At 71.5% G+C, this 57,671-nt stretch carries 47 protein-coding genes (2 of these 47 running past the window's edge); 23 read left to right on the plus strand and 24 right to left on the minus strand.

All coding sequences use genetic code 11. The features are described from left to right. Positions 1–665, minus strand: partial view of a helix-turn-helix domain-containing protein gene (locus AMO33_RS21240; RefSeq protein WP_060594002.1) — the 5' portion only. The gene continues 526 nt to the left of window position 1, outside the view; the window shows 665 of its 1,191 coding nt (coding positions 1–665); it begins with the start codon at positions 663–665; its stop codon lies beyond the left edge, outside the window. A gap of 315 nt (positions 666–980) precedes the next feature. Here AMO33_RS21240 and AMO33_RS21245 point away from each other — a divergent pair, with 315 nt between their 5' ends. Then, positions 981–1,439, plus strand: a complete 459-nt coding sequence (locus AMO33_RS21245; RefSeq protein ID WP_060594003.1) for a hypothetical protein — start codon at positions 981–983, stop codon at positions 1,437–1,439. An 890-nt stretch (positions 1,440–2,329) separates the two neighbouring features. Further along, complete coding sequence (locus tag AMO33_RS21250; protein ID WP_261307350.1) at positions 2,330–4,000, plus strand: DUF2339 domain-containing protein; 1,671 nt, start codon at positions 2,330–2,332, stop codon at positions 3,998–4,000. Here the strand turns inward: AMO33_RS21250 and AMO33_RS21255 are convergent. The 4 genes from AMO33_RS21255 to AMO33_RS21270 are packed head-to-tail and all read right to left on the minus strand — an operon-like array spanning position 3,966 to position 10,238. Then, complete coding sequence (locus AMO33_RS21255) at positions 3,966–7,346, minus strand: MMPL family transporter (protein ID WP_060594004.1); 3,381 nt, start codon at positions 7,344–7,346, stop codon at positions 3,966–3,968. The two genes, AMO33_RS21250 and AMO33_RS21255, sit on opposite strands and share 35 nt — an antisense overlap. Beyond that, positions 7,346–8,074, minus strand: coding sequence for an NYN domain-containing protein (locus tag AMO33_RS21260; protein ID WP_098085824.1), 729 nt, complete (start codon positions 8,072–8,074; stop codon positions 7,346–7,348). The genes AMO33_RS21255 and AMO33_RS21260 overlap by 1 nt, the downstream gene beginning before the upstream one ends. Then, complete coding sequence (gene trmB / locus AMO33_RS21265; RefSeq protein WP_060594005.1) at positions 8,074–8,883, minus strand: tRNA (guanosine(46)-N7)-methyltransferase TrmB; 810 nt, start codon at positions 8,881–8,883, stop codon at positions 8,074–8,076. The genes AMO33_RS21260 and trmB overlap by 1 nt, the downstream gene beginning before the upstream one ends. Before the next feature lie 59 nt (positions 8,884–8,942). Beyond that, on the minus strand, positions 8,943–10,238 hold the full coding sequence (locus AMO33_RS21270; RefSeq protein ID WP_228792230.1) for a lipase family protein: 1,296 nt from the start codon (positions 10,236–10,238) through the stop codon (positions 8,943–8,945). 120 nt (positions 10,239–10,358) lie between these two features. Between AMO33_RS21270 and AMO33_RS21275 the strand changes: the two genes are divergently transcribed. The 5 genes from AMO33_RS21275 (at position 10,359) to AMO33_RS21295 (ending at position 16,737) form a co-directional block, all read left to right on the plus strand. After that, the gene (locus AMO33_RS21275) at positions 10,359–11,141 is read left to right on the plus strand and encodes an SDR family oxidoreductase (RefSeq protein ID WP_060594007.1); all 783 of its coding nucleotides are present in this window, start codon (positions 10,359–10,361) and stop codon (positions 11,139–11,141) included. Positions 11,142–11,237: 96 nt separating this feature from the next. Beyond that, entirely contained in the window at positions 11,238–12,365 is a 1,128-nt protein-coding gene (locus AMO33_RS21280) for a hypothetical protein (RefSeq protein ID WP_060594008.1), read from the plus strand. After that, on the plus strand, positions 12,352–13,932 hold the full coding sequence (locus tag AMO33_RS21285; protein ID WP_060594009.1) for a hypothetical protein: 1,581 nt from the start codon (positions 12,352–12,354) through the stop codon (positions 13,930–13,932). Before AMO33_RS21280 ends, AMO33_RS21285 begins: the two co-directional genes overlap by 14 nt. 286 nt (positions 13,933–14,218) lie before the next feature. Next, positions 14,219–16,051, plus strand: a complete 1,833-nt coding sequence (locus AMO33_RS21290; protein ID WP_011212013.1) for a phosphoenolpyruvate carboxykinase (GTP) — start codon at positions 14,219–14,221, stop codon at positions 16,049–16,051. 485 nt (positions 16,052–16,536) lie between these two features. Continuing rightward, positions 16,537–16,737: a hypothetical protein gene (locus AMO33_RS21295; protein ID WP_041560494.1), complete on the plus strand. Its 201-nt coding sequence runs from the start codon at positions 16,537–16,539 to the stop codon at positions 16,735–16,737. A gap of 83 nt (positions 16,738–16,820) precedes the next feature. Here the strand turns inward: AMO33_RS21295 and AMO33_RS21300 are convergent, their stop codons facing one another. From AMO33_RS21300 to AMO33_RS32655, 3 genes are all read right to left on the minus strand, one after another. Then, positions 16,821–18,266, minus strand: coding sequence for an aldehyde dehydrogenase (locus AMO33_RS21300; protein WP_060594010.1), 1,446 nt, complete (start codon positions 18,264–18,266; stop codon positions 16,821–16,823). 44 nt (positions 18,267–18,310) lie between these two features. Continuing rightward, a complete protein-coding gene (locus AMO33_RS21305) occupies positions 18,311–19,138 on the minus strand; it encodes a class I SAM-dependent methyltransferase (protein ID WP_076573745.1) in 828 nt (275 codons plus the stop codon). A gap of 108 nt (positions 19,139–19,246) precedes the next feature. Further along, positions 19,247–19,381, minus strand: coding sequence for a hypothetical protein (locus AMO33_RS32655; protein ID WP_255266252.1), 135 nt, complete (start codon positions 19,379–19,381; stop codon positions 19,247–19,249). Between the two features lie 249 nt (positions 19,382–19,630). On the opposite strand from AMO33_RS32655, the gene AMO33_RS21310 reads away from it, so the two are divergent. Next, positions 19,631–20,806 carry a glycosyltransferase family 4 protein gene (locus tag AMO33_RS21310; protein ID WP_060594011.1) on the plus strand — a complete coding sequence of 392 codons (1,176 nt, stop codon included), beginning with the start codon at positions 19,631–19,633 and terminating at the stop codon, positions 20,804–20,806. On the opposite strand, the gene AMO33_RS21315 is transcribed toward AMO33_RS21310, so the two are convergent. Beyond that, entirely contained in the window at positions 20,794–22,668 is a 1,875-nt protein-coding gene (locus AMO33_RS21315) for a hypothetical protein (RefSeq protein WP_176579831.1), read from the minus strand. The two genes, AMO33_RS21310 and AMO33_RS21315, sit on opposite strands and share 13 nt — an antisense overlap. Positions 22,669–22,780: 112 nt before the next feature. On the opposite strand from AMO33_RS21315, the gene AMO33_RS21320 reads away from it, so the two are divergent. Further along, on the plus strand, positions 22,781–24,067 hold the full coding sequence (locus AMO33_RS21320; protein WP_060595081.1) for a polysaccharide biosynthesis protein: 1,287 nt from the start codon (positions 22,781–22,783) through the stop codon (positions 24,065–24,067). Between the two features lie 83 nt (positions 24,068–24,150). On the opposite strand, the gene AMO33_RS21325 is transcribed toward AMO33_RS21320, so the two are convergent. Further along, a complete protein-coding gene (locus AMO33_RS21325; RefSeq protein ID WP_041560493.1) occupies positions 24,151–25,338 on the minus strand; it encodes a DUF3068 domain-containing protein in 1,188 nt (395 codons plus the stop codon). A gap of 207 nt (positions 25,339–25,545) precedes the next feature. On the opposite strand from AMO33_RS21325, the gene AMO33_RS21330 reads away from it, so the two are divergent. Beyond that, on the plus strand, positions 25,546–26,742 hold the full coding sequence (locus AMO33_RS21330) for an acyltransferase family protein (RefSeq protein WP_076573747.1): 1,197 nt from the start codon (positions 25,546–25,548) through the stop codon (positions 26,740–26,742). A 102-nt stretch (positions 26,743–26,844) separates the two neighbouring features. Here AMO33_RS21330 and AMO33_RS21335 read toward each other — a convergent pair whose 3' ends face one another. From AMO33_RS21335 to AMO33_RS21345, 5 genes are all read right to left on the minus strand, one after another. After that, entirely contained in the window at positions 26,845–31,077 is a 4,233-nt protein-coding gene (locus tag AMO33_RS21335; RefSeq protein ID WP_179946656.1) for an alpha-(1->3)-arabinofuranosyltransferase, read from the minus strand. Between the two features lie 4 nt (positions 31,078–31,081). After that, on the minus strand, positions 31,082–31,252 hold the full coding sequence (locus tag AMO33_RS30575; RefSeq protein ID WP_011212003.1) for a DUF2613 domain-containing protein: 171 nt from the start codon (positions 31,250–31,252) through the stop codon (positions 31,082–31,084). A 91-nt stretch (positions 31,253–31,343) separates the two neighbouring features. Continuing rightward, the gene (locus tag AMO33_RS21340; protein WP_060594013.1) at positions 31,344–32,438 is read right to left on the minus strand and encodes an isochorismate synthase; all 1,095 of its coding nucleotides are present in this window, start codon (positions 32,436–32,438) and stop codon (positions 31,344–31,346) included. A gap of 332 nt (positions 32,439–32,770) precedes the next feature. After that, positions 32,771–32,968, minus strand: coding sequence for a hypothetical protein (locus tag AMO33_RS31675; protein ID WP_086840542.1), 198 nt, complete (start codon positions 32,966–32,968; stop codon positions 32,771–32,773). Positions 32,969–33,099: 131 nt separating this feature from the next. After that, the gene (locus AMO33_RS21345; RefSeq protein WP_060594014.1) at positions 33,100–33,579 is read right to left on the minus strand and encodes a universal stress protein; all 480 of its coding nucleotides are present in this window, start codon (positions 33,577–33,579) and stop codon (positions 33,100–33,102) included. A gap of 117 nt (positions 33,580–33,696) precedes the next feature. On the opposite strand from AMO33_RS21345, the gene AMO33_RS21350 reads away from it, so the two are divergent. The 3 genes from AMO33_RS21350 (at position 33,697) to AMO33_RS21360 (ending at position 36,732) form a co-directional block, all read left to right on the plus strand. Then, positions 33,697–34,863, plus strand: coding sequence for a glycoside hydrolase family 3 N-terminal domain-containing protein (locus AMO33_RS21350; RefSeq protein ID WP_011211999.1), 1,167 nt, complete (start codon positions 33,697–33,699; stop codon positions 34,861–34,863). Between the two features lie 96 nt (positions 34,864–34,959). Further along, positions 34,960–35,559, plus strand: coding sequence for a TetR/AcrR family transcriptional regulator (locus tag AMO33_RS21355; protein ID WP_011211998.1), 600 nt, complete (start codon positions 34,960–34,962; stop codon positions 35,557–35,559). 171 nt (positions 35,560–35,730) lie between these two features. Further along, positions 35,731–36,732, plus strand: coding sequence for a DUF5685 family protein (locus tag AMO33_RS21360; RefSeq protein WP_228791108.1), 1,002 nt, complete (start codon positions 35,731–35,733; stop codon positions 36,730–36,732). Positions 36,733–36,780: 48 nt separating this feature from the next. On the opposite strand, the gene AMO33_RS21365 is transcribed toward AMO33_RS21360, so the two are convergent. Together AMO33_RS21365 and AMO33_RS21370 are read right to left on the minus strand one after the other, a co-directional pair. Further along, positions 36,781–37,653 carry a MaoC/PaaZ C-terminal domain-containing protein gene (locus tag AMO33_RS21365; RefSeq protein WP_060594015.1) on the minus strand — a complete coding sequence of 291 codons (873 nt, stop codon included), beginning with the start codon at positions 37,651–37,653 and terminating at the stop codon, positions 36,781–36,783. An 8-nt stretch (positions 37,654–37,661) separates the two neighbouring features. After that, positions 37,662–39,017: a 3-oxoacyl-ACP reductase gene (locus AMO33_RS21370; protein WP_060594016.1), complete on the minus strand. Its 1,356-nt coding sequence runs from the start codon at positions 39,015–39,017 to the stop codon at positions 37,662–37,664. Positions 39,018–39,196: 179 nt separating this feature from the next. Here AMO33_RS21370 and AMO33_RS21375 point away from each other — a divergent pair, with 179 nt between their 5' ends. The 3 genes from AMO33_RS21375 to AMO33_RS21385 all read left to right on the plus strand — a co-directional run bounded on the left by AMO33_RS21375 (position 39,197) and on the right by AMO33_RS21385 (position 43,457). Beyond that, positions 39,197–40,519 carry an acetyl-CoA C-acetyltransferase gene (locus AMO33_RS21375; RefSeq protein ID WP_060594017.1) on the plus strand — a complete coding sequence of 441 codons (1,323 nt, stop codon included), beginning with the start codon at positions 39,197–39,199 and terminating at the stop codon, positions 40,517–40,519. A 330-nt stretch (positions 40,520–40,849) separates the two neighbouring features. After that, the gene (locus AMO33_RS21380) at positions 40,850–42,124 is read left to right on the plus strand and encodes a hypothetical protein (RefSeq protein WP_041560489.1); all 1,275 of its coding nucleotides are present in this window, start codon (positions 40,850–40,852) and stop codon (positions 42,122–42,124) included. 1 nt (position 42,125) lies between these two features. After that, positions 42,126–43,457, plus strand: coding sequence for a lipase family protein (locus AMO33_RS21385; protein ID WP_060594018.1), 1,332 nt, complete (start codon positions 42,126–42,128; stop codon positions 43,455–43,457). 45 nt (positions 43,458–43,502) lie between these two features. On the opposite strand, the gene gnd is transcribed toward AMO33_RS21385, so the two are convergent. Beyond that, positions 43,503–44,531, minus strand: coding sequence for a phosphogluconate dehydrogenase (NAD(+)-dependent, decarboxylating) (gene gnd / locus AMO33_RS21390; protein ID WP_060594019.1), 1,029 nt, complete (start codon positions 44,529–44,531; stop codon positions 43,503–43,505). Between the two features lie 302 nt (positions 44,532–44,833). On the opposite strand from gnd, the gene AMO33_RS21395 reads away from it, so the two are divergent. From AMO33_RS21395 to AMO33_RS21410, 4 genes are all read left to right on the plus strand, one after another. Beyond that, entirely contained in the window at positions 44,834–46,822 is a 1,989-nt protein-coding gene (locus AMO33_RS21395; RefSeq protein WP_060594020.1) for a VanW family protein, read from the plus strand. Positions 46,823–47,274: 452 nt separating this feature from the next. After that, positions 47,275–47,658, plus strand: a complete 384-nt coding sequence (locus AMO33_RS21400) for a hypothetical protein (RefSeq protein WP_060594021.1) — start codon at positions 47,275–47,277, stop codon at positions 47,656–47,658. 191 nt (positions 47,659–47,849) lie between these two features. Further along, a complete protein-coding gene (locus tag AMO33_RS21405) occupies positions 47,850–48,128 on the plus strand; it encodes a hypothetical protein (protein WP_060594022.1) in 279 nt (92 codons plus the stop codon). Positions 48,129–48,218: 90 nt separating this feature from the next. Then, the gene (locus AMO33_RS21410; RefSeq protein ID WP_060594023.1) at positions 48,219–48,509 is read left to right on the plus strand and encodes a hypothetical protein; all 291 of its coding nucleotides are present in this window, start codon (positions 48,219–48,221) and stop codon (positions 48,507–48,509) included. Between the two features lie 441 nt (positions 48,510–48,950). Here the strand turns inward: AMO33_RS21410 and AMO33_RS21415 are convergent, their stop codons facing one another. Beyond that, positions 48,951–50,036 (minus strand): DUF4185 domain-containing protein, encoded by a 1,086-nt coding sequence (locus tag AMO33_RS21415; protein ID WP_011211986.1) that lies wholly within the window; start codon positions 50,034–50,036, stop codon positions 48,951–48,953. Between the two features lie 149 nt (positions 50,037–50,185). Continuing rightward, entirely contained in the window at positions 50,186–52,012 is a 1,827-nt protein-coding gene (locus AMO33_RS21420; RefSeq protein WP_060594024.1) for an acyl-CoA dehydrogenase, read from the minus strand. A gap of 225 nt (positions 52,013–52,237) precedes the next feature. Between AMO33_RS21420 and AMO33_RS21425 the strand changes: the two genes are divergently transcribed. After that, the gene (locus AMO33_RS21425; RefSeq protein ID WP_060594025.1) at positions 52,238–52,840 is read left to right on the plus strand and encodes an alpha/beta hydrolase family protein; all 603 of its coding nucleotides are present in this window, start codon (positions 52,238–52,240) and stop codon (positions 52,838–52,840) included. On the opposite strand, the gene AMO33_RS21430 is transcribed toward AMO33_RS21425, so the two are convergent. The 3 genes from AMO33_RS21430 to AMO33_RS30580 form a co-directional block, all read right to left on the minus strand. Beyond that, complete coding sequence (locus AMO33_RS21430) at positions 52,831–53,484, minus strand: class I SAM-dependent methyltransferase (protein ID WP_060594026.1); 654 nt, start codon at positions 53,482–53,484, stop codon at positions 52,831–52,833. The genes AMO33_RS21425 and AMO33_RS21430 overlap by 10 nt on opposite strands. 435 nt (positions 53,485–53,919) lie before the next feature. Further along, positions 53,920–54,186, minus strand: coding sequence for a hypothetical protein (locus AMO33_RS21435; protein WP_159033823.1), 267 nt, complete (start codon positions 54,184–54,186; stop codon positions 53,920–53,922). After that, positions 54,179–54,643, minus strand: a complete 465-nt coding sequence (locus AMO33_RS30580) for a DNA-directed RNA polymerase subunit beta (RefSeq protein WP_076573780.1) — start codon at positions 54,641–54,643, stop codon at positions 54,179–54,181. The genes AMO33_RS21435 and AMO33_RS30580 overlap by 8 nt, the downstream gene beginning before the upstream one ends. Before the next feature lie 197 nt (positions 54,644–54,840). Between AMO33_RS30580 and AMO33_RS32660 the strand changes: the two genes are divergently transcribed. Both AMO33_RS32660 and AMO33_RS21445 read left to right on the plus strand, forming a co-directional pair. Continuing rightward, a complete protein-coding gene (locus tag AMO33_RS32660) occupies positions 54,841–56,220 on the plus strand; it encodes a helix-turn-helix domain-containing protein (protein ID WP_205317775.1) in 1,380 nt (459 codons plus the stop codon). A 14-nt stretch (positions 56,221–56,234) separates the two neighbouring features. After that, positions 56,235–56,729 (plus strand): hypothetical protein, encoded by a 495-nt coding sequence (locus tag AMO33_RS21445; protein WP_082668779.1) that lies wholly within the window; start codon positions 56,235–56,237, stop codon positions 56,727–56,729. Between the two features lie 4 nt (positions 56,730–56,733). Here the strand turns inward: AMO33_RS21445 and AMO33_RS21450 are convergent, their stop codons facing one another. Continuing rightward, positions 56,734–57,671: the 3' portion of an erythromycin esterase family protein gene (locus AMO33_RS21450; RefSeq protein WP_060594028.1), read on the minus strand. It continues 265 nt past the right edge of the window; only the last 938 of its 1,203 coding nucleotides appear in the window; the start codon falls outside the window, past its right edge — the gene reads right to left on this strand; its stop codon occupies positions 56,734–56,736.

The following is a 57,671-nucleotide window of genomic DNA, read 5'->3' on the forward strand; positions in this document are numbered from 1 at the left end:
AAGGCCACCCCGCGCGATTCCGCGTAGCGGCCCTGCACCAGCAGCTGCCAGGCGATCGAGCCGCGAATGGTGGCCAGCAGCAGCGGATCGTCGCCGTGCTCGGCCGCGGCGAGTGCCTGCCGCACCGCCAGGAACGCCGGGTCGGTCTGCCCGAGATGCACCAGCGTGCAGCCGGTCACCCAGTACATCCGCGCCAGCAGTTCGTTGGCCGGGGCGAGCGCGCCGTTGTTGGCGGCGTGCACGGTGGCGCGCAACTGGGTCAGGCCCGCGGGCAGGATGGAGGTGAGCAGTTCGTAGCGGCCCGACCAGTAGGCGCCCCAGGCGTATTCGACGGTGCGGCGGCCGTCGTCGAGCGTCACGGCGGCCTCCTCGGGCACGGTGCCGAGCAGGTCGTCGACCGGGGTGAGGGCGCGGCGGACGGCGACGATGCCGGCATCCGGATTGCCGGAGGGAATGCCGTGCCGGTTGCCGATGAGGTCGGCGATGTCGACATCGAGGGCGCGGGCGATCTTCTGCAGGCTCGCGATCGAAGCCGTCTGCCTGCCGCCCTGCTCGAGTTTGCGCACCAGATCGACGCTCACCCCGGCCAGGTCCGCCAGCTGACGCTGGGTGAGCGCCTTCCCCCGGAAACGTCGGATGCGCACGCCGATCGATGAATCGTCCATGACCTCGAGTCCTCGTGTTACATCTGCGTTTCAGGGTACCGACGGTAGGCGTCGCTGTTCACGAGAAGTGGGACATTACGTACGACTCGACGCCCGCCGGTTGGAATACCGTTGCCTTTCCGCAACTTTGAGAAGGCCCACGCTGTAAAGGCCGGTTTGAGAAGGCAGGGCGGCGATGACCACGATGCCGAATACCACCGCACCGCAGGCACTCCTCGAAATCCGTGCGCACCACCCGCGCGCACGCGCCGTGATCGGGCGACTACCGGCGCCGATCCGTCACTCGCACACCACCACCGTCTGAGGAGCCGCGCGATGTTCGAACGCTGTCACACCCCCCACGAAGCCGCTCTGGTGCTGCGACATCGGTACGGGTTGCCCGTCCAGCTGCTGGCGGGCCGACCCGTCGTCACCACGGGCAGCGTGCTTGGCGCCCTGGTCATGCCGCCCGCGCTCGGCCGCGACGTGCTGGTCACGCTCGCGACTCCGTTCCCGGTGCCGGTCGTCGCCGACCCCGGCGAACGCACCTGGACCTTCCTCGTCACCCCGCCCAGCCCCGCCGCGCCGGTCGACGTGCGCGTGCGCCGCGGGCTGGCCGAGCACCAGGTGACCGTCGTGCCCGGCGGGCGTCACGTGCTGCTGCCCACCACCGATTCGCCGCGCGGCCGGCACTGGGTGGGCGAACCCGACCCCGAGGTGCTGCGCATGCCCGCCCGCTCCTCGGTGATCGAGGCCGTGCACCGGGTGACCTCGCTGCCCGCGGCCTCCCGCTGAGCGGCGGCCTCCCCGGGTAGATGTCCCGCGCCCGCCCGGGTGTTTCTACTCATGTCCGGGCCCGCCGGGCGATCGACCATGAGTGCCATGACTGGTTCGATCGACCCGGCGCTGGTCTCCCGCCTCTCCGGTGAGTTCACCGCGCTGGGAACACGGATGGGCGCCCTCGGGCGCGACTTGGAAGTTCTGCACCGGCAGGTGCTGGCCGGCGCGCCCGCGGCGGGCTCGTCGTCGGGCGGTGCCACCCGCGTGGTCGGGGACGTACCGCCGCCGGGATCGCCTACGGCCGGTGGCCGAGATGCGTCGACCGGGCCTGCCGCACCGGTTCCGGCGCCACCCTCGGCCGCGCACCCCACGGCGCCGCCGGCCGTTCCGGGGACGGGGAGCACGCCCGAGGGGTGGTCGTCGAGCTCCGTCGAGCCGGGTGGGTCGCCGTCGACCGGCGCGGTCGACGCGGCGATGGCGCCGGATTCCTCGGAGGACGGGACCGCGTCGCCGTCCGGTTGGGCCGAGCAGGGTGCCGTGCCGCCGAGGGATGCTGCCCAGCGCGGGGTGGTGCCATCGTCCGGCCGGGCCGAGCAGGTCGCGGTGCCGCCGAGGGAAGCGAGGGGGCCCGGGGCGGTGCCACCGTCGGGGTGGGGCGTGCCTGCCGCGGTGCCGCCGGTGGGCCCGGCCGGTCACTGGTCCGTGCCGCCGCCGGGTTGGGCCGGGCCGGGTGCGGTGCCGCGGCGGGCTCCGCGGGCGGGGAGCGGCGCGCCGCCCAGGGGCACCGCCGCGGCGTGGATGCCGAAGGGCGCCGGTGCGCCCGGCGACCCGGTGCCGTCGGCGGGCGGTGCCGGCGGGCGCGCGGTCGCGACGGGGCCGGTCGCGGCGGGCGCGGGATACCACCGGTGCGGGCCGGGGTGATCGGCGACGGCACGCCGTGGTGGCAGCGGGACGGTGTGATCAGCCGGATCCTGGCGGTGGCCGGGGTGGCGGTGACCCTGATCGGTGTGGTGATGCTGCTGGTGTTGGCGGCCCAGGCCGGGCTGTTCGGTCCGGTGCCGAGAGTGGTGGCCGGAGCGGTGTTCTCGGCCGCGCTGGTGGGTGCCGGTGTCCGCGTCTTCGGGCGGGCCGGTGGCCGGGTCGGCGGCATCGCGTTGGCGGCGACGGGTATCGCGGGCGCCTATCTGGACGTGGTCGCGGTGACGGCGATCTACGACTGGCTGCATCCGGTGCCCGGATTCGCGGTGGCGTTCGCGGTGGCCGCGTGCGGCGTGGCACTGGCGGTGCGGTGGCAGTCGCAGCCGTTGGCGGTACTCGTGGTCGCGGGTGCGGCGCTCGCGGCACCGTTCGTGACGGTGCAGCCGGTGCTGCTGGTGTTCCTGATCGCGTTGCAGGCGGCCTGCCTGCCGGTGCACCTCCAGCGGGACTGGCCGTTCCTGCACGTGGTGCGCACGTCGCCCGCGGTGGTCGCGATCACCGTGTTCGTCGCGGTGGAGGTGATCTCGTCGCAGAGCGGCCGTGGCGGCGCCCTGATCGCCGCCGCGGTGGCCGTGGCGGTGATCGGCTCGGTCGGCACGCTCGTGGTGGTCCGCGCCCGGCCCGCCGACCTCACGGCGAGCCTGGCGCTGGCCGCCGCCGCGACACCGCTGTTGATCGCCGTGCCCGCCCTGCTCGAACGCCGCACCGCGGTGCCCACCGCCCTCGCCTACGCGGCGGTGCTGCTGGCGGTGGCGTTCGCGTATCTGCTGCCGAGAGTGCGTGCGGCCGTGCGCATCCCGAATCACACCGCGGTCGTCGCGGCCGTCGCCGGTGCGCTGGCGCTGCTGGAAGCCTGTGTGGCCGGGACGGATTCGGCGACCTTGCCGATCGCGCTGTTCCTGGTGGCGCTGGGCTTCCTCGGGGTCGCCGGGCAACAGCGGTCGCGGGTCGCGGTGGTCATCGGCGCCGCGTTCGGTGTGCTGGGCGGGCTGGCCCTGCTCGCCGACGCGTCGCCGGAAACGCTTGCCTCGCAGCACTTCGCACAGCAACGGCTGGGAACGGCGAGCGCACTGGCCGCCGTCGCCGGACTCGGCGTTCTGGCCCTGCTCGTGTGGAGTCTGCGCCGCATCGCGGGCGAGCGCCGCGGCGAGGACGAGGTGGTCGGGGTGGGGGCGAGTGTGGCGGCGCTCTACCTGGTGACCGTCGCGGCGGTGTCGATCGGCGTCGCGGCGGGCGGCCGCGACGGTTTCGTCGCCGGGCACAGCGTCGCGACGATCCTGTGGATGGGCGCCGCGACCGCCGCGCTGCTGTACGGCTTGCGCAAACTGGCGACCTCCGGTGCGGTGGCGAAGGTGGCGCTCGGGTCCGGCCTGCTGCTCACCGGCGCCGCGCTGGCCAAGCTGTTCCTGTTCGACCTGGCCACCCTCGACGGTTTCGTCCGGGTGGGCGCCTTCCTCGCCGTCGGCGTGCTGCTGCTGCTCACCGGCACCCGCTACGCCCGCGCCTTCGCCGAGGCGGGCGAACGCGCGAGCACCGCAGCACCGGAGGATCCCGCGGGCGGACCTACTCCTCGTCCTGGCGACGAAGCAGTTCGTTGACGCTCACCGACCGGCCGTCACCACTGTGGTGGCGGCCTTCGTCGCCGCCGGTGCTCCGGCGGCGCGAGGACCGCAACTCGGCCATCCAGTTCTCGATGCTGGTCCGGTTGTCCTCCGGCGCCTCGCCGTGTTCGGCTACCGGATCGCCGGCCGGCGTCGCGGCGGCACCCTGCGGGTCCGGTCCGTTCGGAACATGGCGAGGTCCATTCGGCGCGGGCGACGGTCCGTTCGGTACCGGCGGTGGTGGCTCCGCCGCCGGTCTGTGCCCGTGCGCCGCCGGGAGCGTGCCCGGGGTACCCGGATCTGCCGGTCCTCCCGGCGCAACCGACGGCCCGCCCCGCATCCCGGGCTCGTCCGGAACCCGCGAAGGTCCGCCCGGCGCCCCGGCGGCCGGCCCGTTCGGTCTACCCGGCGTGCCGGCGAATCCACTCGGCCCGTCAGCGGGTCCGCTCGGCGCTCGATGCGGCCCGTGTCCGCCCTGGACCGGTCCGCTCGGAACAGCCGCACCACCCGCGCCGGGCGGACCGACCGGCCGTGCGGGTCGCGGCGGCGCCTGCGGACGGGTCGGCTCGCCCACGGAGGCACCCGGCGCACGCGGCGGCGCTGGCCGGGCACCGGGCAGCGGCGCGCCGCCCCCGGCCTGCGGCGATGCCGGTCCACCCGGGTGGGGCGGCTGCGCCGAAGGGCCGGGTTCCGGTTCCGGCGGTGCGGAGCGACCGGGCTGCGGTCGGCTCGGCAGCGGGCGTCCGAGCCCGGGCACCGACGACTGACCGCTCGGGCCCGCGGGCTTCCCCGGGTGACCGGGCTGCTTCGGCCCGGTCGCGGGCTGGTCCACCGAGGGCACCGCTTGGAACGCCGACCCGGCCTGGAACGGCGAGGCGGGACCGGGCCGACCCGGCCGCGCACCCTCCTGGCCGGGCTGCGGATGCGCCCGCGGCCGGGTCGGGTCGGGCGCGACCGGCATGGCGGTGCGGGGGCGCGGCGGCGTCTTGCCCGCCTTGGCCCGCGCCTCCGGCAGGTCCTCGATGCGCTGCGTCGGCGCCTCGGCCTCGATCTCCTCGATGGTGCGCACCCGCCGCGGCGACTTGCGCTGCTTCTCCTCCGGCATGGCAGGCATCTGCATGGTGACCGGGTCGGTGACCGGGGTGGTCTTCACCAGATCGACCACTTCGCCGCCGCCGGGGCGCTCGTCGTCGAGGATCGGCTCGCCGAGGCCGATCCTCTCCTGGATGCGCTTCATCCAGGCGGGCGCCCACCAGCAGTCGTCGCCGAGCAGTTTCATGGTCGCGGGGACCAGCAGCATGCGCAGGATCGTCGCGTCGATGAACAGCGCCGCGATCAGGCCGTACGCGATGTACTGCATCATCACCAGGTCGGAGAACGCGAACGCGCCGACGACCACGAGCAGGATGAGCGCCGCCGCGGTGATGATGCGGCCGGTGTGCGCGGTGCCCGCGCGCACCGCCTCCGTGGTCGAGGCGCCCATGCTGCGCGCCTCGACCATGCGAGACAGCAGGAACACCTCGTAGTCGGTGGACAGGCCGTAGATCACCGCGATGATCAGCACCAGCACCGGCGACATGATCGGTTGCGGCGTGAAGTTCAGCAGGCCCGACCCGTGCCCGTCGACGAAGATCCAGGTCAGGATGCCCAGCGTGGAGCCGAGGCCGAGCGCGCTCATCAAGGCGGCCTTGATCGGCAGCACCAGCGAGCCGAAGGTGAGGAACATCAGCAGCGTGGTGACGAACAGCACCAGCGCGATCATCAACGGCATGCGTTCGAGCAGGGCGTCGATGCTGTCCTTCTGGATCGTCGGCTGCCCGCCGACGTAGAGCTGTACCGAGTCGGGCACGTCCATCGACCGCAGATAGTCGATGGTCGGGTTGGCGTTCTCGGAGTCCTCGAGTGTCGCGCTGGTGCGGTAGACGTCGGGCTGGGTGGTGGAGCGGCTGGGCACCTCGAAACTGCCGACCAGGCCCGGCGCCTCGCTGGCCTGCTTCCACACCGCGCCGACGGCGGCGCTGTCCTCGGAGACCATCACCAGCTGCACCGGGTCGGTCTTCTTCAGCGGGAAGACCTCGTAGAAGTTCTCCAGCGCGACGCGGGTCTTGTTGTCCGGCGGCAGGTAGCGCTCGTTGATGCCGCCGAAGGCCAGGTTCTTCACCGGGATGATCAACAGCAGCAGCACGATGCAGATCGGCACCGCGATCTTGAGCGGATGCCGCATCACCCACTGGGTGGTCTTGCCCCAGAAACCGTTCTCCACCTCTTCGGCGGTCTTGGTCTTGCGGAAGCGCTTGAGGCCCAGCATGTCCACGCGCGGGCCGAGCACGCCGAGCATGGCGGGCAGGATGGTGATCGCGGTCAGCGCGGCCAGGGTGACCGTGGCGATGGTGCCGTAGGCGACCGATTTCAGGAAGCCCTGCGGGAACAGCAGCATGCCGCCGAGGCTGGCCACGATCATGGTGGCCGAGAACACGACGGTGCGCCCGGCCGTCATCACCGAGCGGCGCACGGCCGCGGGAGTGTCGTAGCCCTCGGCCAGTTCCTCGCGGAAGCGGCTGACGATGAACAGGCCGTAGTCGATCGCCAGGCCGAGGCCGATCATGGAGACGACGCCGCCGACGAAGGAGTTCACCTCGGTGAACTTCGTCAACGCCATGATGATGCCGTTGGCGCCGATGACGGTGAGGCCACCGACCACCAGTGGCAGGCCCGCCGCGACCAGGCCGCCGAAGATGAAGAACAGCAGCACCGCGACGGCGGGGATGGCCAGCAGCTCCATGCGCTTCTGGTCGCTGGCCATGGTGTCGTTGAGGGTGCCCGCCACCGCCTGCAGGCCGGTGACCTGCACGTCGACGCCCGGAATGTAGAAGACGTCCTTCACTTTCCGGTAGTTGCGCACCATGTCGGTGTCGTTGTCGCCGACGATGGCGATGGAGGCGAAGGTGTACTTCTTGTCCTTGGACCCGAAGGTCAGCGGCACGCCGGGACCGGTCTCGGTCTGCCAGTAGGCGCCGTTGACCTTGTCGATCTCGTCCGGGTGCTCCCGGGGCAGCCGGTTGAGACTGTCGACGATCTTGTCCCGGAACTCCGGGTCGTCGATCGTCTTGCCCTCCGGCGCGGTGTAGAGCACGATCACATCGCTGGTGTGATCGCGGCCGAACGCCTCGTCGGCGATGCGCGCGGCCTGCGCGGACTCGGAGGTGGGATCGTCCCACCCGCTGGAGCTGAGATGGTTCTCGAGGCCGAAGCCGTAGCCGCCGAGCGCCAGGAGGGCCGCGGCGACGATGCCGATGACGGCGAACCGAAACCGATAGACCAATTCGCCCCAGCGTGTGAACACTAAGCGACTCCTTGGGCGGGGCGAGAGGTGAGCAGTGCCGACAGCGGCCGGAACGGCTGCAGCCAGGCACCCTCGTCGGGCAGCGAGTCGAGGCTCACCCGGGGCAGCGGTTCACGGAACACGCCGGGGATGTCCTCGAGGTCGATGAACTCGAGGGTATCGGATGTCACCGCCCAGCTCGCATGCTCACGGAACCCGAGCACCTGCACCGGCACCCCGCGCGCGGCCAGCCGCTCGAGCGGCTCGCGGAAGGCCTGGCCGTCGGCGGAGGCGACCATGATCCCGGCCAGCCCGGCGCCGCGGCTGCGCAGCTCGATGTGGGCGAGCATGTCGGCGTCGACGTCGGAATCCTCGTCGATCTTGGGCTTGGCGAACACCGCGTAGCCGACGTTGCGCAGTGCCTCGACCCAGGGCCGCACCACGTCGGCGGTGCCCGGGGCGATGTTGGTGAAGACCGTGGCCTCCGGCTCGATCCGGGAGCTGCTCCCGGCGGAGAGTTCGGCGGTGCGAGCGAGCAGCCAGCGGCCGAGCGCGTCGAAGCGGGGCCGGTAGGCGGCGGTGGGGCGGCCGCCGAGGATGGCGCCGAGGCCCATGTCGAGGTTCGGTGCGTCCCAGACCAGCAGCACCCGCCGCACGTCCGGTGTGGCGCCGCCGAGCCCCTCGGCGACGGTTCCCTGCACCTCCCCCGCAACACCCACGGCCTGCTCGGCCATCTCACTGACGCTCATCATTCGATCTTGCCCCAAACGAACTCGGTGATGGCGCTTCCCGCTCGATGTGCCTTGTCCTCGAATTTCGTGACGGGGCGGTCCAGACCGATCGGCGCGAGCGCACGGGCGCGCTCGTCGTCGCCGCCGGTGGCCTCGTTCAGGCCGACGAGCAGCGGTTCCGCCGCGCCGACCGCGGCGATGTGCTCGGCGTAACCGGCGTGGTCGGTCGCCACGTGCAGGACGCCGCCGGGGCGCAGCCTGCCCGCGATCAGCGCGACGGTGGCCGGCTGCAACAGCCGCCGCTTGTGGTGGCGGGCCTTGGGCCACGGGTCGGGGAAGAACACCCGGACCCCGGTCAGCGACTCCGCAGCAATCATGTGTTCCAGTACGTCGACCGCGTCGCCGCGCAGCAGCCGGATGTTGTCGATGCCGTCGCGCTCGATCCGCTGCACCAGCTGCGCGAGGCCCGGCTGGTACACCTCGATGCCGATCAGGTTGACGTGCGGTTCGGCCGCGGCCATCGCGGCGGTCGCGGTGCCGGTGCCGCAGCCGATCTCGATCACCAGCGGCGCCTGCCTGCCGAACCAGGCATCGGCGTCCAGCGGCTCGTCGCCGACCTCGCGGCCGATGCGCGGCCACATCCGATCCCAGGCGCCCTGCTGGTTGGGCGTCAGCGCGCCGCGGCGCGACCGGAAGCTGGTCACGCGCGGGTAGAGCCGGGAGCCGGTGGGGGATCGTCTGCCTGCTTCGAGCGGGGCCGATGCTGTGGACGGCCTGCCCGGAACCGACTCGACAGTGTGGTTGGCGGCGTCGTTCACGCCGTCCATTCTCCAGCATCGCCGCATCGACGCAGCAATCGAACCCCGCCGCCGTGCTCCAGCGGTGCTCAAGCGGCGCGTTCACCGACGATCCGCGGCGCCGTCGGCGACTCCTGGCGCAGCGGCCTGCCGAGCACCACCTTCACCGCCGTGGTCGCCATCTCCACCAGGCCGCGCAGGCCCGACGGGGAGGCCGCCACCGACCACACGGTGGTGTCGACGTCACCGGTGGTCGGTTCGCCCGCGAACCGGTCGGCCAGCCAGTTCAGGCTGACCGGGGCGGCCAGCGCCAGCATGGAGAAATGCTCGCTGAGCCGGTCGAGCACGTAGGTCACCTCGGCGCCGCCGCGGCGGTAGCGCGCCACCTGGCCGTTGATCTCGGCGACATGGATCACCTGGTCGTGCACCGGCTGCACGACCAGCAGCGGACAGGTGGGGGCGTTGCGGCCCAGCCGCAGGTCGTCGAACATCTCGACGAAGGCCGGGGTGGCGAGCAGCTCTTCGAGCGGGGTCGCGAGGAAGTCGTCGAACTTCTTGCCCGCCAGCCGCAGGATCGCGGCGGCCGGGGTGGCGCGCTCGGCGATGGCGACGAACCGGCGGCCCTCCTCGGTGAGTTCGTCGTCGATGACGCGGCCCAGCGCCGGGTAGAGCCTGCGCAGCGCGGCGATGACGATGGCGGGCAGGCCGGCGAAGTGCCCGCCGTTGAGCCGCACGAACACCTGGCCGGGGTCGCCGACCGGGGCGCCGAGGGCGGCGCCGACCAGGTTCAGTTCCGGCGCGTAGGTCGGCGCCATCTCGACCACCCAGGAACTGGCCATGCCGCCACCGGAGTAGCCCCACACCCCGATCCTGGCGTCGGGAGCCAGCCCGAGCGGGGCGAACCGCAACGCGGCGCGCAGGCCGTCGAGCACGCGGTAGCCGGGTTCGCGGGGCGCGCCGAAGTTGCCGTGCGGGCCCTCGTGGTCGGCGATGGAGACCGCCCAGCCGCGCCGCAGCGCGTTGGCGACCAGCAGCCATTCGATCTGGGTGACGGCGCCGAGGGCGTTGGCGCCACGGCGCAGCGCGTAGGAGGGGGCGCAGCGCTCGCTGACGGCGTCCATCGCGGTCTGGAAGGCCAGCAGCGGCCGGTCCTCGCCGGGTTCGGCGTCGGCGGGCAGCAGCACCGTGGTGACCGCCACTTCCGGGACGCCGTGCAGGTCGCAACTGCGGTAGAGCAGCTGCCAGGCCGAAACGCGCTGCGGCACAAGGCCGAACAGGGCCACCTCGACGCGGCGGCTGCGCAGCACGGTGCCCGCGGGCGCCGAGGCGAACCCGCGGGGCGGCCGATGGAAGGGATCGGCGCTCGGCAGCAGCGGCAGTGTCATCACAACCTCCTCGACCGGGCGGCGTCGTCGCCGGTGCCCGGCCATCAGAGCAGGGTAGGGGACACCGATTTACCTGTGAACCCCGGTCACCGCAGCAGATTCCGGCACTAGACTGCCCGCATGAGCTCACCGACGGTGTTCCTCACCGGTGCGGCCGCGGGCATCGGCCGGGCCACGGCCCTGCTTTTCGCTGCGCAGGGCTACCGGGTGGGCGCCTACGACATCGACGAGGTCGGCCTGGGCCGGCTCGCCGCCGAGATCGACGCCGCCGGTGGGCAGGTGCGCACCGGCGTCCTGGATGTGACGAACGACACGCACTGGCAGCAGCGGCTCGCCGAGTTCCACGAGGCACACGGCCGGCTCGACATCCTGATCAACAACGCGGGGATCCTGCGCGCGGGTCCGTTCGAATCCATCGATCTGCGCACGCATCGCGCGATCGTGGACGTGAATCTCGATGGCGTGATAGCCGGCTCGCATCACGCGTTCCCCTACCTGCGGGACACCGCGGGTGCCCAGCTGGTGAATCTGTGTTCGGCGTCGGCCATCTACGGCCAGCCCGAGCTGGCCAGCTACGGCGCGACCAAGTCGGCGGTCAAGAGCCTCACCGAGGCACTGGATCTGGAATGGGCGCGCCACGACATCCGGGTGCTCGCGATCTGGCCGTTGTTCGTCGCGACCGGCATGGTGGACGGCGTGCAGACCGGCACCACCCGGTCGCTGGGCATCCGGCTCACCGCCGAGGATGTGGCCCAAGGCATCTGGGACGCCACCCGCAACCGCCCCCGGCTGCCACGGGTGCACTACGCGATCGGCAGGCAGGCCAAACTGCTGGCACTCACCGCCAAACTCTCCCCCGGGTGGGCGGTGCGCACGGCCAACAAGTACTTCTCCGGTTCCTGACCTCGCGGCCGACCGGATCCGGTGGCGCGGGGGCACCGGTGGGCGTCGCGCGCACGGCCTCGGGAGCTGTCAGAATTCGTCCGAAGGGGGTTACCGATGCCGACAGTCACCGAATCCGCCGCGCCCGCCCGGGGCTCGCGGGACCACGACGGGCTGACGCGGCTGCTGGCCGACCTGCGCGCGCTCGGCGGCCCCGACGCCGCCGTCGCCGCCCACGCCGACCGGGCCGCCGAGCTGTGGCGCAAGCCGCCGCGTATCCAGGTGACCGGTCGCGCACACGCCGGGCGCACCACCGTGCTGCACGCGCTGGCACTGCTGTCGGCGGTGGAGACCGCGCCGATCGACGAGCCGGGCAGCCCCGACCCCGAGCTCGACGCCGACATCGTGGTCTACGTGCTCGCGGGCGCGCCGCTGCCCGCCGACCGCCGGGTGCTTGCCGGCCTGCCCCGGCAACACACCGTGGTGGTGCTGAACAAGGCGGACGCGATCGGCTCGCGCTGGGCCGACGCGGTGAGCGCCGCCGAGCAGTACGGCCGGGAGCTGGGCCTGCCGACGGTGCCGGTGGTGGCCTCGCTGGCCATGCGCACCAGGGCGGGCGTGGTGACCGAGGCGGATCTGGCGCTGCTGCGCCTGCTCGCCGCCGAGGCCGACCCCACCCTCACGCTCTCGCCGGAGCTGTTCGTCTCGGCCGCCGCCGGCCCCGATGCGGCCGAGCGCGAGGAACTGCTGCGCCGCTGGGACCTCCACGGCATCGCCTGCGCGGTGACCGCCCTGCGCCACGATCCCGGGCTCGGCGCGCCCGCCCTGCTCCAGGTGATGCACGCCGCGAGCGGCATCGACGCGCTGCACCGGTTGCTGCACCGCCGCTACGAGCAGGTCTCGGCGTTGCGCGGCGGCGATCTGCTCGACCGCCTGGCCCGGCTCGCGGCGCGCTCGGTGCCGGGTGCCGGTGGCCGGGCCCGCGATCTGATCGAGGAGTACCTGCACGGCGACGAGGCGCGGTGGCTCGCGTTGTGTGCCGGGCTGGCCCATCCCGCCGTCGCGCATCTCGCCGCCGGGTATCCGGCGGCGGCGCCCGCCGACGCCGACGACGCGCTGACCCGCGCGGCCCGCTGGCGGGCCGTCGTGGCGAGCGATCTGCCGCCGACGGCGCGCCGGGCCGCGCTGCGGGTGCACAACGGCTACATCCGGCTGTGGGAACGGATGAGCAGTGCCGGACTCTGACAGAACCGCGGTCGGCGCTTCGGCCGATCCCGGCGTGCCGCCCGAGCTCGATGCCGTGGTCGCCCGATGGAACCCGCAGGGCATGGCGCTGCTGACCGCCCTGCGCGCGCCGGGTTCGGCCGGGCAGGTGGCGCTGGTCGCCCCGGACGACGCCAACACGACGCTGCTGCGTACCGAACTGGCCCGCTTCGAGCCGCGGATCGCCCTCACCGAGCCGCTCACCGATGTCGTCGGTGTCGAGACCACACTCTCGGCGGCGCCCACCCCGCCCGCCGCCGCGCTGATCCTGCTCGACGCGGGCAGCGCGCTCGGCGCCGACGCGCTCGCGCTGATCGGCAGGCTGCGCGCGGCGGGCACCACCATCCTGCTCGCGATGAACGGCATCCACGCCTACGCGGATTGGCGGCGGGTGCGCGAGCACGACCTGGCGCTGCTGGCCGCCCACGGCTTCGGCGATCTGGACATCCTGCCGGTCTCCGCGCGCCTGGCCGTCGCCGCCCGCACCGGCGACACCGCCCTGCTCGACCGCTCCGGCCTGAGCGCGCTGCACGCCGCGCTCACCGCCGCGACCGCGGCCGCCGAGGGTGACGGACGCGACCGCAGGGCGGCCGTGCTGTCCCGGGTGCTCACCGACACCCGTCGCCGCATCACCGAGCAGATCGAGGCGCTGCGCTCGGACGCCGAGACCGCGCGCTGGCGCGCGGAGCGGGCCACGCTGCTCGCCGCCCGGGACGGCGGCCGCGCCAGCGCCACGGCGGCGTTGCGCGGGCAACTGCACCTGGCGCGCGTCGACCTGATGACCGAGACCGGCGCCCGGGTGCGCACGCTGCACGCCACCGCCCGCGCCGAGGTCGACCGGCTGGCGCGCGGCGAGCTCACCGGTTACCCGCGCCGGCTCCAGCAGTCCGTCACCGACCTCACCGCCGGTCTCGACCAGGACATCGACCGCAGGATCGCCGAGCTCGCCCACGGCGTCGACGCCGTGGGCGCACCGGTGGCCCCGGACGCGAGCCGGGCACCCGCGTTCGCCCCGGGCGCGCACCGCGCCGCCGAGCTGCCGCCGCGCCGTGTGGATCCCGCGCCGCGGGTCGGCCCGGATCCCGAGCCTCGGCAGGCCGGGGTGGAAGACCACTTGATGGTCGCCCTCGGCGCCAGCGCGGGCGCCGGTCTGGGCAGGCTGCTGGTGTCGCCGCTGTCGCTGGTGCCCGCGCTCGACGTCGCGAGCATCCCGGTCACCTTGGCGCTCGGCGCGCTGGCGGCCTGGTGGGTGGTGCGGGCGCGGCGGCAGGTGGCCGACCGGGCACATCTGCGGCAATGGGTCGCCGACGCGCTGGTCAACGTCAAGGCCCAACTCGAGCAGCGGGTGGCGACCGCGCTGGTGGCGGCCGAGACCGCGCTGGCCGAGCGGGTGATGCGGGAGAGCGCGCAGCGGATCGTCGACAACGACCGCAGGGTCGCCGAATTGGAGGCCCGCATCCGGCGGGCGTCCGCCGAGCGCCCCGGCCAGCTGGCGGCATGTGAACGCGACATCGCCGTGCTCGACCGGCACCTGCCCGTAGCCGGGTGAAAAAGCGCCCTACCGGTCGGTTCTGCGCATCGTGGCTGTTGAATCGGTCACTGTCTGGGTACACATTGACCAACCCGGCTCCGTTCGGGTGGTCACATCGCGTTAACCTCTAATCAGGAACCTGGGCGTCCGCTTCGTCCTTGTACGCCGTCCAGCCGGGGCCGCGTTGTCGACTGGTCGTAGCGGGTGCCTTCCCGCCAACGGTGGCGCTCGGTGTGTTCGCGCTGGTCATGGGCCTTGTGCCAGGGCGGTGCATCGCGGAGCCGCCCATCTCAGGAGAGTTTTCATGACCTCAGCGACCATTCCTGGTCTTCGTGGATCCGACGGCCAGGCGCCGACCGAGCACAGCGAACTACTCGCCTGGGTACAGGAAGTCGCAGAACTCACCCAGCCGGAGCGGGTGGTCTGGGCGGACGGTTCCGACGAGGAGTGGGAGCGGCTGACCGATCAGCTGGTGGAGGCGGGCACCTTCAAGCGCCTCGACCCGAAGAAGAAGCCGAACTCGTTCCTGGCGCTCTCCGACCCGTCCGACGTGGCCCGGGTGGAGTCGCGCACCTTCATCTGCTCCAGGTCCGAGGCCGACGCGGGCCCGACCAACAACTGGGTCGACCCGGCCGAGATGCGCGCCACCATGACCGAGCTCTACCGCGGCTGCATGAAGGGCCGCACCATGTACGTGGTGCCGTTCTGCATGGGCCCGCTCGGCGCCGAGGATCCCAAGCTCGGCGTGGAGATCACCGACTCGGAGTACGTCGTGGTCTCGATGCGCGTGATGACCCGCATGGGCAAGGCCGCGCTGGAGAAGATGGGCACCGATCGCCCCTTCGTCAAGGCCCTGCATTCGGTGGGCGCTCCGCTGGCCGAGGGCCAGCAGGACGTGCCGTGGCCGTGCAACGACACCAAGTACATCACCCACTTCCCGGAGGATCGCGAGATCTGGAGCTACGGCTCCGGTTACGGCGGCAACGCGCTGCTCGGCAAGAAGTGCTACTCGCTGCGCATCGCCTCGGCGATGGCGCACGACGAGGGCTGGCTGGCCGAGCACATGCTGATCCTCAAGCTGATCTCCCCGGAGAACAAGGCCTACTACATCGCCGCCGCCTTCCCCAGCGCCTGCGGTAAGACCAACCTCGCGATGATCCAGCCCACGGTTCCGGGCTGGCGCGCCGAGACCCTCGGTGACGACATCGCCTGGATGCGCTTCGGCAAGGACGGCCGCCTCTACGCGGTGAACCCGGAGTTCGGTTTCTTCGGCGTCGCGCCGGGCACCAACCACAGCTCCAACCCGAACGCGATGGCGACCATGGAGGCGGGCAACACCGTCTACACCAACGTCGCGCTCACCGACGACAACGATGTGTGGTGGGAGGGCTTGGAGGGCGAGCCCGACCACCTGATCGACTGGAAGGGCAACGACTGGTACCTGCGCGAGACGGAGACGCTGGCCGCGCACCCGAATTCGCGCTACTGCACCCCGATGTCGCAGTGCCCGATCCTGGCCCCGGAATGGGACGACCCGCAGGGCGTGCCGATCTCGGCGATCCTGTTCGGCGGCCGCCGCAAGACCACGGTCCCGCTGGTGACCGAGTCCTTCGACTGGCAGCACGGCGTGTTCATGGGCGCCACCCTGTCCTCGGAGCAGACCGCCGCGGCCGAGGGCAAGGTCGGCACCGTGCGCCGCGATCCGATGGCGATGCTGCCGTTCCTGGGCTACCACGTGGGCGACTACCTCGACCACTGGATCCAGCTCGGCAAGAGCGCCGACGCGACCAAGCTGCCGAAGATCTTCTACGTCAACTGGTTCCGTCGCGGCGAGGACGGCCGCTTCCTGTGGCCGGGCTTCGGTGAGAACTCGCGCGTGCTCGAGTGGATCGTCGGCCGGATCGAGGGCAGCGCCGACGCCGAGGAGACCGCGATCGGCAACGTGCCCAGGGCCGCGCACCTGGATCTCGACGGCCTCGACGTCGACCCCGCCGACGTCGACGAGGCGCTGGCCGTGAAGGCCGAGGAATGGCGCAAGGAGATCCCGCTGATCGAGGAGTGGTTCGAGTTCGTCGGCGACAAGCTGCCCAGCGGCGTGCGTGACGAATTCGAGGCGCTGAAGCAGCGTCTGGGCTGACCCCTTCGAACCAGCGGCGGAACCCCGGAGCATCGTGCTCCGGGGTTCCGCCGTTTCCGGCGGTTGTTTGATCACCGCGCCCGGCGGTATTCCCCGCTCAGGTCGGGATGATGAACGCTGCGTGGGTTCAGCATGGTATCGGCGGATTCGCCGGGCGCCCCCGCGGCACACGCGCGGTTCGCGCATTCCGAACCTGTTGTCACGCAGCGGGAGAAGTGGGTGTTCGTGGACGTCGAGTAGCCGGGAAACGAAACGCTTTGCCGTTACCGGGGTGTCGGTCGGCGTCGGCTCGATCGCGTTGTGCCGCCGCGTAATACGGCGTGTGAAAAGTACATTCTTCGCACCGAATTCGATCCCTGGAACCTGACCGACCAGTACAATCCAGACAACCACTGGTCGACTGAACTGCTTCCCGATCGCCTTCGCGACACCGTGGCGGCGGCCACGGCGAGCGGGGGTGGCGACACGTGAGAGGTGGTCCGAGCATGGCCGATCAGGACATCCCCGGTGCCGCGGCGTTGCCGAGCACGCCGACGCGTCGAGCGGCGGGACGGTTGCAGGAGGTGCTGCCACCGGGCTATCGCGTCCAGGTCGCCGACCTGCCGGTCGACCTGCTCGGCGACCGGTCGAGCGACCGCCGCGAGCCGGTCATCCGAGTGCTCGTGGCCCCCGAGCGACGGGAGTGACCCGGGACGAGCCGCGTCGTCGTCCCGGGTCCGACACCGCCGCCCCACGCCCGTAACAGGCGGCGGTACCTCTGTGGGGCCGGCTAGCCGGTCCAGCCCATCGGCATCAGCAGCGACTTCTGCTCGCAGAACGAGTCGAGACCCTCGGGCCCGTTCTCGCGTCCCAGCCCCGAGTTCTTGTAGCCGCCGAACGGCGCCGTCGGGTCGAAGGCGTACCAGTTGATCGCGTAGGTGCCGGTGCGCACCCGCGCGGCGATGGCGGCGCCGTGCTCGACGTCGGTGGTCCACACCGAACCGGCCAGGCCGTAGGCGGAGTCGTTGGCGATGGCCACGGCCTCGTCCTCGGTCTCGTAGGGGATCACCGAGAGCACCGGGCCGAAGATCTCCTCCTGCGCGATGGTCGACTTGTTGTCGACGTCGGCGAAGATGGTCGGCTCCACGAACCAGCCGCGGTCGAGCCCCGCGGGCCTGCCGCCGCCGAGCACCAGCCGCGCGCCCTCGGCCTTGCCCTTGGCGATGTAGCCCTCCACCCGCTCACGCTGGCGCTCGGAGATCAGCGGGCCGAAGGTCACCGACGGATCGTTCGGGTCGCCGGTCTTCAGCGTGCGCACGTGCTCGACCAGCGCGTCGAGGATCTCGTCGTACCGGCTGCGCGGCGCCAGGATCCTGGTCTGCGCGACGCAGCCCTGCCCGCTGTTCATCAGCCCGGAGAAGGCGAGTACCGGGATGTTGGCGGCCACGTCCATGTCCTCGAGCAGGATCGCGGCGGACTTGCCGCCCAGTTCGAGGGAGACGCTCTTGAGCTGTTCCCCGGCGATGGCGGCGATGCGGCGGCCGACCGGCGTGCTGCCGGTGAAGGTGACCTTGTCGACGCCGGGGTGGGCGATCAGGTACTCGGCGACCTCGGCCTCGGCGGGCAGTACCGAGATGACGCCCTCCGGCACGCCCGCCTCGGTGAAGATGTCGGCGATCATGTTGGCCGTCAGCGGGGTCAGCGGTGCGGGCTTGAGCACCACCGTGCACCCGGCGAGCAGGGCGGGGGCGAGCTTGTTGACCGCCAGGAACAGCGGCACGTTCCAGGCCGTCACGGCCGCCACCACGCCGCGCGGTTCGCGGCTGACCCGGGTGGTGCCGAAGGAACCGGTGCGGGTCTCGGTCCACGGGAACGTCTGCGCCAGTGCGGCGTAGGTGTCGAGAGTGGCCGTGGCCGGGAGCTGGTTGAGGGTCATCGCGGCCATGCCGGGCGCGCCCATCTCCGCGGTGAGGGCGGCGACCAGATCGCCGGAGCGCTGCTCGATCAGGCGGGCGGCCTTGGTCAGCACCGCCGCGCGCTCGGTGGGCGGGGTGGACGGCCACGGGCCGTGATCGAAGGCATGCCGGGCGGCCGTGACCGCCGCGTCGACGTCGGCGCGTTCCACGACCGGGACGCTGCCCACCGGCTCTACCGTGGCAGGCGAGATGACCTGAAGGCGCTCGGAGCCGGCCGGTTCGGTCCAGCGGCCGCCGATGAACAAGCTGTCGTAATGCATGAGAACACGTTACAGTTTTGCCCCGCGCTTGTCTGTAACCTGTTTCAGTTTTCCTCCGGCCGGGCCCGGTGCGGTTTCGTGGCCACCACGACGAGATTGCTCACCGACAACTCCCGTACCAGCGGCACGCGGACCAGCCACCAGGCCCAGCGCGGGTGGTAGCGCGGGAACACGGTGTGCACGTGCGCGGTGGTGGTCGACGCCCAGCGCAGTCCGTCGGCCGCGCGCACCGCGAACAACGAACGGCCGAAGCGGTTCTTCGGCTCGCGTCCGTGCTTGCGCCGGTACCGGCGGGCGGCGTATTCCCCGCCGAGGTAGTGCCACGGGCCCGTCTCGTGCCCGCCGAACGGGCCGTGCCAGACGGTGTAGGACAACACGATCAGCCCGCCCGGGCGGGTCACCCGCACCATCTCCTCGGCCATCGTCCACGGCTCCGGCACGTGCTCGGCGACATTGGAGGAGAAACAGATGTCCACGGCGTCGTCGCGGAAGGGCAGCGCCATTCCGGAACCGCGCACCGCCGCGGGGACCGACAGTCCGGCGGCGTGCATCTCGGACGGGTCCGGCTCGACGGGGATGTACCGTGCGCCGGCCTTGGCGAATTCGTCCGCGAAGTAGCCGGGGCCGCCGCCGACGTCGAGGACGGTGGCGCCGCGCAGGTCGGCGCCGACGAGGTCGGCGTAGAAGTCGGCGAGCATGGCGGCGCTGTCGGCGGCGATGCCGCCGTAGAACAGGGCGGGGTCGGTCTGCTCGAATCGGAAGCTGCCGAGCAGTCGCAACGAGCGGCGCAGGGTCGCCCGCCGGGCGAATCGCGGTGCGCGCGGCCTGGGTGGGACCGCCCGGTGCGGCCGCGTGATCTCTGCTGTCGGCACGGCGCCGAGTTTCGCACACGGCGGCGAGCGGGACGTCCTCGGTCCGGGAGCGCGCGGACGCCGGTCCACGGGCCCGGCCGCCGCGCACGGCCGGGCCCGCGGGGCCGCTCAGCCGACGCCGCTGTTGGCGCCGCTGCCGGTCGACGCCGAGGTCCCCAGCAGGCCGAGCAGGATGCCCAGCAGGCCGTCGATCTCGATACCGGTGCCGGTGTCGCCACCGGTCCTGGTCATCGTCTTCTTCATGGCGACTCCTCATCAAGCTGGCCGGTCAGCCTTCGACCGGCCGCCCCCAGAACTCGGGGGTGGCCGGAGACTATCCGCCCGCGCTGTGAAATGGAAGCGTTTCAGAGAAATTCGCCGGAGCGTCTCGGCAGGTCCGCGCGTCGCGGGCGGAGCCGAACTCGCGCGGGTGCGCCCCGGGCGTGCCGGTGATCGGGTTAGGGTGTAGCCCGATATCCGTTCCGGCACCCGACCGACGAGAGAAGCTCCACCGTGCGCGAAGTCCTCCTGCTCTGCTGGCGCGACTCCGGGCATCCGCAGGGCGGCGGCAGCGAGCGCTACCTCGAGCAGGTCGGCGCGCAACTGGCCGCGCGCGGGGTCAAGGTCACGCTGCGCACCGCCCGTTATCGCGGCGCGGCCCGGCGCGAGCGGATCGACGGCATCGACATCAGCCGCGGCGGCGGCCGCTACACCGTCTATCCGCGCGCGCTGGCCGCCATCGCGCTCGGCAGGCTCGGTCTCGGCCCGCTGCGCGGGGTACGTCCCGACGCGGTGATCGACACCCAGAACGGCATCCCGTTCTTCGCCACCGCCGCCACCGCGGCGCCCTCGGTGGTGTTGGTGCACCACGGGCACCGCGAGCAGTGGCCGGTCGCGGGCAGGCTGGTGGGGCGGATCGGCTGGTGGATCGAATCCCGGCTCTCGCCGCGCGTGCATCGCGGCAACCAGTACCTGACCGTCTCGCTGCCCTCGGCCGAGGAGCTGGCCGCGCTCGGCGTCGAGCGCGAGCGCATCGCGGTGGTGCGCAACGGCGCCGAACCGGTGCCCGCCGACGTGCCCACCGGTGCGGCGGTCACCCGTGCGCCCGAGCCGCGCGTCCTGGTGCTCTCGCGGCTGGTTCCGCACAAGCAGATCGAGGACGCCCTGGCCGTCGCCGCCCGACTGCGGAGCCGCTTCCCCGGCCTGCGGCTGGACGTGGTCGGCGGCGGCTGGTGGGCCGACAACCTGCGCGCGACCGCCCGTGCGCTGGCCATCGACGACATCGTCACCTTCCACGGCCACGTCGACGAGCGCCGCAAACACGAGCTGCTGGCCCAGGCCTGGGTGCACGTGCTGCCCTCCCGCAAAGAGGGGTGGGGCCTGGCGGTCATCGAGGCCGCCCAGCACGGGGTGCCGACCGTCGGCTACCGCAGCTCGCGCGGACTCACCGACTCCATCGTCGACGGGGTCACCGGCACCCTGGTCGACGATGTCGCCCAGCTGACCGACGCGGTGGGCGAACTGCTCGCCGATGCGTCGACCCGGACGGTGATGGGGGAGAAGGCGCGGGCGCGAGCGCGCGAGTTCTCCTGGGAGCAGACCGGCAACGGCGTGTACGAGGTGCTGTCGGCCGTCGCGCGCGGCGAGCGCGTGTCCGGCCTCGTCGGCGGACCTGCTCAGGGGGAGTGACGGAGCGTCACCGGACGGCGACACCGGGCGGCGACGAGTAACCCGCCGAGCAAGGCGCCCGCCCACGCCAGGTGCGCGAGACCGGCCCAGCGGCGTCGTCCGGCGCCGGCGTCGGTTCCGTTCGCCGCGCCCGGCACCCGGTAGAGCGCCAGATCGGCGTCGGCGTATACCGGTTCCAGGTCCGCCAGCGTGCGCGCCGACTCGCCCAGCGGTCCGGGGGTCCGCCGTTCCACCAGCACCCAGCCCACGCCCTGTGCGGCCAGCTCGGCCGGTGAACCACCGTGCAGGAGTAGCTGTTCCACCGTCCGCGCCCGCGTGCCCTCACCGGCGACGACCTGCCCGCGCACCGGCAGTTCGCCGGTCTGCAGCACATCGGCGGGCAGCATGCGCGGTGCCGGATCGAGCACCGGTGCCGGGCCGCTGTACTCGAACCGCCGGAACATGCCCGCGGGCAGCACCGCGACATCGGCGTCGCCGGTGATGGTCGCGGCCACCCGGGCCCAGCCGTCGGGATAACGCACCGGGCGCACCGCTCCGCCGACACCCCAGGCGAGATCGAACAGCGGCGCGACGAGCAGCACGACGAGGACCGTGGCGACGACCGCCGGACCGGGTTCGCGCGGGCCCGCCTGTTCGGCGGTCCCGTCGTCGTCGGCGGTGTTCCACCGGCGCAGGGCCGCGGCGATCGCCGTGCACCCCGCCGCCGCGCACAGGGTGTAGCCGGGCACGGCCAGCGCGACGTACTTCTGGGTATCGCGCAGCAGCCCGGCCCCGGGGACGTGGACGACCAGCCACTCGAGCACGCCCGTCCCCCAGCCGGTGGCGGCGAGCGCGGGCAGCACGACGGCCGCCGCCGCCAGGCCGAGCAGCGCGCGCCGCACGGCGGTGGCCGGATCGGGGTCGTGGGCCGCCTGCTGTGTGCCCGGTGCCCGGGTCGATGCCGCCACACCGCGTACCCCCGCGGCGACCAGAGCCAGCAAGATCAGGGTGCCGATCAGGGCGAGCGGTGTGGCGCGTGCGGCCGGGACCGCGTCGGCGTTCCAGATGCCGCCGAGGCCGGCCAGGCTGCCGAGCGTGCCGAGGCCGGGTTCCGCGCGGGCGGCGAAGGCCGCCACACCGGTGGGATCGGAAGGTTCGGCGCCCGCCCCGGACAGCAGCGTCGCCGCCAGCCAGGGTGCGGCGGTCAGCAGGATGGGCGGCAGCACCCACGGCAGCCGCCGCCACCCGATCGTCACGACCGCGACGAGCGCGGCGAGCAGCGCGCCGGTCGGGGTCAGGCCGGCCGCCGCGAGACACGCGGTCAGCGCGGCCCATCCGCCGATCGCCTCGCGCCGCGGCAGCGGTGCCGTCGATGCCGGTTCCGGCGCCGATGGGTGGGCACGCGAGGCGGCGCAGCGGATCCGGTAGGCGGCCAGCGCGGTCCACGGCAACGCCGCATAGCCGGTCAACAGACTCCAATGCCCTTGCAGAAGCCGTTCGGCGACATAGGGATTCCACATCGCCACGGTGATCGCGACGAGTTGCGCGGCCGTCGGCGCCCGCAGCAGCTCCCGCGCCGCCACCGCCGCCCCGTAGCCCGCCGCCCACAGCGCCAGCACCAGGACCACCCGCACGACCGAGCCGCCGTCGACCACCGCCGACAGCGTCGCCACCGCCGCGTCCTGCGGCACCGCGCGCGGGGCCGCGTCGCCGAGCCCGAGCGCCGAATCGGTGAGATAGGACCGCGGCGTGCTCACCGCGTCTCGCAGCAGGAGGTACCCGGGTCCGAGCAGCGGCCCGGCGATCAGCAGCGCGAGTGCACCGCTGTAACCGGCGGTGACGAAACGCTGTCCGCGCGCGCTCGCCTGCCTGCCGTCGATCACGCAGCAGACCCTAGCCGGTGGCCGCTCACCGGTGCCGGCACCGGCCGTCCCGGAGCAGCGTTTCGGCGAGGCCACGTCGTCGGGCGACGACACCGGGTGCGACCATTACCGAATGCCTGTCACGCGTCGTCCTCCGCTGGTCGCGGACCTGACGCTGGTGACGGCGGGCGCGATGACCGCCAACGTCGCGGGGTATCTGCTGCAACTGCTCGCCGGGCGCTGGCTGGGCGCCAGCGGGTACAGCGAGTTCGCCAGCCTGCTGGCCGTGCAACTGCTGTGCGCGGTGCCCGCGCTCGCGTTGCAGAACGTGGTGGCCCGCGAGTTCGTGCGCGGTGCCGAGGTCGCCGCGCTGCGGGCCCTGCAATGGCGGTGCGCGGCGATTGTCGCGGTGGTGGCCGCGGCCCTGATACCGGTGGTGACGGCGGCGCTGGAGGTCGGTGCCCTCGCCTGCGCGGGCGCCCTGCTCGCGGCGCCGGTGCAGGTGCTGCTCACCGGGGAACAGGGAATCCTGCAGGGCGACCGGCGGTTCCGTGCGCTGGCGGTGGTGCTCGGCGCGGCGGGCATCGCGCGGGTGGTGCCCGCCGTCGTCGTGCTCGCCCTCGGCGCGGGCACCGCGCCCGCCCTGTGGGCCGCGGCGGCCGGCTTGACGGTCGCCGCCGCCCTCGCGCGGGTGCTCGCGGGCGACCCGGTTCCGCCGCTGGAGACCGACCGTGCCGAACCGGCCGACCACGCCGAGCAGTCCGGCCCGATCGCGGACCCGGCGGGCGATCCCCGCCCGGCCGCTCGGTCCGTCGGCGTCCTGCCGGTGTTGCGGGCCGCGCAGGTGCAGGCGGCGTTGATGGCGATGTCGTCGGCGGATCTGATCGTGGTGCGGATGGTGCTCGATTCCGACGAGGCCGGGCGGTACGCGCTCGGCACGATGGCGACCAAGATCGCGTTCTGGCTGCCCGCCGCCGTCGGCGTGGTGCTGTATCCGCGGATGGCGCAGCCCGCGCATTCCGCGCGGGCGATTCGCGACGCGCTGGCGGTGCTGTCGGCGATCGGCGTGTGCGCGGTGCTCGGCGCGGCGCTGGCGGCGCCGCTCGCGTCGGTGTTCGCGGGTGCCGACTACGCACCGATCGAGGGGCTGCTGTGGGTGTTCGCGCTGCACGGCGCGATCCTGGCGGTGTTGCAGGGCGCGGTGCTGTCCGCCATCGCCGTCGACCGCACCGCCCCCGCAGCGTTGACCTGGCTGGGGCTCGCGGTGGAAGTCGCGCTCATGGCGCTGTTCGCCCGCTCGGTGCCCGCCCTCATCGGCACCGCCGTCTCCGTCGCGGCCGTCACGACGGTGTTCGCCGCTCTGGTCGTCCTCCGCACCGGCGACCGCGCGGTCTCCGACAGCCGCCTGCCGATCGGCTGACCCGCGATCCACCACAGCTTCGGCGCAACGAAATCGGCTCCCCACCCGGACGGGTGAGGAGCCGATTCGGCGAACTCCGTGGATCAGAGGTTCTTCTTGATGTTGATCTGCTCGGTCGGCGCATCGTCTTCGCCGCGCCGCACCGCACCCGAGCCGGGGGCCGCCGCGGCACCGCCGGTCGGAGCCGGACCGCGGGACGGACCGGCACCACCGCGGGGACCGAAGCCACCACCGGCCGGGGCCGGGTTCTTCGCACCGCGGATGCCCAGGAGCGCACCGGCGATCAGCGCGATCACACCGACGATGCCCAGGATGATCGGCACGACCCGGCCGAACAGCGACAGCGTGTCGATGTTGTCCTTGGCGATGGCGATCTGCGACTCGATGGTGTTCTCGTCGAAGACCAGGGTCGACTTCAGCGCGGTGACGTCCTCCTGCTGCGGGCTGCGGCCGTAGAACAGGTGCAGCTGCTCGCTGCCCTTGACGACGGTGCCGGTCTGCGGCTCGATCCACAGGTCACGGACGTTGGTGTAGTAGCGGGTCATGGTGACCGGGGTGTCACCGCCCTCGAGGCCCCACTTGGCGGCGGGCAGGGTCAGCCGGTTGGTCGGCGCCTGCACCACGTCCCACATGCTCGTGACCGGGACGGTCTGCTGGAAGTGGTAGACCTTCAGGTTGTTGATCTCGGTCTCTTCGATGAAGTTGGCGTCGAAGGTCGCGCGCGCGTTGAGATCGAAGTAGGGGTAGCTCTTCTTCTCGGTGCCGATCGGGAAGCGGTACTGCAGGCCGGTGTGCTGCACCGGATCGGCGATGCTCTCGCCCGCGGCGTTGGTGGTGACGGCGATCGAGCCGTTGGGCTCGGTGTCGACCGGCATGCCCGTCTTGCGGTCGATGGTGACGCGGTCGATGCTCGCGGTCAGCAGGCCGGTGTCGCCCTGCCGGTCGGTGCGGCGCAGCGTCTGACCCGCCTGGACCGTCATCTCGGTCGCGTTCGACGGCTCCTCGACGGTGAGGAACCGCTGGGAGATCAGCGGCACGTTCGAATCCACCTTCGCCGAGCCCTCGGGCGCGGTGAGCGACTTCGAGTCCAGCACAAGGCTGTCCTGGCCCTGCTGGCTGTTGGCGATGGTGGTGATCTCCAGGTCGAGAGGAGTCTTGGCCAGCTTGTCGACGGTGTAGGTCGGGATCAGCAGCGCCATGACGATCAACAATGCGCCGAGACCTACGAGCAGGCAGGCCACCGTCCTTCTGGTACCGGCACTCAGTGCCATGCAAACACTCCTCGTCGTAGAACACAGGTCATTCCGGCCAGTGTCGCGTGCCAACGGCAGCGACACTCGTGAGCCCCGACACTAACAGTCCGATCGCGTACGATGCGGTGCCGAGGCCGAATCCGGCCGGAAATCGCCCGAGTCTAGCGCGAAAACTGAAACCCCCGGTTCTCAACCCGCATGCTCGGACGGCCACACTGGAGCCCGATGACGATCACCCCTGCGGCCACGCGCCGTTTCCTCCCCGCCCTCGAAGGCATGCGCGGGCTGGCGGCGCTCGGTGTGGTGCTCACCCACGTGGCGTTCCAGACCGGTGCCGGGGGAACGCCGGTGCTCGGCCGCATCTGGGGCCGGTTCGACATGGCGGTGGCGGTGTTCTTCGCGCTCTCCGGTTTCCTGTTGTGGCGCCCGCACGCGGCCGCGGCTCGCGGGCTGGGGCGGGCCCCGTCGACCGGCTACTACCTGCGTCACCGCGCGGCGCGCATCCTGCCCGCCTACTGGGTGGTGGTGTGCGCGGTGCTGCTGCTGTTGCCCAACGCCGCCGACACCGCGGGCGCGCGGGTGTGGCTGTCGAATCTCGCGCTGCTCCAGGTGTTCGTCCCCTTGACACTGACCGACGGGCTGACCCAGATGTGGAGCCTGTCGGTGGAGGTGGCCTTCTATCTGGTGCTGCCGCTGCTGGCGCTGGCACTGGTCCGGTTGCGCGGTCCGGCCGCCCGGTGGCGGGTACCCGCGGTGCTGGCGCTGGGCGTGCTCAGCCTGGGCTGGAACTTCCTGCCGATTCCCACCCCCGACGCCATCCACGCCGACAACTGGCTGCCCGGTTACCTGCCGTGGTTCGCCGGCGGCATGCTGCTGGCAGAACTGGCCGATCAATCCCCGGCCGGTTCGCGGGTGCGGCGCTGGGGCGGCAGCCGGGCGCTGATGTGGCCCCTGGCGCTGGTCGCCTTCCTGCTCGCGGCCACCGACCTGGCCGGGCCCGCCGGGCTGACCCGCGCCGAACCGTGGCAGTACGCGGTGAAGATGGGGCTGGGGGCGGTGATCGGCGGGTGCCTGATCGCCCCGCTGGTGCTCGGCGACCGTCCGCATCGCTGGCTCGAATCACCGCCGGCCGCGACCATCGGCCGCTGGTCCTACGGCATCTTCCTGTGGCATCTGGCGGTGCTGTCGATCGTGTTCCCGGTCTTCGGCATCCTGCCGTTCGCGGGCGATTTCGTCTGGGTGCTCGTCCTCACCGTCGCCCTGACCCTGCCCGTCGCCGCCGCGAGCTACGCGCTGGTCGAGGAACCCGCCCGGCAACTGGCCCGCCGCATGGACCGGCGGGCGCGCGACCGCGGCGAGCACCGCGAACCCGCCGCGCAAACGGCTGCCTCGCCCGACCCCGCCGCGGTCGGCGCCCCCTGACCGACCCGCGGCCCGCGCGGAGGCGGCCGGCGGCCGTTGGCGCTTCCTGCCCCGGTCGGCACCACGACGAATTCTCGTCCGGTACCCCCGCTGTCGCGCCGCTCACCGCCGTCGCGGGGGCAACGCCGCGAGTCCCACGGCGATCACCGCGATCAACGCCGGCAGCTGCACCCACAACGAGCCACCCATGTACCCGTCCGGCGACCGCCACGGCCCGGTCGAGAGCGCTGCCGCCGACACCGCGGTCCCGATGCCCGCGATCGCGGCCGGGGCGGGGATGCGGCGCGCACCGGCGAAGCGGGCGGCGAGCAGTCCGGCGACGGTCAGCGCCGCACCGGTCACGCCCGCGATGACGCCCGCGGCCGCGGTCAGCGCGACGACCGCGACCGCCCGACCCGACCACGGCCGCGGTGCGGGGTCGTGTTCGGCCGCGGCACGACGGCGGGGAATCGCCGACGCCGCCAACGGAATCAGCAACAGCAGACCGCCGAATATGCCCCACCGGTACCACCGGTCGACCGGGAACGAGACCGTCACCGGCCCGGTGGCATCGGCGGGCATCAACCACCCCTGCTGCCATCCGTCGACGACCACCGGTTCCAGCGCACGCCCGTCGGCGGTGCGCGCCTCCCAGCCGACGTTGGTGCTCAACGGCAGCACCAGAAGCCGTGTGCGGTCGGGGTTCTCGCGCGCGGGCAGTGGTTCGGTGCGCGTCAACCGCAGCCGGTCGACGCTGAACAACTCGCCCGGCGCCACGGTCACCTCCGCGGTACCCGCGGGCACCGGCAGGCTGGTCGAAACCTCGCCGAACGCATCCGCTTCCGCGCACGGCCGCGCCGCCACCGGTGCGCCCGACCGCAATTCGGCCACGGTCGCGGTCACGGTGGTCCGCAGCACCCGGCCACCGAGCGCCACCGTGGGGCCGCTCTCGCACGGCACCGTCACGACCCGGTCGGGTCCTTCGGCGGGCGGGTGATCCGGCCCGAGCACCTCGATCTCGGCGAGTCCGGGCGGCTGGGTCTGCGCGAAGCCGAGGGCGGTGCGGTCCAGCACCGGCCGCCAGCTCTGGATGCTCAGTTCGATGCGGTCGGTCACGGTGGGGTGCAGGTCGACGCGCGCGGGGACGCCCGGCTCACGGTCCTCGTCGAGGGTGCGGACCTGCGGGCCGTTGCCGAGGTTCACCGACACCGCGGTCGGCTGGGCGGGCAGCCCGCCGAGCGAGGTGGTGATGTCCAGGCCGGTGACCAGTGCGGGTTCGGGCAGCTCGATGGTGAGCGTGGGTTTCGGGCCGGTGGCCTCGCGGACGGTGTCCTCCGGCGCGGTCCAGGTGGTGCGCGGGTCGCCGTCGGTGGCCGCGAACGCCGAGCCGCGCAGGTCGCCGACGTCGGCCTGACCGCGTGCGACCGGCCGCCCCGGCTCGGTGAGCAGGGCCTCCAGCGCGGGGCCCTGCCGGGTGCGCACCGTCAGCTCGGGCGTCACCGTCATCGGTTCCGGCACCGCGAGCATCCGGTCGAAGGCGCCCGGCTCCTCCGGCGAGAGCGCCAGGCCCTTGCTGCAGCGCACCCGGTCCGGGGCGTCGAAACAGCCGTTGCGGCCGGGGAATTCCTGGCCGAGGTCCCAGCCGAGCACCGTGCCGCCGGCCGGGGTGGGCGGCAGCACGGTGTGGTGACGGATCTGTACCGGCACGGGCGCGTCGCGCACGCTGTAGTCGTCGAGGGAGAGTTCGCTGATGCCGAACTGCCCTCCGCCGGTGCCGCCTTCGGTGCGGATGGCGGTGATGGTGAGCCATTCGGTGCGTCCGGCGGGCAGCGACAGCGAGACCGGCGCACCGGGTTCGGTGATCCGCGCGGACACGCTGCCGTTGGCGGTGCGCACCTCCACCCACTTGACAGGGTCGCCGATCGCGGCCGCGCTGGTGGTCAACCGCAGCAGGCCGTTGGTCACCGGCTTGTCGAGATCCAGCCGCAGCCACTGGCCGATCGCGATCTCGGTGCCGTTGCTGATCCACGCCGTGGCCGGGTCGCCGTCCACGGCGGCCGCGGTCGAACTGCCCGGCGCGGCGCCGCCGAGCTGGGTGGCGTCGGCGGCCGAGCTGGAGGCGGTGACGGTGGCGCCGCTCCATTCGCCGCGGACCGGTTCGGCGCCGGGCACCGGGTAGTCGGGGACCAGGTTGTGGGTGCGGCGGGCGTCGTCGGGGGCGCGCAGCGCGGAGTTGTGGTTGTCCACGCGGCCGAAATCGGCTTCCCGGTCCATCGGGGTGTCGGTCACGGTGACCGGCCCGACCGGAATCCCGGCGCGGGCGGCGTCGGCGGCCAGCAGCGCGGGCCCGGCCGGACTGCCGTCGCGGCGCAGCCGTTCCAGCACCTCGGGTCCGCCCTGCACGACCGGGACCGCGTCCAGCGGCACGGTGTAGGCGCCGGGGAAGGTCTCCGGCGCGCCGGTGCCCGCAACCACCTCGGCCGGGGCGAGGGCGGGGGAGCGCGGCGCCTGCACCCGGTAGATCTCCACGGCGGGGTAGGTGGGGCGCAGGTCTCCGTCGACGACCAGATCCTCGGCGACGGCCAGGTTCTCCACGGGCGCACCGAATTCGGCGACCTTGGTCAGTCCGGGTGAGCCCTCGATCGCCTGGTGCGCGAGCAGCGGCCGGGTCGAGCGCGAGGTCTCCGGGTCGAGGTCGTTGCGCAACACCAGCACGCCGATGCCCTGTCCGGCGAGCGTGGCGGCCAGCCCGGCCGAGGGGCGGCCGTCGGCGATGAGCCGCTGCACCGAGTCCATCGCGCGGATGGTGCCGGGGGGATTGAGCGGCACCGCGTCACGCACCGCCCAGGGGGTGCGCGCGAGCGCCTGCAACGGTTCGTCGCGCGTGAGGCCCCACACCTGGCTGCCGAACGGCGCACCGGGCACCACGAGCGCGCGGGTGTCGGCGGCATGGGCGGCCAGCCAGTCCGCGGTCTCGTGCCAGTAGGCGGGCACCTCGTCGTAGGCGCCGCGCGGGGCGAGCTTGCCGGTCCACGCCAGCGAGGTCGACAGCGCGAGCGCGGTCAGCACGAGCGCGGCCACCGCGACCAGCTTGTCGCGTTCGGGGTGGGCGAACGCGCCGAAGACCCGCGGCATCGGGGCCGAGGCGGGCAACGGCACCCGGGTCAGCAGGTGGGCCAGGCCGAGCACCAGCGGGATGCGGATGAGGGGTTCGAGCTTGTGGACGTTGCGCAGCGGCGCGCCGGTGGAATCGAGGAACACCCGGACCGATTCGGCGAACGGCCCGCTCAGCTCGCCGACGAAGCCCGCGCAGATGCCCACCAGCCCCACGAGCAGGATCAGGCTCAGCCGCCCCCGGTGCGGCATCGAGCGCATCGCCAGCCCGGCCATGCCCGCGGCCGCGATCAGCCCGGTCGCCAACACCGCCGCCGGCTGGGTGACCAGCACCGCGCCCGCGATGCGTTCGGGGGAGACGAACGGCGTCCAGCTGTCGGTGCCGCGCAGCACCTCCGCCAGCGACGCCCACTGCGTGGTGACACCGGAGGACTCGATGTAGTCCAGGAACGGCGGGCTGACGCGCCCGAGCAACAGCAGCGGCACCACCCACCACAGCGTCGCCAGCACCAGCAGCGGCACCCACGCGGCGGTGAACCGCCACCAGCGCCGATTCGGGCGGTAGGAGGCCCACCACAGCAGCGCGGGCAGGAAGGCCGCGACGGTGGCCACCGCGTTGACCGCGCCCATCAACGCCAACGCCAGCGCACTGCCCGCGGGCGACTCGGCGCCGCCCCGGCGGCGTCGGCGGTAGGCGTTGCCCAGCGCGGCGGGCGCGATCAGCACCCACGGCGCCAGCACCATCGGCAACGTCTCCGAGGAGATCGACCCCAGCGTGGTGAGCACGCGCGGGGACAGGGTGAACGCGACCGCCGCCACGATCCGCGACCCCCGGGTGCCGATGCCGAGCGTCTCGCACAGCCGCACGATGCCCCAGAATCCGGCGAGCAGCAGCAGCGCCCACCAGATGCGCTGGGTCACCCAGGCGGGCAGGCCGAGCAGATCACCGGCGGAGAAGAACGCGCCGTGCGGGAAGAAGTACCCGTAGGCCTGGTTCTGCACCTGACCCATCGGGGCCTGGCTGCTCCACAGGTGCGCGGCGCGGTCGAGAAAGCCCAGCGGATTCTGGGCCAGGTCGTACTTGGTGTCGGCGACCGTGAGACCGGGCGCCTGCAGGAAGGTGAGCAGGAACGCCGCGACCACGGTGCCTGCGAACCATCGTCTCCCGAGTGGCGCGGACTCGGGCCTGGCCCGGTCCGCGCCCGAGGTGCCGAGCGAGTCGGCGGATGAAGCGGAGGTCAGCGGATCAGCGGCTGCCGTATTCAACGCTGTTGAGCAGCGAGGAATCGGCGTCGCCACTGCGGTCGATCTCGGGGCGCGAGTTCTGCTGCACCGCCGCCGTGATGGCGAAGACCGCGATCACGCCCAGCACGGCGCCGGCAACCGCACTCGCAACACCAGGGACAGCAAACTTCATCGCGGCACTCCAATACATCGTGGCAGGCACATTCCGGGTCAACCTACCGCATGGCACCCGTCACAGGTGCGGAAGGTGAGGATGCGGTCTTTCAGTGCGTGGGCACCGCGCAGTCCAGCCCACCGAGGAAAGTGCGCAGTTTGGCGGTGGTCTCGTCCAGTTCGGCCTGCGGCTGCGAGGCCGCGACGATCCCGCCACCGGCGTAGGCGCGCAGCGAGCGCCCGTCGGCGGCGAGTTCGGCGCACCGGATGGCCACCACCCAGGTGCCGTCGCCGTCGGCGTCGCACCAGCCGACCGCACCGCCGTAGAACCCGCGGTCGCCCTCGACCCGGGTGATCGTCTCCAGCGCCGCCGCGGTCGGCGTCCCGCACACCGCGGGCGTCGGGTGCAGCAACACCGCCAGATCCAGCGCGGTCGGGGCGGGCTCGCGCAGGGTGCCGACGATGGGCGTGGCCAGATGCCACACGTCGTGGGTCTCCACCAGCCGCGGACCCTCGGGGATGCGCAGTTCCGTGCACAGCGGGGTGAGCACGTCGCGGATCCACTCGATGACGTAGGAGTGCTCCTCGCGGTTCTTCGCGCTGTCCAGCAACTCCGCGGCCTGCGCCGCGTCCGCGTCCGGGTCGGCGCGGCGCGGCGCCGTGCCCGCGAGCGGGTGCAGCGTCACCGTGCGTCCCTGCCTGGCCACCAGCAGCTCCGGCGAGGCCCCGATCAGGGTCGCCCCGGTGCGTCCGGCAGCGGTGAGGTCGACCGCGAACACGCTCGCGCCGGGATGCCGGGCGGCCAGCTGCGCGGCCACCGTCTCCGGTTCCAGCACGCCGTCGGCCTCGGCGAGCACCGAGCGCGCCGCCACCACCTTGCGCAACTCGGTGTCGGGATCGTCCAGCTGCTCCACGAGTTTCGCCACCCGCGCCAGATGCTCACCGGCACTGGGGAATTCGCTGACGACCTGCACCCGCTGCAGCGGCGGCAACGCGGCGGGCCGCCACGGACCGGCGGTGTGCACCTGCTCCGCGGGCGCGACCAGGGCCGCGGGCCGCGCCGGATCGAACGGCAACGCCCCCACCACGATCGCGGCGGCACCCGTCCGCAGCGCGGCGCGCGCGTCGTTCACCGCGTCGAACGCGGCGCGCACGCCCGACGCGCGCAGCACACCATCGGGCCGGGCCAGCAGGAAACCGTTCATGATTCCCGACCATAGCCCGGTCGACGCCGGAACTGTCGGGCTCGTGTCCGACACCACCACCGGCCCCGGGCATCCGCACGGCAACTCGCGATTGGCGTGCCTGTGCGGGGCCGCGCTCGACGTCGCGCACGTCGCCGCCGCCGGAGCACCCGGGGTGCGGTGGTTCGAGCGGGCGCCGAGGCCCTTGCAGCACCGGTGGTTCGCGCTGATGCGCCGCGCGGGGGCGACGGCACGGACCGGTCCGAGCGCCTTGCCCGGCGGGCCGTCGTCGGCCCCGGCCGTGATCAGGAGGTTGTCCCGGTCCGAACGGCCCCGACTACGGGTGAAGGTGTCTACACCCGGGTGGATTCGGGCACGGCGGGTTCGGCCGACACCACGACGGGCTCGTGTCTCGCGAGGACCACCGACGCTCCGATGGGCTCGGGCGTCGCGTCGGCCACCGGTTCGGTGACGATCTCGCGCTTCTCGACCACCGCGATCTCCGGGGACGGCACTGCCACACCCGCCCGGTCGGCGACGGACCCTGGCATCGCCGGGTTTCCGTGTGTCAGGGCGAGCGCGTAACTCCTCATACACATACCGGAACGCTAGGACCGTGAGCGCGGTCCACGCTTCTCCATTCCTGACCGATCGCAGTTCCTGCCACGACACTCGAGAGCGTTCAGCGCGCGGGTTCCTTCCCCGGCGGCACCATCAGCACGGGCCGATGGCAGTGCTTGAGCACCGCGTCGGCGACGCTGCTGTGCAACAGGGCGCGGATGCCGGTGGCCCCTCGGGTGCCCGCGACGATGAGGTCGACGTCGAGTTCGTCGGCGCATTCCACGATGGCGTTCCAGATGGTGGTGGTGCATTCGACGGTGCGCGCCTCGGCGTTGAGCCCGGCCAGTTTCGCCAGGCGCACGCCCTCGGTGTTGATGGTGCGGGCGTCGACGTAGGCGACGTCCTCGAGTTCTTCGTCGGGCACCCAGTCCGGTTGCATCACCCCCGAGAGCCCGGAGAGCCGCGCGGCCTGCCGCACCATCGGCTCCCAGGCGGTGAGCACCACGGCGCGCTGCGCGGAGAGGAAGCGGCCGGCGTATTCGATGGCGCGTTTGGCGTTCTCGGAGCCGTCGTAGGCGATGAGCATCAGATCGCAGGGCACGTCCGACCTCCTGCCGGGAGTCTCGTGCTGTCAGGTTACTCCCGCGGGCGTGGCTACCGGCCGGTCGACGCGCGGGCGTTGGCGGCGACGCGCCGGGCGCGACTACCGTGGAATCCCATGCGGAAGACGCCTCTGGTCCTGCTCGCACTGTGCGCGGCGATCGCCACCGCCTGCTCGGGCGGCGGCACCACCGCCACCTCGACGTCGACGGCCCAGCCTGCCGCGTCGACCTCGGCCACCGAGCCGTCCACCGGCACCGGCACGCCGGTCGCCCGCGACTGCGGCGCGGAGTTCCTCGGCTCGCTCACCACCCGGCAGAAGCTGGCGCAGCTGCTCACCGTGGGCATCACCGGCACCGCCGACGCGCTCGACGTGGTGAACCGCGAGCAGATCGGCGGCATCTTCGTCGGCAGCTGGACCGATCCGTCGCTGCTGGCGGACGGGCAGCTCCCGCAGGTGCAGGCCGCCGCGCGGGTACCGGTGATGGTGACGATCGACGAGGAGGGCGGCCGCGTCTCGCGCGCCCGTGACCTCGTCGGCGCCGCCCCCTCGGCCCGCGACACCGCGCAGACCATGACGCCGGAGGAGTTCTACCAGGCCACCCTGACCCGCGGCCGGGCGCTGAAGGACCTCGGCATCACGGTGAACTTCGCCCCCGACGTCGACGTCAGCGCCCAGCCCGACGACTCGGTGATCGGCGACCGCTCCTTCTCCGACGATCCCGCGGTGGTCACCCGCTACGCCGAGGCCTACATCCGCGCCATGCGCGAGGTCGGCGTCGGCACGGTGATGAAACACTTCCCCGGCCACGGCTCCGGTTCCGGCGATTCGCACACCGGCGCGGTGCGCACGCCGCCGTTCGAGCAGCTCCAGGCCGTCGACCTGGTGCCCTACCGCGAGCTGATCGGCTCCGGCGCGGCGGTGATGGTCGGCCACCTCGACGTGCCCGGCCTCACCACCCCGGACGTGCCTGCGAGTATCAGCCCGCAGGTGATGACCCTGTTGCGCCAGGGCACCGGCTACGGCGCCGCGCCGTTCCAGGGTCCGATCTTCACCGACGACCTGGGCGGCATGGCCGCGATCACGTCCCGGATGAGCATCGAGGAGGCGGTGGAGGCCGCGCTGGTCGCCGGCGCCGACAACGCCCTGTGGATCACCACCGACGCGGTCACCTCGGTGCTGGACCGGCTGGAACAGGCGGTCGCGAGCGGCCGGTTGCCGATGGCGCAGGTGGACGCCTCGGTGCTGCGCATGGCGGCCTACAAGGGCGTTCTGCCCTGTTGAGGTCACGGGTCGGCACGGCCGGACGGCGCACGGATCCGTCTCGGCCGAACTTACCTTGGAGTAATATCAGAGTCTCGGTTTGCGGTAGGAGAGTGGATGGCGGGCGGAACGAAACGACTTCCCCGGGCGGTTCGTGAGCAGCAGATGCTCGACGCCGCGGTGGAAGTCTTCGCGCGCAAGGGGTTCCACGATACCTCCATGGACGCCATCGCCGCCGAGGCGAAGATCTCCAAGCCGATGCTCTATCTCTACTACGGCTCCAAGGACGAGCTGTTCCGCGCCTGCATCCAGCGCGAGGGCATCCGGTTGATCGAGGCCGTCGCGCCCGCGGGCAACCCGCTGCTGTCCCCGCACGAACAGCTGCGCACCGCGTTGGAAGCGTTCCTGGGCTTCGTCGACCGCAACCGCCGCTCCTGGCAGGTGCTCTACCGGCAGGCGATCGGCCAGCAGGCCTTCGCCTCCGAGATCGACAATGCCCGCGAACGGGTCATCGAACTCACCGCCAAGCTGCTGGAGTCCAGCGCCAAGCACGCCGAGCCCGGCACGAACTTCGACATCGTCGCCGCCGCCGTCATCGGTGCGGGGGAGGCCATCGCCGATCGCGTCGCGGGCGGGCGCATCGAGGTCTCCGAGGCCGTCGATCTGCTCGACGACCTGGCCTGGAGCGGTCTGGCGGGCCGCAAGAAGAGCGAGTAGCCGCTGGCGTTGCGCGGTGCTCGCCGCTCTGTCACGATGTGGCGCGATCGACTGCGGACAGGGCGGTATGCCGCCCGGCGGGAACGGGGGGCGGAATTGTTCGGAATGCTGCGGCCGTGTGCGCACGCGGCGCCGCGATACGGCATCGACGCGTCGCAGTGGCGTGCGCACATGTGCGGATTGTGTCTGGGGCTGCGGGACGGGCACGGACAGGTCGCCCGCGCCGCGACCAACACCGACGCGATTCTGCTGAGCGTGCTCACCGAGGCGCAGGCGCCGCCGCTCGCGGCCCGGACCGAGGCGGGCCGCTGCCCGCTGCGGGGGATGGCGCGCGCCGAGGTGGCCGCGGCCGACGCTCCGGGTGTGCAGCTGGCCGCGACCGCATCCCTGCTGCTCGGTGCGGCCGCGCTGCGCGACCGGGTCGACGACGGCGACGCCGCCCCGCTGACCGGGCGGCCGATGGTCCGGCTGTCGGCGTCGTGGGCGGCGCGGGCGCGCACCCAGGCACGGCGGATCGGCTTCGACGTGGACCCGCTGGTCGCGGCGATCGCCGCGCAGACCGACCGCGAGCGGTCCGCCACCGACCTCGCCGAGCTGACCGCGGCCACCCAACTGTGCGCCGCAGAGTTCTTCGCCCACACCGCCGTGCTCGCGGGCCGCGCCGACAACGCCGACCACTTACGCACGGCCGGAACACATTTCGGCCGCATCGCACACCTCGCCGACGCCGTGCAGGATCTCGACGCCGACCGCACGACCGGCCGGTTCAACCCACTCGACGCCTCCGACACCTCCGTGGCCCAGGCACAGGCCCTGATCCAGGAGTCCGACGCGCAGATCCGCCGGGCCCTCGCGGCCGCCGAACTCGCCGAGGTCCCCACGGTGCGCTGGATGCTGCTCGACCCACTGCACGCGGTGCTGCACCGCGTCGCTGCCGGCACCCGTCATCGCCCCACCCGGCCGGGCATCGGCGCGGCCATCGGCATCACCCTCACCCAGTACTGCACCGGGTACGCCTGCTGCGCCGACCACACCAATCCCTGCACCGGCCGACGGGAACAGGCCTGGCGCAAGAGCTGCGACTGCGGTTCCTGCTGTGACTGCGCGAATTGCTGCTCCGGCTGCGACGGCAAGGGCGGCTGCTGCGACGGGTGCGGGTGCTGCGACTGCTGAACCGCCCCCGGGAGCAGCTTGTCCCGGGGGCGGTTTCGCTTGGAAATATCAGCGCAGCGTCGCGGTGAGGTGCGGATACCCCTTCTTCGGGTGCCGCAGCGCCAGATCCCAGCCGCCGTCGACCTGATCGGCGTACACATTCACGGTGGCGGGCAGCAGGATCGGCTTGCCGAACTTCACCGAGTAGGCCACCTTCTCCGGAATCCGGCCCTCGACATTGCTCAGCACGTTGGCCGCCGACCACATGCCGTGCGCGATCGCCCGTGGGAAACCGAATGCCCTGGCGCCCAACGCCGAGGTGTGGATCGGGTTGTGATCGCCGGAGGCCTGGGCGTACCGGGTGATCATCTTCTGATCCACCCGGATGGTGCGCAGCGGCGGCGGGGGCACCTCCTCCGGTTTCGGCTCGGGCTTCGGCCCGCCCGACAGCGAGGTGCGCTGCTGGTGCAGGAAGGTGGTGACCTGCCGCCACACCTGCTCGCGACCCACGCTCACCTCGGTGATCGCGTCCACCAGGAGCCCGCGCGGATGCTCGCGCAGATTCTCGATGTGGGTGCGCAGATCCAGCGGCTCGCTCACCGAGATCTCCCGGCTCCGCTCGATCAGGTTCTGCGCGTGCACCGCGCCCACCGCCACGAACGGGAAGTCGCGCGCCACCACCAGCCGCATCGCCAGCGGGAAGCTGAGGATGAACGGATAGGTCAGTGGCAGCGCGTCACCGAAGCGCAGCCCGGTGGCCCGGCAGTAGTCGGCCAGGTGGTCGGGATCCACCCGCAGCCCGCGCAGCTCGACCACCCGGTCGGGCAGCGTCTGCTTGCGCGCCGACAGCGGCAGCGGCACCGCGCCCAGGGCCGCCTGCACGAAGAGCTTGCTGTTCTTCGGCGGCTCGGTGAGCGTGATCACCTGCGTCTTGTCCGTCATGCGCCGCCTCACGCCCCGAGCATGGCCTGGCCGCACACGCGCAGCACATTGCCGTTGACGGCGTTGGAAGCGGGGCTGGCGAAGTAGGCGATGGCCTCGGCGACGTCGACGGTCTGACCGCCCTGCAGCAGCGAACTCATCAACCGGCCCGCCTCGCGGGTGGCCAGCGGGATCGCGGCCGTCATCGCGGTCTCGATGAAGCCGGGCGCGACGGCGTTGATGGTGATGCCCTTCTCGGCCAGCTTCGGCGCCTCGGCCTGCACCATGCCGATGACACCGGCCTTGGAGGCGCCGTAGTTGGTCTGGCCGCGGTTGCCCGCGATGCCCGCGATGGAGGACACGTCGATCACCCGGCCGCCCTCCTTCAGCACGCCCTTGGCCACCAGCGCCTCGGTGATGCGGTGCGGGGCCGCGAGATTGACGTTGATGACGGCGTTCCAGCGCGCGTCGTCCATGTTGGCGAGCAGCTTGTCGCGGGTGATGCCTGCGTTGTGCACGATGATGTCGAGGCCGCCGAAGCGTTCGGTGACGAACTCGGCCAGCTTCTCGGCCGCGTCGGGCGCGGTGACGTCCAGCGCGAGCGCGGTGCCGCCGACCTTGTTGGCGGTCTCCGACAGCGCGTCGCCCGCGGCCGGGATGTCGGCCACGATCACCTTCGCGCCGTCCCGGGCGAACACCTCGGCGATGGTCGCGCCGATGCCGCGGGCCGCGCCGGTGACCACGGCGACCTTGCCCTCGAGCGGGCGCGCCCAGGCGGCCGGGGCCGCGGAGTCGTCCTTGCCGACCCGGATGACCTGGCCGTCGACGAACGCCGACTTGGCCGAGAGCAGGAAGCGCAGCGTCGACTCCAGGCCGGTGGCCGAGGGCGAGGCGTCCGGGTGCAGGTAGACCAGCTGGGCGGTGGCACCGCGCAGCAGCTCCTTGCCCACCGAGCGGGTGAAGCCCTCGAGCGCGCGCTGGGCGATCTGCTCCTCGACGCTCGCGGCCAGCTCGGGCGTGGTGCCGATGACGACGAGCCGGCCCGAGGCCGCGATGCTGCGCATGGCGGGCTGGAAGAACTCGTAGAGCTGGGCGAGATCCTCGATCGAGCCGATGCCGGTCGCGTCGAAGACCAGCGCGCCGTACTTGGTGCCCTGGGTCAGCGAGTCGGCGAAGGTGTAGTCCGACAGCAGCGCGCGCACCGGCTCGGCGACGCGGCCCTTGCCGCCGAGCAGCACCGGGCCGGGCAGGGCGGGCTCGCCGGGGGTGTAGCGGCGCAGCGTCTCCGGCTGGGGCAGGCCCAGCTTGCTCGCCAGGAACTGGCCCGGGGCGGAGTGGACGAACGATCCGTAGAGGTTGGGTGCACCCTTGCTCTTGGCTGCCACAGTTCCTACCTTTTCTCTCTCGTTTTCCGGGTGTCTGTGTTCGCCCCGCCTGCGCCGGGTACGGCAGCACAGCGGGCGCGTGCGTTCCGAACCACATTCGCGGGGTGCGGTGTCGACAACAAACTTACTCCAGAGTAAGTTTAATGTAAACCGCAGCGACGAGACCCTTGGAGACTCGAGTGACCAGCAAAGCCCGTAGCGCCAAGAGCACGGCAAGCACTGCCAAGACCGCGCGCCCGGTCGCCATCGTTGGCGGCAACCGCATTCCGTTCGCTCGCTCCGACCGGGCGTACGCGAAGGCCAGCAACCAGGACATGTTCACCGCGGCGCTGGACGGCCTGGTGAGCCGGTTCAACCTGCAGGGCGAACGGCTGGGCATGGTCGTCGGCGGCGCCGTGCTCAAGCGCGTCGGCGAGCACGGCATGATCCGCGAGAGCGTGCTCGGCAGCAAGCTCTCGCCCTACACCCCGGCCCACGACCTGCAGCTGGCGTGTGGCACCGGCCTGCAGTCGATCGTCACCGTCGGCGACGCCATCGCGCTCGGCCGGATCGAGGCGGGCATCGGCGGCGGCACCGACACCACCTCGGACGCGCCGATCGGCGTCAGCGAGTCGATGCGCGAGTGGATGCTGCAGGCCAACCGCGCCAAGACCAACAAGGACCGGCTCAAGCTGGTCGGTCAGCTGCGCCCGGGCATGCTCGGCATCGAGATCCCGCGCAACGCCGAACCGCGCACCGGCCTGTCGATGGGCGAGCACGCCGCCATCACCGCCAAGGAGTTCGGCATCAGCCGCGAGGCGCAGGACGAGCTGGCCTACCTCTCCCACAAGAACATGGCCGCCGCCTACGACCGCGGCTTCTTCGACGACCTGATCACCCCCTTCCTCGGTCTGACCCGCGACGACAACCTGCGCCCGGACTCCTCGCTCGAGAAGCTGGCCAAGCTGAAGCCGGTCTTCGGCGTGCAGGCCGGTGACGCGACCATGACCGCGGGCAACTCCACCCCGCTCACCGACGGCGCCTCCGCGGTGCTGCTCTCCAGCGAGGAGTGGGCCGCCGAACGCAACCTGCCGGTGCTGGCCCGCCTGGTCGACAGCGAGGTCGCCGCGGTCGACTACGTGCACGGACCGGACGGCCTGCTGATGGCCCCCACCTACGCGGTGCCGCGCCTGCTCGCCCGCAACGGCCTGACCCTGCAGGACTTCGACTACTACGAGATCCACGAGGCGTTCGCCTCGGTCGTGCTCGCGACGCTGCAGGCCTGGGAGTCCGACCAGTACTGCAAGGAGCGGCTGGGCCTGGACGGCGCGCTCGGCTCGATCGACCGCAGCAAGCTCAACGTCAACGGTTCCTCGCTGGCCGCGGGCCACCCGTTCGCGGCCACCGGCGGCCGCATCGTCGCGGCCACCGCCAAGCAGCTCGCGGAGAACGGCGGCGGGCGCGCGCTGATCTCCATCTGCGCGGCCGGCGGCCAGGGCGTGGTCGCGATCCTCGAGCGGTAATCGCTCGGCGAATGCGCACAGGCGGCACCGGGAACCATCCTGGTGCCGCCTTTCTTTTCGTCGCGATGCAGCGCGATGCGGCCTTGTGAGCTTTATCATCGGTGCGCGGCAACCTTCTCAGATTTTCTTCCGCGGGAAAGTAGCGGATCGGAGCAATGACCTGGCAAATCGCTGCGGTCGCGAAACGGCAGAACCGGTCGTCCGCCGCCGCAAGGGCTTGCCTGGAAATGATCTCTGTGTTTACGTGCTCGTAACCCTGCCGCGTGGAGGGGTTCGCGTGCTGTTCGCACCCGGAGCGCGGTGAGGTGGGACAGGAAGGCTGAAAATCTGATGCGAATCGGTGTCACCCTGCGCGCCGCCGCCGTCGCGCTGGCGGCGGCCATCGGCTTCGCGCTCGCGGCCACCGGCCCGGCGGGCGCGACGAGCGAACTGGATCGCTATCTCGATCTCCCCCTGGTCAACCGGGACGCCGCGGCCGGTCCCGGTGGCGTGCACCCGGACCTGCCCTACGACGCAGCGCAGCTGCGCGAGCTGCTGGACCGGGCTCGCGCGCAGGGCGTCGCGCCCACCCGGTATGCCGCGCTGCTGTTCCAGTACTGGCTGGTGGCGGCGACCGACCGCGCGGGCATCGACCTGAGTTCCTGGGATCCGCGGGCCGGTGTGCAGGCCAACCGCGAGAACCTCATCAAGTCCTACCGCTATTACGAAGACCTGCAACTCGAGCACCGCGAACTGCAATGGGCCGGAATGGCCGGGCAGGTCGGCGCCGACTTCGGCGGCGGACTGCTCGATTTCGAGCTGATGGGCACCATGTATTCGCTGCCTGGCCTGTCCGAATCGGCGCGCTCGGTGGTCGCGGCCGTGCAGCAGGCCGCGGGCCCGGCCGCGGTGACGATGCTGCCCCGCGGACTGGCCGCGCTGGCCGAGGCGGGTTCGCAGATCACCCCCGAGGACATCCGCTACATCATCGGAATGATCCTGGTGATGCAGAAGAACATCTTCTCGGATCTCATGCCGCTGCACACCGCGTATGTGCGCGAAGGACTGCCGGCCATCGAGGAATTCCAGCGCGCGGGGCTGATCGACGCGTCGGTGCTGACCGCGTGGCGCGACATCGCCTCGGGTGACCACGACCGCATCGCGGCGGGCAATGCCACGCTGCTGCGCCGCGAGCAGGAATGGGCGATCGGCGCGCAATGGGATCACGTCCGCGAATACAAGGGCAGCGTGGGCGAAGCCATCACCTATGTGAGCGGCGCCGCGGGCTCCCCGTCGGTCGCCGGTGTGCTGCCGCCACGCGAATTCCGCCCGGTGCAGATCCCCTTCACCGGAACCGACGGCCGCGCCATGATTCTCACGCTGCCACTGCCGGGGTGGAATTGGTCGGTGCTGGACGACCGGTGGGATTACATCACCACCGAACTGCTGCCCAAGTACAAGGATCAGGTGGCGAACAACTGGCCCGCGCTGGAAGCCGTGATGCGGACACCCTACGAGGTGCAGATGGAAACGCATCGGCCGCTGCTGACCATTCCGCAGCTGCTCGAATCGGCGGCCAGGGGCCTGCGAATCACTCCCGCGGAGACGGAAATGGCGGTGCGCTGACATGGGTTGGAAGACGATCACGGCCGCGCTCGCGGGCGCGGCACTGACGATGTCGGCTGCGGGCGCCGCCGTGGCGGAACCGCTGCCGCCGCGCACGCCGGGCCTGAACGAGGTGTTCAACGGCTACGTCGTCGGCGCGCTGCAAGGCGCCACCGCCGCCTCCCCCGACGAGATTCTCCGTGGTCTGCGGGCCGACGACCCCTTCTACGAAGAACCGCCGCTCACCGGCGCCGAGCAGCCGGGCACGGTGCTGAAGTCGAAGAAGGTCGACGTGCTGTTCACCGGTGTGAAGCCGGCGAACCTCGACGCCTACAAGCTCATGTACGTCACCACCGGGCTGGACGGGGTCACGCCGATCATCAGCACCGGCATCCTGATGATCCCGGTGGACGGGCAGCCGGTCGGTGAGAAGCACCTGATCTCCTACCAGGAGGCCAACGACAGCGTCGGTCCGTCCTGTCATCCGAGCACCCAGTGGACCGGCGGGGCGCCCATGGACGGCGCGTCCTGGTCGGCCCTCGGCCCGCTGGCGCTGATGTTCGGCAAGGGCCACGCGGTGATGATCTCCGATGTCGGCAACGACGCCGACCGGGATCCGCACGGTGTGTTCGCGGGCAAGTTCGCCGCGCGCGCCCAGCTCGACGGCGCCCGCGCCGCGCTGAACTTCACCGAGGGCGGGCTGAATCCCGACGCGCAGGTGGCGCTGTTCGGCATCGCGGGCGGCGGCGTCGGCGCCGCCTTCGCCGCCGAACTCCAGCCGACCTACGCCCCGGACCTCGACGTGAAGTCCACCGTGCTCGAGGGCATGGTCGTCAACCCGCGCAACTTCATGCGCGTCGCCGACGGCTCGGTCGGCTCCGGCTTCGCCTTCGCCACCCTGCTCGGCCTCGAGCCGTGGTACCCGGAGATGGAGCTGGACGCGAAACTGAACCCGGCGGGCAAGGCCGTCGCCGACTACTACCGCACCCAGTGCCAGACCCCCGCCTACTTCACGCTGCCGTTCCTCCCGCTGAACACCCTGTTCACCTCGGGTGTGCACCCGGCCGACGAGCCCGCCTTCCAGCACGTGTTCGAGGACAACGTGCTCGGCCGGTCGGGCACCCCGGGCGCGCCGGTGCTCATCGCCTCGTGCGCGGCCGACGATTCGTTCATGTCGCTGGTGCCCGCCCGCGACGCCCGCGAGCTCGCCGACACCTACCGGGCGGCGGGCGCCGACGTCACCTACGCGCCCACCGACTGCAGCATGGTCACCATGCTGACCAACCTCTACCAGTGGGGCACGGACCTGTTCGGCATGCAGACCATCGACTGGCTCGACAGCCGGTTCGAGTGACGAGGTGACGGAGGCTCCCCCGGGCGACGCCGGGGGAGCCTTCGCTCATGTCCGCGGCAATTCGTTGTGCCCGCCGAAGGCCTTGCGCATCGCCGAGAGCACCTTGTCGGCGTACAGCGACTCCCCGCGCGAGGAGAACCGCCCGAACAGCGCCGCCGCCAGCACCGGCGCGGGCACGCCGGTATCGATCGCCGCGTCCAGCGTCCACCGACCCTCGCCGGAATCGGATACCCGGCCGCCGAAGGAATCCAGGTTCGGGTCGGCGTGCAGCGCCGCCGCCGTGAGATCCAGCAGCCAGGAGGCCACCACCGAACCACGCCGCCACACTTCGGTGACTTCCGGCACATCGATGCGGTAGCGGTAGTGCTCGGGGTGTTCGAGCGGCGTCTCCTCGGCGGAGAACTCCCCGGAGTGCGACAGACCGTAGTCGGCCTTGTGGAGAATGTTGAGCCCTTCGGCGTAGGCCGCCATCGCCCCGTATTCGATGCCGTTGTGCACCATCTTGACGAAATGCCCGGCGCCGGCCGGTCCGCAGTGCAGGTAGCCCTGTTCGGCGGGGGTGGGCTCGCCGGTGCGGCCGGGCGTGCGCGGCGCCGCGTCCACGCCAGGGGCGATCGACTTCAGCAGCGGGTCGAGATGCGCGACCGGCTCCGGCTCCCCGCCGATCATCAGGCAGAATCCGCGGTCGAGGCCGAACACCCCGCCCGAGGTGCCGATGTCGACGTAGTGGATGCCCTTCGGCTTCAGCTCCTCGGCCCGCCGGATGTCGTCGTGGTAGCGGCTGTTGCCGCCGTCGATCACGATGTCGCCCGGCTCCAGCAGCTCGGCCACCTCGGCGATCACCGCCCCGGTCGCGCCCGCCGGGATCATCACCCACACCACCCGCGGCGTCTCCAGGGCGGCGACGAACTCGCGCAGGTCGGTCGTGCCCTGGAAGCGTTCGCCCAGCTCGGCCCGCAGTTCCTCGATGTTGGCGCTCTTGCGTTCGTACCCGACGGCGGTGTGCCCGTCGCGGACGATCCGGCGGACGATGTTGCCGCCCATCCGGCCCAGGCCGATCATTCCCAGCTGCATTCGATCCCTCTCTCCTCGGGGTGAGCGGTGCTCCGGTGGCCTTCTTCTCGATTCTGCGCGCGATGTGTAACGCGCGGTGCGCTGCCCCGATAAACAGATCGGCTCCGTGCAGTTGCCAGACCCCCGACCCGGCAACTGCGCGGAGCCTTATTCGTGTGCGCTCACCGATGCCCCGTCCGACCCGTTGCGTGCTGTTTGCTGCCCCTTTTCGCCGGGCTGACGATGTCCGAAGAGGTCGGTATCGTGGCCGGGGGTCCGCAGGTGGCGGGCCCGCGAGGGAGATCTGCACGGAAGGACGGTTCGTGACCAGCGAGTCGAGCACCGGACGCCACGGTCAGGGCCGCCGAGCGGGCGGCGAGGTCGGTCTGCGCCAGCTCCTCGAATCGAACCGGCTGGCCGAGGCGCCCACCACCCAGTTCCGTGTCCCCCAGCAGAGCGACGGTCCGCAACAGAGCGACGTCCCGCGGCAGAGCGCCGACGGCGCGGAGTGGCCCGGTGATTCCTCACCCACCGTGCCCATCGGCACCGGCCGTGCCGGCGCACCCGCGCCCGGAGCGGGCGCCCCGCCGCGACGCCCGACGGTACCGCCCGGACGCACCGGCGGTGAGCGACCCGGGCCATGGTGGCAGCAGCCCACCGCCCGGCGCGCGGGACTCGCCGTCGGCGCCGTGCTGGCCGTCGCGGGTATCGCCTACGCCGCCGACGCCGCGCTCAGCGCCGGTGAGGTGCCGCGCGGCGTCGTGGTCGCCGGCGTCGACATCGGCGGCATGGACATCGACGAGGCCGACACCAGACTGCGTGCCGCCCTCGACGGCCGCGCCGACCAGGAGGTGCCGCTGCGCATCGGCGACGTGCAGGACCGGATGGTCCCCGCCGCCGCGGGGCTCGGCATCGACTGGGCGGGCACCTGGGACCGCATCGGTGGTCAGCCCATCAACCCGGTCACCCGCTTCATCTCCCTGTTCGGCACCCGCCACGTCGCGGTGGCCAGCACCGTCGACGACGCCGCGCTCGACCGTCAGCTCGACGCGCTGAAGGTGCACGACCAGCCCACCGTCGAAGGCACCATCCGCTTCGACAGCGCCCAGCCCGTCGCCGTGCCGCCGGTCCCCGGCCGCGTCCTGGACCGCGCCGCCGCTCGCACCGAGATGATCGAGCACTGGATCGAGGGCGACCCGCTCACCCTCCCGGTCGTTCCCGCACCGCTCACCGTCCAGCCCGAGGCCGTCGACCGCGCTCTGCGGGAGATCGCCCTGCCCGCCGTGAGCGGTGACGTCGTGTTCGAGGGCAAGGGCGCCAGGGCCGTGCTCACCCCGCAGCAGATCGCGACCGTGCTGTCCTTCACCCCCGACGGCCAGGGCGGACTCGCGGCGAACTACAACCACGACGCCGCGGTCGCCGCGCTCGCCCCGCAGCTGGCCACCTCCGAGATCGAACCCAAGGACGCCACCTTCGCCCTCACCGGCGGCAGGCCCCGGGTGGTGCCCGCCGTCGTCGGCGACAAGGTCAACTGGGCCAAGACCCTCGAACAGCTGCCCGCGCTGTTGGTCGCCCAGCAACGCACCGCCCAGGCCGTCTACGAGAAGGTCGAGCCCAAGCTCACCACCGAGGCCGCCGAGAAGCTCGGCATCGTCGAGCCCATGGGCGAATTCACCACCAGCGGTTTCAGCGGACCGTCCGGGGTGAACATCCGCACCGTCGCCCGCAAGGTCAACGGCGCGGTGGTGCGCCCGGGAGAAACGTTCTCGCTCAACGAGTTCACCGGCCCGCGCGGCACGGCCGAAGGGTACGTCGAGTCCGGCATCATCGACCACGGCCGCCCGAGCACCGCCGTCGGCGGCGGCATCAGCCAGTTCGCCACCACCCTCTACAACGCCGCCTACTTCGCCGGCCTGGAGGACGCGGGCCACACCGAACACAGCTACTACATCTCCCGCTACCCCGCCGCCCGCGAAGCCACCGTCTTCGACGGCGCCATCGACCTCAAGTTCCGCAACAACACCGAATCCGGCGTCTACATCGAAGCTTTCGCCACCGACTCGGAGGTCACCGTGCGCCTGTGGGGCACCAAGACCGTCAACGTCGAGTCCATCACCGGCGAACGCACCAAGCCCACCGAGCCCACCACCATCACCCTGCCCAAGGGCAAGGACTGCATCGCCTCCGAGGGTGCGCCCGGCTTCACCGTCAGCGACACCCGCGTGATCACCGACCGTAAGACCGGCCGCGAGATCTCCCGGACCACCCGCACGGTGAAGTACGACCCCATCCCGATCGTCAAGTGCGAGTGAACCGCTCTTGATACCCCTGAATAGGGGGCAGGGAAACGTTACAGTTCATTTTTGTGAAACAAATCACACGCTAGCTTTCCGGTTGCTGACCTGCCGGTAATACTGGGGGCACGGCGCCTTCGCGACGGTTGCCGTCGAATGGTGGGAATTGCCGGGGATTTCATGGGCGGGCGGCCGCCACCCGCTGCTCGGAAACACGTATCGACCGGGGAATCCGTCGCTTGTGCCCAGCTCGGGCGTACCGCAGCCACCGACGGTCGGCTCCGCAGGCCGGTCGCTCGGGTGTCTTCGAACCGAGAATTTCACCGCGCGAACAGCTAATAATCAGCGAAAACCGCCGGATCGGTCGGTGCGCGAAATAGTGTGCGCGTCGAAACGCCCGTGATAGAAAAACTCTCGATTGATCACATACGTGATCGACGGAAATAACCTGTCCCGGAGGGGTATTCACTGTGAAGATTCGTACGTTCGGCATCGCCCTCGTCGCCGCCGCCGGCCTGGTGCTCGCCGGCGCCGGTGCCGCGACCGCCGAAGAGACTCCGGCCACCGGCACCGGTTCGGCCGAGGCGCTGCCCGCGCTGCTGGAGCTGCTGTCCTCCGGTTCGTCCGAGGCGCCTGCCGGTGAGGTCGCTGATGAGGCGCCGGTCGGCACGGGCTCGGCGGAGGCGCTGCCCGCCCTGCTGGAGCTGCTGTCCTCCGGTTCGTCCGAGGCGCCTGCCGGTGAGGTCGCCGACGAGACGCCCGTCGACACCGGTTCGGCCCAGCTGCTGCCCGCGCTGCTGGAACTGCTGTCCTCCGGTTCGTCCGCAGCTCCCGGCGAGACCCCCGCTCCCTGACCGCCGCCGGACAATTCCGAACGGAAAACCACGCCGGTGCGCGCGTAAATCACTGAACCGGCAGGACTTTCCGACCGACACGCAGCATTCGCACCCTGTTCACCGACCGGACGACCCACGCAAATCTCGGGCGTCGAGCATATGCCGGTCGGTGGCACGGTGCCGCCGATGATTGTCGAAAGAGAAGAATCATGGGCAAGTTGCGCGCGCTCGGAATCGCTGTCGCCGCCACCGCTTTCGTGCTCGCCGGCACCGGCATGGCCGCCGCCGACGAGGTCGGCACCGGCTCCGCCACCGGCTCGGCGAACTTCGTCGACGGCCTGGCCACCCTCATCACCACCGGCTCCGGCGGCGTCAAGCCACTCCCCACCGCCGGCTACACCAACCCCTACCTCGACGGCTGGAGCGCCGGCTCGTCGAACCTGCTGACCGCGCTCGGCAATCTGATCGGCACCGGCTCGGCCGCCTGAGCGGGCCCTTCCAGGCTTCGGACGGCCCGCACTGCGGGCCGTCCCCCCGACCTCTCGACCCGCACCGGCGTCGCTCCGTATCCTCCCTACATGGATCCATTGAGCCTTGTGGTCGGTGGCGGTCTGGTCGGCATCGGCTGGCTCCTCGGCCGGTTCGTCCCCCGCCGCCGCACCCGGTCCAACCCGCAGCTGACAGCCCGCTGCGGCTGCGGCCACGACCTGGCCCTGCACGACCGCACCGACGGCACCTGCCACGCCGAAACCTCGCACCGCGGCACCCACGGCCTGCGCGAATGGGTCCGCTGCAACTGCCGCCGCTACACCGGCCCCACCCCGCTCGAAGACGTCTTCGCCCCGCCCATCCTCCCCCCGGAGAAGTAACCCGCGCGGAGAAGCCGAGAAGGCCGTTTCTGCGCACTCCGGAGGAGTTCGACGTCCTGCGAATGGCGCTGTACGCCTGCCGGGTGCCGGCGCGTGACTGCCGGAAGGTCGACAATCGGGATACCGTCGTTGCCGGGGTCGTCGGCGAAGGACCGTTGGATTCCCTCGGTCGGAGGAGAACATTCCGGCGTGGTTTCGTCCGCGGTGGAGGAGGCGCGTTTGGAGGGGCTACGGGCCGAGGAGTTGTGGGCGCGCGAGAACTGACGCGCGGATACGTTCGGTTTTCTCCTGCGAGCTGGAAAGGCTGGGTATACGGCCATCACCCGTTCTGGGGGAATAACATGGACGCGGTGAGGCCGCTCCCTTATCCGTGACATGGGATACGTTTTCCGGGGTGGGGAAATCTCCGCTACGGGGCGGATATCTATTCGAAACGTCCCCTCACAACGGTGTTCGCATGAGCAGCACGTTGTATTGGCTGTGCACGGTCAGCAGGAAGTACAGATCGTCCCCGGTCTGGTAGGGGAAGATCATGGGCGCGTAAGCGGACGGCAGGTCCCGCGCATCCACCAACACCCGTGGCGGGCTCCACGGTCCTTCCGGTGCCGAGGCTGTCCGCATCACAACCGAATTCGCCGGGTCGGTGGTGAGCATGACGAACTGTCCGAGGTGGTCGTTCCACTGCACCGACAGTTCACCGACGTTGCCCACGATCGGCGCGGATGCCTTGGGGTCGTTGAGCTTCCACTCCCGCCCGTCCCAGTATTCGTAGGCGTCGATGTTGGCGATGTCGGCTTCGCGCACGCGGGAGATGAAGCCGGGATTGTCCCGTCCGGCGGGGGTGCCGAAGCGGTAGACGAACCCGTCGTTCTTCAGAAAAGCGTTCTGTTGGAACCGTTCGTGGCCGTCGATGTTGGCGCGGCGGGTGTGGGTGAGTTGGGCCCAGGTCTGGCCGCCGTCGCCGGAGGCGGCGAGGGTGGCGAAGTTGGTGTGCCACTTGCCGTGGTCGCCCCATTCGCGCACCGACATCATGCTCATGTACTGCACACCGCCGACGGAGACGCCCGCGGTGGGGATGAGGCTGATCTCGATGCCGGGGATCTTCGGGCTGGGCAGCGGGTTGGGGACGACGCTGTCGAAGTAGATGCCGTCGGAGGGGTCCTTGGTGCTGCTGCGGAACAGCACGTTGGAGGTCCAGGCCCACATGCTGCCCGCGAGCAGGTTGGGGAACCCGAGGCCCGCGCTGTCGCCGAAGGCGGTGATCATGCGGCCGGCGCCGTCGTCCCACATGATGCCGAGGTCGGTGCCGAGGACGTTGACGTTCTGGGTGCGGTTGGGGCTGTCCATGCCCGTCATCTGGAAGACGGCCTCGGTGGGGCCGGGCAGGTCGGGCAGGCCGCGCCAGCCGTTGAGCACCGGGATGGGGTTGACGTTGTTCGGGTCGGCGACGGCGGGGGCCGCCAGCGCGACGCTGCAGGCGGCGGCGAGCACGCCGAATCTGGCGAGTGCGGACAGCGATCGTTTCATCCGGGGATCCCTTCTGGGTGGCGCGCGGTCTGCCCGCCATATTCTGCCTGGTTCCGCGCGGAAGGGAAGCGGGCGGGCCGGTGTCGGTGAAACGACGAGAGCGGCCCGGAAGATCCGGGCCGCTCTCAGCGGATGTCGGGCGGAGCCGCTCAGAACGCGGCTTCGTCGAGCTCCATGATGTCGTTGTCCAGGTTGGCCAGGATCGCGCGGGTGGCGGTCAGCTCGGGCAGGACGTTGCGGGCGAAGAACTGCGCGGTGGCGATCTTGCCGTGGTAGAAGGGCTCGTCGGAGCCGTTGTCCAGGGCGGCGATCGCGACCTCGGCGTGGCGCAGCAGCTGCCAGCCGATGAGCAGGTCGCCGACGGCGAGCAGGAAGCGCACCGAACCCAGGCCGACCTTGTAGAGCTCCTTCGGGTCCTGCTGGGCGCCCATCAGGTGGCCGGTGAGGGTGGCGGCCATGGCCTGCACGTCCTCGAGGGCGGTGGCGAGCAGCTTGCGCTCGGCCTTGAGGCGGCCGTTGCCGGACTCGGCGTCGATGAACTTCTGCACCTGCCCGGCCACGTGGGCCAGGGCGACGCCGCGGTCGCGGGCGATCTTGCGGAAGAAGAAGTCCTGCGCCTGGATCGCGGTGGTGCCCTCGTAGAGGCTGTCGATCTTGGCGTCGCGGATGTACTGCTCGATCGGGTAGTCCTGCAGGAAGCCGGAGCCACCGAAGGTCTGCAGCGATTCGGTCAGGTACTGGTAGGCGCGCTCGGAGCCGACGCCCTTGACGATCGGCAGCAGCAGATCGTTCACGCGCGCCGCCAGGTCGGCGTCGGCGCCGGAGACCTGCGCGGCCACATCGACGTCCTGGTGGGCGGCGGTGTAGAGGTACACCGCGCGCAGGCCCTCGGCGTAGGCCTTCTGCATGGCCAGGCTGCGCCGCACGTCGGGGTGGTGGGTGATGGTGACGCGCGGGGCCGCCTTGTCGGTCATCTGGGTCAGGTCGGCGCCCTGCACGCGGTTCTTGGCGTAGTCCAGCGCGTTCAGGTAGCCGGTCGACAGGGTCGCGATGGCCTTGGTGCCGACCATCATGCGGGCGTGCTCGATGACCTCGAACATCTGCGCGATGCCGTTGTGCACCTCGCCCACCAGCCAGCCCTTGGCGGGGACGCCGTGGCCGCCGAAGGTGACCTCACAGGTGGCCGAGACCTTCAGGCCCATCTTGTGCTCGACGTTGGTGACGAACACGCCGTTGCGCTCGCCCAGCTCACCGGTCTCCGGATCGAAGTGGAACTTCGGCACGAAGAACAGCGACAGGCCCTTCGTGCCCGGCCCGGCGCCCTCGGGGCGCGCCAGCACCAGGTGCATGATGTTCGGGAACAGGTCGTCGGAGTCGGCGGAGGTGATGAACCGCTTGACGCCCTCGATGTGCCAGGAGCCGTCCTCCTGCTTGATGGCCTTGGTGCGGCCCGCGCCCACGTCGGAGCCGGCATCGGGCTCGGTGAGCACCATGGTGGCGCCCCAGCCCTGCTCGACGGCGATCTTGGCCCACTTCTTCTGCTCTTCGGTGGCGTTGTTGTAGAAGATGTTGGCGAAGCCGGCGCCCGCGGCGTACATGAAGGCGGCGGGCTGCGCGCCCAGGATCAGCTCGGCGATGGCCCAGTAGGCGGTGCGGGGGAACTTGATGCCGCCGAGCTCCTCATCGACGGAGAACTTGTCCCAGCCGCCCTCTTCGAGGGTCTTGTAGCTCTTCTTGAACGACTCGGGCAGGGTCACCGAGTGAGTTTCGGGGTCGAAGACCGGGGGGTTGCGGTCGGCGTCGGCGAAGGACTCACCGAGCGGGCCCTCGGCCAGGCGACGCACTTCGTTGAGCATCTCCTTGACGGTGTCGGTGTCCAGGTCGCCGTAGGCGCCGCTGTCCAGGATGCTGCCCAGACCCAGGACCTCGAAGAGGTTGAACTCCAGGTCGCGGACGTTGCTCTTGTAGTGACCCATGTCTTGTACTCACTCTCCGTTGAGTTGGTGCGGTCGGTGTGGTGCCGTTCCCGCCCGTTGTCGCCACCGGCGAACCGGCTTTCCGCATGCTACTCGCGGGTAACTTTAACCGATATTACCGCCGGGTAATGCCCGCGCAAAAGTCCCCGGACGGCAATGTGATGTGAAAAACAGGCCGCTGACCGGGACCCGGATATCACCTGCACGCTGCGGTTACGGTGAGGTGTGCGCATCGAGACCAGTGCGGGTCCGGCCGAGGTCGAGCTGGACGTGCCGCCCGACCCCCGGTTCCTGCTGCTGCTCACGCACGGCTCAGGTGGCGGCGTGGACGCGAAAGACCTACTGGCGGTTAGGGATTCGGCGCTGGCGCTGGGTGGTGTCGTGGCCAGGGCGAGGCAGCCCTACCGGGTGGCCGGCCGGCGGGCGCCGGGAGCCGCGGACAAGCAGGACGCGGCCTGGCTGGAGATCGTGGCGGCTGTGCGTGCCCGGTATCCGCAGGGACCCCTGGTGCAGGGCGGGCGTAGCAACGGGGCGCGGGTGGCCTGCCGGACCGCCGTGGCGGCGGGGGCGCGCGGGGTGCTGGCGCTGTCGTTCCCGCTGCATCCGCCGGGCAAACCCGAGAAGACCCGGCGGGACGAGTTGCTGGCGGCCGCGCCGGTGGCGGTGGTCGTGGTGAACGGGGCCAACGACCCGTTCGGGGTGCCGGATGCCGCCGACGCCGCCGAGGTGCGGGTGATCCCGGGGCAGCCGCATTCGTTCCGCGGCGGATTCGACGTCATCGTCGCGACGGTGGAGCCGTGGTTGCGGCGGTGGTCCGGTCAGGACTGAGCGGGATCGCGACTCGCCACCACCAGCGCGTCGATGGCCTCGCCCGCCTCGGTCGGGCGCAGGACGCGGTCGGCGATCCTGATCCTGATGTCCGGTTCGCCGGCCAGGTCGGCGGCGATGTCGTCGGGGGTGAACAGGATCGCGGGGTCCTGCGGGCCGCCGTGACCGTCGGTGAGGTTGGTGCTGTCGTGGCCGAGCACCAGCAGGGTGCCCTCGGGCGCCAGCCGCCGGGCCGCCGCCCGCACGACCGCGCGCCGCTGCTGTTCGGGCAGGTGCAGGAACACCATCAGCACCAACTCGAACGGGCCGCTGACGCCCGCCGCGTCGAGATCGGTGACGTCCGCGCACTGCCAGGTGATCCGGCTCCGCACCGAGCGCGACAGCCGGGTCGCCACCGTCCGCCCCTTGTCGATGCCGACCTGCGAGAAGTCGACCGCGTGCACCTCCCAGCCGTGGGTGGCCAGCCACAGCGCGTTGCGCCCCTCACCGCACGCGAGATCCAGTGCGCGCGGCAACCGGCCCTCGTCCTCCGCCGTCGTGCGCCGCTGCAGGCCGTAGACGTACTCCACCACCGTGTTGTTCGGCGGCGCACCCCAGACCAGTTCGCTCTGCGCGTACCGCTCGTCCCAGTCGGCCGCATCCATGCTGCGAGTGTATTGCCGTCATAGGGTCCGGCATATCGCCGGGAAGGCCGGGACGAGACTCGGGGTGCCTGTGCTGGAACGTCGTGCGCTGCCGGTCCGAAGCGGTGCTCTTTCCGACGAGTAGTAGTTGGTCCCGCACGGCGAAGGCGAGTTGAACCGCGCCCGCGTCCGGCGTGAGCGCGTGGAGACCTTGCGCCGAGTGCCCGTGCCCGTGCTCGCTTGCGGGGGCTGGACGGAGACCCGATGCAGCAGGGAGTGGCCACAGACGGTGCCGGCCATCGCCACGGTCGCCGAGCCGTTCTGCCCGCTGTCGGCTTGCCCCGGCGGGATCAGGTGGCGCTCCACTCGCTCCGCCGCACTCGCGCACCGCCCACGCCATAGCGACCAGATAGACGGTTGCTACGGCCACGCCTATGCCGATGCCCACCATCCATGTCATCGGCGCGTACGCCTGATCCGGGCGCGAGTTTCGTCGAGCGACTTCGTGTATCGGGCGTCGCGTTGGAGCTCGTACTGTCGGAGCACCGCCTCCCACAGCCCGCGATCCATCGAACCGAAGCACTCGCCCAACGGAATGCCGTCGAGCTCGGTCACTCGACCCGACCGATCAACGATCGCGCGCACTCGCACCGTTCCCTCCTGCACGATCCAGTGCGCCGACTGCTGTCCGTGGTGCGTCGCGTGCTCGGTGTCCTCAGCCATGCCGCCCCGACCCCATTGCCGCGCACGCACGCACTGATTCGATGACCGTCATGCCGGAAGGTCGGAAGGGATTGGTCGGCTCATCCACCCAGACCCGGAAGGCGTCGTCGGCGGCTCGCGGGGCGGGCAACGCGATTTCGGCACCTACACAGGCGAGGGTGACGTTGCAGCGGAAAAGCTCGCAGAACAGCGATACCTCGTCGGGTACGTCGGGGCAGATGAGGAACGTCCACCGCTTCGACCGCGGATGCGAAATAACGCCGCCCGCAGAGTGATTTCTGCCCGTTAGATGTATCCGGACCTGAGAACCGAGCACAGCGGGCATGGTTATTGCGCCGACCGAACCCGCGCGGAAGACGATTTGCCCGCTGTCGGGGCGTACAACTGCCGGTAGCGCACAGACGCGACGGTAGAACTGGCATCTGCTGGTCGAGGTGTCACCGAGAACGGATGTCATCACGTCTCCTCCGGGTCGATGGGAGTGCTCCGGCAATCCAGCGGAACGAAGTCCACGCCGACCGCAGGGCCCGTCATCAGGAAATCCCGAAAAGACCGGCGCAGGAAGGGATGTGCGGACTACCGTGGTCCCGTTCGCGGTCCATTCCGGTCCATTCCCGGTATCCAGATGCGGCGACAGGGGGCAAGAGTTTGGGTATGCAGGTCAGATGGACCGGTGCGGAGGCGACCGAGCTGCGGTTGGCGCTCGGGATGACACAGCAACGCTTCTCGGAGAAGTCCGGCATCGCACTGTCCACGGTCAAGAAGTGGGCAGCGCTCCGTGAGCGGATCATTCTCAGCGAGAAGTGTGCCGAGACCGTCGCCACGATGCTGGAACGAGCCACGCCTCAGCAGCGGGCGCGGTTCGCCCAGTCGATGGCCGTTGTTCTGCCGCCGGTGGGCGGGGCGGATACCGTGGGAACCCAGTGGTCTCCGGACATGTGGACGGCCGAGGCCACGACGGTCGCCGACGACCTGACTCGGGAGGACCTGATGCTCGATCGCCGCCAGCTCAGCCGAGCGTTGCTCGGTGTCGTGGTGGGATCACCGCTGCTGGAGCCGCTCGAGCGGTGGCTCGCACAGCCGAACTCGCCGCTGGTGTCGAGCCGAGCACGGCCCAGTGTCGGACTGAAGGAGATCGAGGAACTCGAGAACGCGGCACGCGTGTTTCGCGCGTGGGACGACCGCCACGGCGGGGGACTGCGACGCAAGGCTGTCGTCGGGCAATTGGTCGAGGTGAAGGAATTGCTCGGCGAGTCGCACCCGCCCGCGATTCGACTTCGGCTCGCGGGGACGATGGCGCAGCTCGCGGAGACCGCGGCGATGATGTCCTGGGACTCCGGAGATCAGAACCTGGCGCAGCGCTACTACGCCCTCGCGGCGCGCGCAGCACGGGAGGCCGACGATCCGGCGTTTTGCGCGGTGGTGCTGGCCGGAATGGCTCGGCAACTGCTCTCGCTGCACCGAGCCGGAGACGCACTCGAGTTGATTCGGATCGCACAGGACCACAGTGACGGTCGCGTGACTGCAGCGACGCAAGCCATGCTGTACACGCGGGAAGCGTGGGCGTACGCGATGCTCGAGCGCCCGACCGCGTTCCGCCGGACTTGCGACAAAGCGAAGTCGGTGTTGGCAGACGCGGACCGTGCCGCGGACCCGTACTGGATCGAGTACTTCGATGACGCGGAACTATCCGGAACGGTCGGTGGGCGCCTGCTGCAGATGGCTCGCCGCGATCCCGGTCTTGCCGGGGAGGCTGCCGACGAGATCAGCCGGGCAATCGACCTGCGCCGTCCAGACCGTCGGCGCGCTGCCGCACTGGATCAGCTGAACATGGTCGAGGCGAGGCTGATCGAGGGTGAGCTCGAGGAGGCGTGCCGCGTCGGCCAAGCCGCAATCGCAGTCGCCGAGCACACTGCATCTGATCGGGTCGCGAAGAAGCTTGCCAGGGTGTACAACCGGACGGGGCGTTTCGCGAATGTGCGCGTGGTGGCTGACCTGCGGGAGCGGATGCGGCCTCTGGTGGCGACGGTGTGAGGAGGGGGTCGGGCATGGTGCGGATCGGCGTCAGCGGGCACTTGAACATCACCGAGCCCACTGCGGTGAAGGTCTACGACGCGGTGCGGGCGTTGCTCGCCCAGCACGATCCGAACGAGGTGGTCGGGGTGTCGTGCCTGGCTCGCGGTGCCGACAGTGTGTTCGCGCGGGCGGTGCTCGACGTGGGCGGGCGACTCGAGGTGGTGTTGCCCTCGCGCAACTACCGGGCAGTCAAGGTGAAGCCGGATCACGCGGCGGAGTTCGACGCGTTGGTGGAGCGGGCCGCGCGGGTGCGGGTGATGGATTTCGACGACGCCGGGCGCGACGCCTACGAAGCCGCGAACGAGGCGGTGCTGGGGAGTGTGGACCGTCTGGTGGCCGTGTGGGACGGTGCCGCCGGGCAGTCCGGTGGCACCGCCTCGGTGGTCGAGTCGGCGCGGGCGCGCGGCCTGCCGGTGGATGTGATCTGGCCGGCGGGCGCCGCTCGCGCCGCAGGCAAGAAGCAATAGCCCCTTACCGCCCGTCGAACTCCGGGAACCACTCCACCGGCGTCGTCTCCCGGACGAACACCAGCGCGTCGAACGCCTCGGCCGGCGACGGGACCGCGATGTGTGCCTTCTCGTCCTCGGCCGGGTCGTAGACGCCGCTGATCACCCGCAGTTTCGCCGGACTCCGCAACCAGGCCCGCACCGGCTCGGGCGCCGAAGCACTCAGGTCGAGAGCGAACGCGGGCAGGTCGACCGTCCCCAGAACGGCGTCCATCAGGTCGGGGCGCGGGGCAGGCACGTGCGCGACGCCGAGGTCGCCGTGGTGGAACCCGATCGCCACGGACGCGTACTCCGCGCCGTGCCGGGCCCGCAGGTGGCTGCCCGCGCCCGCGAAGGCGGACGCGCCGACGCCGAGGGCGACGCCGCTGGTGTGGGCGATGCCGTCCCAGTAGGCGATCTTCGCGCCGGTGCGCTGCTGCCAGTCGTCGATGCGGTCGGCGGCGTCCCGCTCGTCGGCGGCGAATCCGGTCGCCGCGACGCTGGTGCGGTGGAACCGCAGGATGAGGCGCATCGCGGCACGGGCGGTGTCGGTGCCGGGCGCGGTGGGCAGGCTTTCGACGATGGCCAGCGCGTCGGCGGCGTGCTCGGCGAACGGGCGGCCCGGGTGGATGCCCTGGTGTCGTTGGACGTGCTCGTCGATCCGGTGGGCGGTGCGGATCGGGGCGAGATGGGCTTCGACCTGCGGTGCCCGATCGGGCGCCACGCGGCGCACGTGGTCGAGGACGACGTCGTAGTCGGCGGGTTCGGCGGCGGGCGGCTCGACGCCGAAGACCGCGACCTGGTCGTCGGGATGCCGCTGGTTGAACGCGCGGATCCACGCCAACGTCGCCGCCATCTGGGCGGTCCGCCACGGCCGCCACGCCCCGGCGAGCACGCCGCGCGGATCGCCCGCACCGGTGCGCA

This window comes from Nocardia farcinica (assembly GCF_001182745.1).
Lineage (GTDB): Bacteria > Actinomycetota > Actinomycetes > Mycobacteriales > Mycobacteriaceae > Nocardia > Nocardia farcinica.

Coding starts and splice junctions, on each gene's coding strand:
- AMO33_RS21245 (WP_060594003.1), top strand. CDS start 981: ATGTTCGAACGCTGTCACACCCCCCACGAAGCCGCTCTGGTGCTGCGA.
- AMO33_RS21330 (WP_076573747.1), top strand. CDS start 25,546: ATGACGATCACCCCTGCGGCCACGCGCCGTTTCCTCCCCGCCCTCGAA.
- AMO33_RS32660 (WP_205317775.1), top strand. CDS start 54,841: ATGCAGGTCAGATGGACCGGTGCGGAGGCGACCGAGCTGCGGTTGGCG.
- AMO33_RS21435 (WP_159033823.1), bottom strand. CDS start 54,186: ATGGCTGAGGACACCGAGCACGCGACGCACCACGGACAGCAGTCGGCG.
- AMO33_RS21295 (WP_041560494.1), top strand. CDS start 16,537: ATGGCCGATCAGGACATCCCCGGTGCCGCGGCGTTGCCGAGCACGCCG.
- AMO33_RS21360 (WP_228791108.1), top strand. CDS start 35,731: ATGTGCGGATTGTGTCTGGGGCTGCGGGACGGGCACGGACAGGTCGCC.
- AMO33_RS21415 (WP_011211986.1), bottom strand. CDS start 50,036: ATGAAACGATCGCTGTCCGCACTCGCCAGATTCGGCGTGCTCGCCGCC.
- AMO33_RS21260 (WP_098085824.1), bottom strand. CDS start 8,074: ATGAGCGTCAGTGAGATGGCCGAGCAGGCCGTGGGTGTTGCGGGGGAG.
- AMO33_RS21420 (WP_060594024.1), bottom strand. CDS start 52,012: ATGGGTCACTACAAGAGCAACGTCCGCGACCTGGAGTTCAACCTCTTC.
- AMO33_RS21365 (WP_060594015.1), bottom strand. CDS start 37,653: ATGACGGACAAGACGCAGGTGATCACGCTCACCGAGCCGCCGAAGAAC.
- AMO33_RS21410 (WP_060594023.1), top strand. CDS start 48,219: ATGGATCCATTGAGCCTTGTGGTCGGTGGCGGTCTGGTCGGCATCGGC.
- AMO33_RS21325 (WP_041560493.1), bottom strand. CDS start 25,338: ATGGCACTGAGTGCCGGTACCAGAAGGACGGTGGCCTGCCTGCTCGTA.
- AMO33_RS21430 (WP_060594026.1), bottom strand. CDS start 53,484: ATGGATGCGGCCGACTGGGACGAGCGGTACGCGCAGAGCGAACTGGTC.
- AMO33_RS30575 (WP_011212003.1), bottom strand. CDS start 31,252: ATGAAGTTTGCTGTCCCTGGTGTTGCGAGTGCGGTTGCCGGCGCCGTG.
- AMO33_RS21275 (WP_060594007.1), top strand. CDS start 10,359: ATGAGCTCACCGACGGTGTTCCTCACCGGTGCGGCCGCGGGCATCGGC.
- AMO33_RS31675 (WP_086840542.1), bottom strand. CDS start 32,968: ATGCCAGGGTCCGTCGCCGACCGGGCGGGTGTGGCAGTGCCGTCCCCG.
- AMO33_RS21270 (WP_228792230.1), bottom strand. CDS start 10,238: ATGACACTGCCGCTGCTGCCGAGCGCCGATCCCTTCCATCGGCCGCCC.
- trmB (WP_060594005.1), bottom strand. CDS start 8,883: ATGGACGGCGTGAACGACGCCGCCAACCACACTGTCGAGTCGGTTCCG.
- AMO33_RS21290 (WP_011212013.1), top strand. CDS start 14,219: ATGACCTCAGCGACCATTCCTGGTCTTCGTGGATCCGACGGCCAGGCG.
- AMO33_RS21280 (WP_060594008.1), top strand. CDS start 11,238: ATGCCGACAGTCACCGAATCCGCCGCGCCCGCCCGGGGCTCGCGGGAC.
- AMO33_RS21385 (WP_060594018.1), top strand. CDS start 42,126: ATGGGTTGGAAGACGATCACGGCCGCGCTCGCGGGCGCGGCACTGACG.
- AMO33_RS21300 (WP_060594010.1), bottom strand. CDS start 18,266: ATGCATTACGACAGCTTGTTCATCGGCGGCCGCTGGACCGAACCGGCC.
- gnd (WP_060594019.1), bottom strand. CDS start 44,531: ATGCAGCTGGGAATGATCGGCCTGGGCCGGATGGGCGGCAACATCGTC.
- AMO33_RS32655 (WP_255266252.1), bottom strand. CDS start 19,381: ATGAAGAAGACGATGACCAGGACCGGTGGCGACACCGGCACCGGTATC.
- AMO33_RS21405 (WP_060594022.1), top strand. CDS start 47,850: ATGGGCAAGTTGCGCGCGCTCGGAATCGCTGTCGCCGCCACCGCTTTC.
- AMO33_RS30580 (WP_076573780.1), bottom strand. CDS start 54,643: ATGACATCCGTTCTCGGTGACACCTCGACCAGCAGATGCCAGTTCTAC.
- AMO33_RS21380 (WP_041560489.1), top strand. CDS start 40,850: ATGCGAATCGGTGTCACCCTGCGCGCCGCCGCCGTCGCGCTGGCGGCG.
- AMO33_RS21445 (WP_082668779.1), top strand. CDS start 56,235: ATGGTGCGGATCGGCGTCAGCGGGCACTTGAACATCACCGAGCCCACT.
- AMO33_RS21340 (WP_060594013.1), bottom strand. CDS start 32,438: ATGAACGGTTTCCTGCTGGCCCGGCCCGATGGTGTGCTGCGCGCGTCG.
- AMO33_RS21350 (WP_011211999.1), top strand. CDS start 33,697: ATGCGGAAGACGCCTCTGGTCCTGCTCGCACTGTGCGCGGCGATCGCC.
- AMO33_RS21320 (WP_060595081.1), top strand. CDS start 22,781: ATGCCTGTCACGCGTCGTCCTCCGCTGGTCGCGGACCTGACGCTGGTG.
- AMO33_RS21355 (WP_011211998.1), top strand. CDS start 34,960: ATGGCGGGCGGAACGAAACGACTTCCCCGGGCGGTTCGTGAGCAGCAG.